This window comes from Paenibacillus sp. FSL R7-0210, from assembly GCF_038009085.1.
Lineage (GTDB): Bacteria > Bacillota > Bacilli > Paenibacillales > Paenibacillaceae > Paenibacillus_AQ > Paenibacillus_AQ silagei.
Map to the genome: position 1 here is coordinate 4,901,218 of NZ_JBBPAR010000001.1, position 57,671 is coordinate 4,958,888.

Annotated in this window: 52 protein-coding genes and 1 pseudogene (1 of these 53 running past the window's edge); 19 read left to right on the forward strand and 34 right to left on the reverse strand. The window is 56.0% G+C overall.

The genetic code is table 11. The annotated features are described in order from the left end of the window. The 8 genes from MKY64_RS20645 to MKY64_RS20680 all read left to right on the forward strand — a co-directional run. Positions 1-520 carry the final stretch of a GerAB/ArcD/ProY family transporter gene (locus tag MKY64_RS20645; protein WP_339313098.1) on the forward strand. It extends 578 nt beyond the left edge of the window, so 520 of the gene's 1,098 nt are visible here — the last part of the coding sequence; its start codon lies off the left edge, out of view; it ends in the stop codon at positions 518-520. Further along, positions 517-1,740, forward strand: coding sequence for a Ger(x)C family spore germination protein (locus MKY64_RS20650; RefSeq protein WP_339313097.1), 1,224 nt, complete (start codon positions 517-519; stop codon positions 1,738-1,740). Before MKY64_RS20645 ends, MKY64_RS20650 begins: the two co-directional genes overlap by 4 nt. 42 nt (positions 1,741-1,782) lie before the next feature. Next, positions 1,783-1,968 carry a CLC_0170 family protein gene (locus MKY64_RS20655; protein WP_339254332.1) on the forward strand — a complete coding sequence of 62 codons (186 nt, stop codon included), beginning with the start codon at positions 1,783-1,785 and terminating at the stop codon, positions 1,966-1,968. An 81-nt stretch (positions 1,969-2,049) separates the two neighbouring features. Further along, complete coding sequence (locus tag MKY64_RS20660; RefSeq protein ID WP_339254330.1) at positions 2,050-3,021, forward strand: RluA family pseudouridine synthase; 972 nt, start codon at positions 2,050-2,052, stop codon at positions 3,019-3,021. A 58-nt stretch (positions 3,022-3,079) separates the two neighbouring features. Further along, positions 3,080-3,604 carry a hypothetical protein gene (locus MKY64_RS20665; protein ID WP_339254328.1) on the forward strand — a complete coding sequence of 175 codons (525 nt, stop codon included), beginning with the start codon at positions 3,080-3,082 and terminating at the stop codon, positions 3,602-3,604. Between the two features lie 24 nt (positions 3,605-3,628). Beyond that, positions 3,629-4,024, forward strand: coding sequence for a hypothetical protein (locus MKY64_RS20670; RefSeq protein ID WP_340955417.1), 396 nt, complete (start codon positions 3,629-3,631; stop codon positions 4,022-4,024). Between the two features lie 25 nt (positions 4,025-4,049). Next, positions 4,050-4,619, forward strand: a complete 570-nt coding sequence (locus MKY64_RS20675) for a TetR-like C-terminal domain-containing protein (protein ID WP_209879708.1) — start codon at positions 4,050-4,052, stop codon at positions 4,617-4,619. Between the two features lie 161 nt (positions 4,620-4,780). After that, positions 4,781-6,361, forward strand: coding sequence for an oleate hydratase (locus MKY64_RS20680; protein ID WP_340955419.1), 1,581 nt, complete (start codon positions 4,781-4,783; stop codon positions 6,359-6,361). A 341-nt stretch (positions 6,362-6,702) separates the two neighbouring features. Here the strand turns inward: MKY64_RS20680 and MKY64_RS20685 are convergent, their stop codons facing one another. Continuing rightward, positions 6,703-7,428 carry a DsbA family oxidoreductase gene (locus MKY64_RS20685; RefSeq protein ID WP_340955421.1) on the reverse strand — a complete coding sequence of 242 codons (726 nt, stop codon included), beginning with the start codon at positions 7,426-7,428 and terminating at the stop codon, positions 6,703-6,705. 251 nt (positions 7,429-7,679) lie between these two features. Between MKY64_RS20685 and MKY64_RS20690 the strand changes: the two genes are divergently transcribed. Then, positions 7,680-8,612, forward strand: coding sequence for a glycosyltransferase family 2 protein (locus MKY64_RS20690; RefSeq protein ID WP_340955423.1), 933 nt, complete (start codon positions 7,680-7,682; stop codon positions 8,610-8,612). 171 nt (positions 8,613-8,783) lie between these two features. Here the strand turns inward: MKY64_RS20690 and MKY64_RS20695 are convergent, their stop codons facing one another. Continuing rightward, positions 8,784-10,538 (reverse strand): SGNH/GDSL hydrolase family protein, encoded by a 1,755-nt coding sequence (locus MKY64_RS20695; protein ID WP_340955424.1) that lies wholly within the window; start codon positions 10,536-10,538, stop codon positions 8,784-8,786. A gap of 201 nt (positions 10,539-10,739) precedes the next feature. Then, positions 10,740-11,312, reverse strand: a complete 573-nt coding sequence (locus MKY64_RS20700) for a TetR/AcrR family transcriptional regulator (RefSeq protein ID WP_076081854.1) — start codon at positions 11,310-11,312, stop codon at positions 10,740-10,742. Between the two features lie 240 nt (positions 11,313-11,552). Here MKY64_RS20700 and MKY64_RS20705 point away from each other — a divergent pair, with 240 nt between their 5' ends. Then, positions 11,553-12,686 carry an FAD:protein FMN transferase gene (locus MKY64_RS20705; protein WP_340955425.1) on the forward strand — a complete coding sequence of 378 codons (1,134 nt, stop codon included), beginning with the start codon at positions 11,553-11,555 and terminating at the stop codon, positions 12,684-12,686. 409 nt (positions 12,687-13,095) lie between these two features. Here MKY64_RS20705 and MKY64_RS20710 read toward each other — a convergent pair whose 3' ends face one another. The 8 genes from MKY64_RS20710 to MKY64_RS20745 all read right to left on the reverse strand — a co-directional run bounded on the left by MKY64_RS20710 (position 13,096) and on the right by MKY64_RS20745 (position 20,634). Then, on the reverse strand, positions 13,096-13,806 hold the full coding sequence (locus MKY64_RS20710; RefSeq protein ID WP_340955426.1) for an HAD family hydrolase: 711 nt from the start codon (positions 13,804-13,806) through the stop codon (positions 13,096-13,098). Positions 13,807-13,831: 25 nt separating this feature from the next. Beyond that, positions 13,832-14,293 (reverse strand): GNAT family N-acetyltransferase, encoded by a 462-nt coding sequence (locus tag MKY64_RS20715; RefSeq protein WP_340955427.1) that lies wholly within the window; start codon positions 14,291-14,293, stop codon positions 13,832-13,834. Positions 14,294-14,305: 12 nt separating this feature from the next. Continuing rightward, positions 14,306-14,812: a metallophosphoesterase family protein gene (locus MKY64_RS20720; protein WP_036727618.1), complete on the reverse strand. Its 507-nt coding sequence runs from the start codon at positions 14,810-14,812 to the stop codon at positions 14,306-14,308. 181 nt (positions 14,813-14,993) lie between these two features. Next, complete coding sequence (locus MKY64_RS20725) at positions 14,994-16,205, reverse strand: anti-sigma factor (protein WP_340955428.1); 1,212 nt, start codon at positions 16,203-16,205, stop codon at positions 14,994-14,996. After that, complete coding sequence (locus MKY64_RS20730) at positions 16,198-16,701, reverse strand: sigma-70 family RNA polymerase sigma factor (protein WP_340955430.1); 504 nt, start codon at positions 16,699-16,701, stop codon at positions 16,198-16,200. Before MKY64_RS20730 ends, MKY64_RS20725 begins: the two co-directional genes overlap by 8 nt. Positions 16,702-17,282: 581 nt before the next feature. Further along, complete coding sequence (locus tag MKY64_RS20735) at positions 17,283-18,569, reverse strand: ATP-binding protein (protein WP_036727614.1); 1,287 nt, start codon at positions 18,567-18,569, stop codon at positions 17,283-17,285. A 2-nt stretch (positions 18,570-18,571) separates the two neighbouring features. Continuing rightward, the gene (locus tag MKY64_RS20740; RefSeq protein WP_340955432.1) at positions 18,572-20,020 is read right to left on the reverse strand and encodes an RtcB family protein; all 1,449 of its coding nucleotides are present in this window, start codon (positions 20,018-20,020) and stop codon (positions 18,572-18,574) included. Between the two features lie 353 nt (positions 20,021-20,373). Further along, positions 20,374-20,634 carry a YqkE family protein gene (locus MKY64_RS20745; RefSeq protein WP_340955435.1) on the reverse strand — a complete coding sequence of 87 codons (261 nt, stop codon included), beginning with the start codon at positions 20,632-20,634 and terminating at the stop codon, positions 20,374-20,376. Positions 20,635-20,724: 90 nt separating this feature from the next. Between MKY64_RS20745 and MKY64_RS20750 the strand changes: the two genes are divergently transcribed. Next, positions 20,725-21,078: a winged helix-turn-helix transcriptional regulator gene (locus MKY64_RS20750; RefSeq protein ID WP_036727611.1), complete on the forward strand. Its 354-nt coding sequence runs from the start codon at positions 20,725-20,727 to the stop codon at positions 21,076-21,078. A gap of 19 nt (positions 21,079-21,097) precedes the next feature. Here the strand turns inward: MKY64_RS20750 and MKY64_RS20755 are convergent, their stop codons facing one another. The 3 genes from MKY64_RS20755 to MKY64_RS20765 all read right to left on the reverse strand — a co-directional run bounded on the left by MKY64_RS20755 (position 21,098) and on the right by MKY64_RS20765 (position 23,904). After that, entirely contained in the window at positions 21,098-21,601 is a 504-nt protein-coding gene (locus MKY64_RS20755; RefSeq protein ID WP_209991601.1) for a GNAT family N-acetyltransferase, read from the reverse strand. A 119-nt stretch (positions 21,602-21,720) separates the two neighbouring features. Beyond that, entirely contained in the window at positions 21,721-22,563 is an 843-nt protein-coding gene (locus tag MKY64_RS20760) for an SDR family oxidoreductase (protein ID WP_340958140.1), read from the reverse strand. Positions 22,564-22,698: 135 nt separating this feature from the next. Continuing rightward, positions 22,699-23,904, reverse strand: coding sequence for a PQQ-dependent sugar dehydrogenase (locus MKY64_RS20765; RefSeq protein WP_340955437.1), 1,206 nt, complete (start codon positions 23,902-23,904; stop codon positions 22,699-22,701). Between the two features lie 174 nt (positions 23,905-24,078). Between MKY64_RS20765 and MKY64_RS20770 the strand changes: the two genes are divergently transcribed. Continuing rightward, positions 24,079-25,173, forward strand: coding sequence for a M24 family metallopeptidase (locus MKY64_RS20770; protein WP_340955439.1), 1,095 nt, complete (start codon positions 24,079-24,081; stop codon positions 25,171-25,173). 115 nt (positions 25,174-25,288) lie between these two features. Here the strand turns inward: MKY64_RS20770 and MKY64_RS20775 are convergent, their stop codons facing one another. Continuing rightward, complete coding sequence (locus tag MKY64_RS20775) at positions 25,289-25,996, reverse strand: queuosine precursor transporter (protein ID WP_340955441.1); 708 nt, start codon at positions 25,994-25,996, stop codon at positions 25,289-25,291. Between the two features lie 301 nt (positions 25,997-26,297). On the opposite strand from MKY64_RS20775, the gene MKY64_RS20780 reads away from it, so the two are divergent. Further along, entirely contained in the window at positions 26,298-27,986 is a 1,689-nt protein-coding gene (locus MKY64_RS20780; RefSeq protein WP_036727606.1) for a methyl-accepting chemotaxis protein, read from the forward strand. A 457-nt stretch (positions 27,987-28,443) separates the two neighbouring features. Here the strand turns inward: MKY64_RS20780 and MKY64_RS20785 are convergent, their stop codons facing one another. The 12 genes and pseudogenes from MKY64_RS20785 to cobD all read right to left on the reverse strand — a co-directional run bounded on the left by MKY64_RS20785 (position 28,444) and on the right by cobD (position 42,981). Further along, positions 28,444-28,770 (reverse strand): YnfA family protein, encoded by a 327-nt coding sequence (locus MKY64_RS20785; RefSeq protein WP_036727604.1) that lies wholly within the window; start codon positions 28,768-28,770, stop codon positions 28,444-28,446. 2 nt (positions 28,771-28,772) lie between these two features. Next, positions 28,773-30,329: a cobyric acid synthase gene (locus MKY64_RS20790; RefSeq protein WP_340958141.1), complete on the reverse strand. Its 1,557-nt coding sequence runs from the start codon at positions 30,327-30,329 to the stop codon at positions 28,773-28,775. 883 nt (positions 30,330-31,212) lie between these two features. After that, on the reverse strand, positions 31,213-32,025 hold the full coding sequence (cobS, locus tag MKY64_RS20795; RefSeq protein ID WP_340955443.1) for an adenosylcobinamide-GDP ribazoletransferase: 813 nt from the start codon (positions 32,023-32,025) through the stop codon (positions 31,213-31,215). Further along, positions 32,022-32,585, reverse strand: coding sequence for a bifunctional adenosylcobinamide kinase/adenosylcobinamide-phosphate guanylyltransferase (gene cobU, locus MKY64_RS20800; RefSeq protein WP_036727601.1), 564 nt, complete (start codon positions 32,583-32,585; stop codon positions 32,022-32,024). Before cobU ends, cobS begins: the two co-directional genes overlap by 4 nt. Next, positions 32,582-33,643, reverse strand: a complete 1,062-nt coding sequence (gene cobT / locus MKY64_RS20805; RefSeq protein ID WP_340955446.1) for a nicotinate-nucleotide--dimethylbenzimidazole phosphoribosyltransferase — start codon at positions 33,641-33,643, stop codon at positions 32,582-32,584. The genes cobU and cobT overlap by 4 nt, the downstream gene beginning before the upstream one ends. Positions 33,644-34,616: 973 nt before the next feature. Further along, a complete protein-coding gene (locus MKY64_RS20810; protein WP_340955448.1) occupies positions 34,617-35,834 on the reverse strand; it encodes a pyridoxal phosphate-dependent aminotransferase in 1,218 nt (405 codons plus the stop codon). Beyond that, positions 35,831-36,806 (reverse strand): annotated as a pseudogene (locus tag MKY64_RS20815) (D-alanine--D-alanine ligase). Before MKY64_RS20815 ends, MKY64_RS20810 begins: the two are co-directional and overlap by 4 nt. Positions 36,807-36,815: 9 nt before the next feature. Continuing rightward, positions 36,816-38,276, reverse strand: coding sequence for an aminotransferase-like domain-containing protein (locus MKY64_RS20820; RefSeq protein WP_340955450.1), 1,461 nt, complete (start codon positions 38,274-38,276; stop codon positions 36,816-36,818). A gap of 683 nt (positions 38,277-38,959) precedes the next feature. Beyond that, positions 38,960-39,703: a histidine phosphatase family protein gene (locus MKY64_RS20825; protein WP_339254290.1), complete on the reverse strand. Its 744-nt coding sequence runs from the start codon at positions 39,701-39,703 to the stop codon at positions 38,960-38,962. Between the two features lie 95 nt (positions 39,704-39,798). Then, positions 39,799-40,764, reverse strand: coding sequence for an adenosylcobinamide-phosphate synthase CbiB (cbiB, locus tag MKY64_RS20830; RefSeq protein ID WP_340955452.1), 966 nt, complete (start codon positions 40,762-40,764; stop codon positions 39,799-39,801). A 40-nt stretch (positions 40,765-40,804) separates the two neighbouring features. Beyond that, positions 40,805-41,815 (reverse strand): adenosylcobinamide amidohydrolase, encoded by a 1,011-nt coding sequence (locus MKY64_RS20835; RefSeq protein ID WP_339313082.1) that lies wholly within the window; start codon positions 41,813-41,815, stop codon positions 40,805-40,807. A gap of 74 nt (positions 41,816-41,889) precedes the next feature. Then, entirely contained in the window at positions 41,890-42,981 is a 1,092-nt protein-coding gene (cobD, locus tag MKY64_RS20840) for a threonine-phosphate decarboxylase CobD (RefSeq protein ID WP_339314781.1), read from the reverse strand. Positions 42,982-43,733: 752 nt separating this feature from the next. Here cobD and MKY64_RS20845 point away from each other — a divergent pair. After that, on the forward strand, positions 43,734-44,738 hold the full coding sequence (locus MKY64_RS20845; RefSeq protein ID WP_339254282.1) for a lipoate--protein ligase: 1,005 nt from the start codon (positions 43,734-43,736) through the stop codon (positions 44,736-44,738). A 107-nt stretch (positions 44,739-44,845) separates the two neighbouring features. On the opposite strand, the gene MKY64_RS20850 is transcribed toward MKY64_RS20845, so the two are convergent. Continuing rightward, complete coding sequence (locus MKY64_RS20850; RefSeq protein WP_340955453.1) at positions 44,846-45,556, reverse strand: metal-dependent hydrolase; 711 nt, start codon at positions 45,554-45,556, stop codon at positions 44,846-44,848. A gap of 231 nt (positions 45,557-45,787) precedes the next feature. Here MKY64_RS20850 and MKY64_RS20855 point away from each other — a divergent pair, with 231 nt between their 5' ends. From MKY64_RS20855 to MKY64_RS20865, 3 genes are all read left to right on the forward strand, one after another. Next, positions 45,788-46,699: a DMT family transporter gene (locus tag MKY64_RS20855; RefSeq protein ID WP_340955454.1), complete on the forward strand. Its 912-nt coding sequence runs from the start codon at positions 45,788-45,790 to the stop codon at positions 46,697-46,699. Positions 46,700-46,840: 141 nt separating this feature from the next. Further along, positions 46,841-47,653 carry a Cof-type HAD-IIB family hydrolase gene (locus MKY64_RS20860; RefSeq protein ID WP_209876570.1) on the forward strand — a complete coding sequence of 271 codons (813 nt, stop codon included), beginning with the start codon at positions 46,841-46,843 and terminating at the stop codon, positions 47,651-47,653. Between the two features lie 197 nt (positions 47,654-47,850). Further along, positions 47,851-48,207, forward strand: coding sequence for a hypothetical protein (locus tag MKY64_RS20865; RefSeq protein ID WP_339313080.1), 357 nt, complete (start codon positions 47,851-47,853; stop codon positions 48,205-48,207). A gap of 9 nt (positions 48,208-48,216) precedes the next feature. On the opposite strand, the gene MKY64_RS20870 is transcribed toward MKY64_RS20865, so the two are convergent. Next, positions 48,217-49,974 (reverse strand): ABC transporter ATP-binding protein, encoded by a 1,758-nt coding sequence (locus MKY64_RS20870; RefSeq protein WP_340955457.1) that lies wholly within the window; start codon positions 49,972-49,974, stop codon positions 48,217-48,219. A 477-nt stretch (positions 49,975-50,451) separates the two neighbouring features. On the opposite strand from MKY64_RS20870, the gene MKY64_RS20875 reads away from it, so the two are divergent. Beyond that, a complete protein-coding gene (locus MKY64_RS20875) occupies positions 50,452-51,390 on the forward strand; it encodes an AraC family transcriptional regulator (RefSeq protein ID WP_235191956.1) in 939 nt (312 codons plus the stop codon). Between the two features lie 210 nt (positions 51,391-51,600). Next, positions 51,601-52,578 (forward strand): SDR family oxidoreductase, encoded by a 978-nt coding sequence (locus tag MKY64_RS20880; protein ID WP_036727572.1) that lies wholly within the window; start codon positions 51,601-51,603, stop codon positions 52,576-52,578. Positions 52,579-52,763: 185 nt separating this feature from the next. On the opposite strand, the gene MKY64_RS20885 is transcribed toward MKY64_RS20880, so the two are convergent. The 5 genes from MKY64_RS20885 to cysT form a co-directional block, all read right to left on the reverse strand. Then, positions 52,764-53,546, reverse strand: a complete 783-nt coding sequence (locus tag MKY64_RS20885; RefSeq protein ID WP_036727571.1) for an MBL fold metallo-hydrolase — start codon at positions 53,544-53,546, stop codon at positions 52,764-52,766. Positions 53,547-53,745: 199 nt separating this feature from the next. After that, positions 53,746-54,819, reverse strand: a complete 1,074-nt coding sequence (locus MKY64_RS20890; protein WP_339254270.1) for a sulfate ABC transporter substrate-binding protein — start codon at positions 54,817-54,819, stop codon at positions 53,746-53,748. 29 nt (positions 54,820-54,848) lie between these two features. Further along, a complete protein-coding gene (locus MKY64_RS20895; protein WP_036727567.1) occupies positions 54,849-55,913 on the reverse strand; it encodes a sulfate/molybdate ABC transporter ATP-binding protein in 1,065 nt (354 codons plus the stop codon). 2 nt (positions 55,914-55,915) lie between these two features. Next, complete coding sequence (locus tag MKY64_RS20900) at positions 55,916-56,713, reverse strand: sulfate ABC transporter permease subunit (protein ID WP_036727565.1); 798 nt, start codon at positions 56,711-56,713, stop codon at positions 55,916-55,918. After that, positions 56,710-57,525, reverse strand: coding sequence for a sulfate ABC transporter permease subunit CysT (gene cysT, locus MKY64_RS20905; protein ID WP_036727564.1), 816 nt, complete (start codon positions 57,523-57,525; stop codon positions 56,710-56,712). The genes MKY64_RS20900 and cysT overlap by 4 nt, the downstream gene beginning before the upstream one ends. Positions 57,526-57,671: the final 146 nt, after the last annotated feature.

Genomic DNA, 57,671 nt, shown 5'->3' on the forward strand with positions numbered 1-57,671 from the left:
GTTCCAAAGCTCCTTCGTCATCGTGCTGCTGATTCCATTCATGGAGAAGCCTGGGCATGCCGTCCGCGCGGGGGCCTGGGCCATCTTCCTGTCGGGTGCAATCTACGTGCTGATCGTCATTGCTTCTGTAGGGATATTCGGTGCCGAGGAGACCAAGCTGCTGATCTACCCTACTCTGGAGATGGCCCGTTCGGCGGCTTTTGGCGAGGGATTCCTGGAGCGGCTGGATGCTATCTTCATTATTATCTGGGTCATCTCTGTCTACACGACGATCTACACTACTTATTACATATCTGCCTATCTGCTGCACAAGCTGCTGCGATTCCGCGACCAGCGGATGGCCTCCACGGTCCTGCTGCCGGTGATGTTCATCCTGGCCATGCTGCCCTCAAATGTGTTCGAATCTTACCAGTGGGCCCTTCATCTGGGCAATGCCGGCATGATGCTGATGTTCGGCTATCCGCTGCTGTTATGGACAGTCTATCTGCTCAGACGCCACAAGGAGAAGGTGACCTCATGAAAATACAGCTTCCGCGCACGCTCGCCCTGCTCCTCCTGCTCACTATAGCCGCCCCGCTGCTCAGCGGATGCTGGGATCAGGTGGAGATTGAGGACCGCGCGCTGGTTCTCGGCCTATCCATTGACAAGATCCCTGCAGACGATACGCAAAAAGAAGACCGGGTCACTCACATCCATGATAACTCTCTGCCTACGGAGATGATCAGTGTCACCGCTCAGATTGCCGTCCCGGGCAGAGTCCCGCTGGGCCCCGGCACCGGCGGCAGCGCAGGGGAAGGCAAGACCAGTCCCGTCTGGGTAGTCAGCGTGCGCGGCATCTCCCTCGACGATGCCATGAATAATCTGCAGCAGCAGATAGCCGACCCGCGTTATCTGGTTCACCTGCGGATCATCATCATCAGCGAGGAGATTGCCCGGGGCAGTCTCGCCGAGCTGAATGATTATCTGCGGCGCAACCCAGAAATCCGGCGCAGAACCTGGCTGCTCGTCTCCGAGGGCCGCGCGTCCGCCTTCATGGATGTGAACCCGCCGCTGCAGCGTGTGCCTACTCTTTATATTTTGTCCATGATGGAGAAGTCCGTCTCCTCCGGCAAATTCCCCCGGGATTATATCGGCACCTTCTGGTCAGCCGACTCCAGGTGGGGACAAAGCGCTTATCTGCCTTATGTGGCACTTCGCAACAAGGATAATATTCTGATCAAAGGGCTGGCTTATTTCAGCCGCGGCAAGATGGTCAGCAAGACTGCCCCTATAGAGATCGGCGGGTTCATGGCGATGCAGGGGATGGACCCCGGCGGCTATTCCACTCTGCTCCGTACGCAGGAGCTAGGGATTGTCATGACCAAGATCAATGAACGCTTCACCCGCACCCGGAGCTATATCAAGGACGGCAAGCCCTATTTGTCCTATGAGATCTTCCTGGAGGGGGATTTGGACGAGCATTACAGCAGTGACATTCCTGTCAATTCCCCACAGAAGCTGCATGAGATCGAGCGGGATTTCGAGCAGCAGATCCAGACGGTGCTGACCGGACTGGTGAAGCAGACCCAGCAGGACCACTCCGATATTTTTGGCATGGGCGAACAGATCCGAAGCCATCATCCCGCCTACTGGAGGAAGCATATCCACGGCAAAAACGACTGGGAGAGCCTGTACAGCAGTGTTGGTGTAGATATCAGACTGACCCTGCATATCCGCAGAGTGGGCCTCAAGCATGATTAAGCGCCAGCCCGTGCAGGTAACCGCCTATGGAGGAGGAAGCGTATGATCCGATTGCTGGGAAGCCTTGCCGGGATGCTGTTCTTCTCGGCCATGCTTCTGCTGGTTGTAGATATCCGAATTTACAGTAACCGGGGCTGGCTCCGGGAGAAAAAGTACGCAAAGATCATAGCCTGGAGCTATATCCTGCTCTCCCTGATAATCTGTATCGGCCTGCTCCTCTATATCTAGTGCCCCACGTCCCTTCGTAGTATTTCTTCACGGCCCATGGTATATTGAGGAGTAACCTATTAAAGGACGGAGAATGCGGTCATGAATACAAGAAGAACCAGAAATCAGGGGAACAGAACCTCTAACCATAAACAGGGCGCTAGATCCGGAGCCCCGGCCAAGCCGGCAGCTGCACCCAAATCCTATACGGTAGCCGAGCCTGCGGAGCTGCTTGCTTTTCTGCTGAAGACGATTACGAACAAGGGGCGCAACTCGATCAAATCCATGCTCTCCCGCGGACAGGTTGCGGTGAACGGCAAGCCGGTGACGAAGCATAACCATCCGCTCCATCCCGGCCAGACCGTGACGATTGACCATGAGAAGCCTGCCGAAACCAAGGAGATGCTCGGACTGACCATTGTCCATGAGGATGACGATATTATCGTGATCCAGAAGGATGCGGGGCTCTTGTCCATCGCTACCGGTGAAGATAATGAATTGACGGCTTACCGCCAGCTGATGGAGCATGTCCGCCTGAGCAACCCGAAGAACCGCGTCTATGTGGTGCACCGGCTGGACCGTGATACCTCGGGTGTCATGATGTTTGCCCGCAGCGAGGCGATTCAGCAGCAGCTCCAGAACAGCTGGAAGGAGACCGTCAAGGAACGCTCCTACGTGGCTCTGGTGGAAGGCGCCGTTAAGAGATCCGAAGGCACGATCAGCTCCTGGCTGAAGGAGACCTCCACACTGAAGATGTACTCCAGTCCGCATGAGGGAGACGGGCTGCACGCCGTAACCCGCTATAAGCTGATCCAGGCGAACCGCCACTTCTCCCTGCTGGAGGTGCACTTAGAGACCGGACGGAAGAATCAGATCCGTGTCCACATGTCCGACATCGGACATCCGATTGCCGGGGACAAGAAGTACGGCGCTGAGACCAAGGCGGTCGGCCGCCTCGGCCTGCATGCCCGCGTGCTCTCGTTCGTCCATCCGACCACAGGTGAAATTCTAACGTTTGAGAGCGCGATTCCGAAGAGTTTTCTGAAATACACGGCACCGGCACCTACGAACTAATTCCTAAGCTGTGAGTGCCAACAGCAAATCATAATATATTATAGAGAAACGATAGAAGGTGCCGCTCTTGTTCCACCCTACTGTTTTTGACAATATCAAAATCGCCCTGGAGAACCAGATCTACGACTACGATAATCTGGATGGGGTTCTAGTTGTAACTGACCGATCCGATTTGCTCAATCTCGCGCTGATGTCGCGTGAATTCAGCCTCGCGTTCAAGCTGACCGGAGGCCTGAATGTGACGTCCGAGATTCTGCTCCAGTCCACAGTGAAGGACCTCAGCGATGAGATTCTGGAGACGCCGGGCAGCGATCCGGGATGCAGTCTTTTCTTACGCTTTTATATGGAGATAGAAGATGTGAATGTGCAGTGCCCGGCCATTGAAGAGATTCTGACCCGAATCTGGGGACCCGAATTCCAGCCTGTGCAATCGCTCAGCTTCCGCTATGGACAGACAGACGATACGTACAATAACTGTGTTGAACTGCAATTCAAACGGCAAATTACCGAAGAGCAAATGGAAGACCTTCCGAACCTCCTGAAGTTCATGCTGCAGAGCGCAGAGGAACTGGAAGAGGTATAACGCTATACATGGGGTGAGCTGATAATGAATTTCCTGCCTCCTGCCCGGACGGGCCGCTGGCTGGCATGGTCTGCCGGTTACGCGCTGCTGCTATGGTTATCGCTGATTCTGCACCGGTATATGTGGTTAGGTGAGCCCTTCAACCTTATTCTTGCCCTACGCTGGGCCATCCTTGCCCCTGTCATCTCCGGTATAGTCAACGGGTTCGGCTGGCTGGGTGCGCAGCTTGTGTGGATTTTCTCAACCGCTGGAACTGTGGCGGGGCTCTTCCTGATGTACCTGTACACTTACCGTGAGATGTCGGGCTTCGAGGATCTTGCGGGCTTTCTTTCCTTTGGTCTGTTTACAGCAGGCGGCTTCGCTCTGGGCCTGATCGCCGAGGGCGGCCGGCTGCTGATACACTATTGGCGCACACGCTGATTCCTGTTAGGAGCTGATGACCCTTATGTCCAATTCCCTGCTGACCAAAAATGCGCTCGCCCGCTCGCTCAAAGACCTGATGGAGGAGCTTCCGCTGAACAAAATCTCCGTCCGGCATCTGGTCGAGGATTGCGGCGTGAACCGGCAGACCTTTTATTATCATTTTCAGGATATATATGATCTGCTGGGCTGGATCTACAGGACGGAGGCTGTCGAGAGCATTGCCCAGTACCGCAGCTACAGCACCTGGACAGACGGTTTCTACCGGATATTCTGCTATATCGGGAACAATAAGGCGTTCTGCAGCAATACCTTGGACTCCCTCGGACGGAGGCATCTGGACGCGTATCTGTATGAGGTGACGAATGATCTCGTTATGGGCGTCATCAACGAGCTGGCCGCGGGGCTGGATGTCGGGACGCCGGATAAGCAGTTCATCGCCAACTTTTACACGCTGGCCTTCACCGGACTGGTCATTCAATGGATGCAGGACGGGATGAAGGAGCCGCCGGAGCAGATGATCGGGAAGCTGAGCGTCCTGATAGAAGGGAACTTTCTGAAGGCGCTGCATAAATATGAGAACATTGTGTCGTAACCTTAGAGGCTGCGGCTTTTTTCTGCTCAAAAATGTTACACTTTGTTCCATATGTCCAAATTTTATACAGATCAAGCGCTTTGATGATACCCTCCAGGGCGGGACTGGATTACACTCGGTTCAGGTCCAGTATTCAAGCAAACCTATGGAGGCGGTAATCAGTGAAAAAAGAGTACGGTAACGAGCAGGTATATTTCGTCGGCGGTGGCATTGCATCCCTTGCGGGTGCGGCTTATCTGGTTAGAGACTGCGGTTTTCCCGGACAGAACATTCATATTATTGAAGAGATGAAGATCCTTGGCGGCAGCAATGACGGAGCCGGCGATGCAGAGCATGGTTATGTCATTCGCGGCGGCCGGATGCTGAACGATGAGACCTACGAGAACCTGTGGGAGCTATTAAGTACCATTCCGTCCATTGACCAGCCGGGGCTGACGCTGCGGCAAGAAATCATTCAATTCGATGAGTCCAATCCAACCCGCGGCCAGGCCCGGCTGATCAACAGCAAGGGTGAGGTTCTGGACGTCACCTCAATGGGCTTCGATATGGCAGACCGCCTGGCCATGGGCAAGCTGATCATGACGCCGGAGCCAGCCATGGGCACCTTGCGGATTAACGACTGGTTCGGACCACATTTCTTCACAACGAACTTCTGGTACATGTGGGCGACCACTTTTGCCTTCCAGCCTTGGCATAGTGCAGTTGAGTTCAAGCGGTATATGCTCCGCTTCATGCACGAGTTCCCTAGAATTCAAACCCTTGAAGGCGTAACCCGGACCCCATATAACCAATATGATTCCATTATTCTGCCGCTGCATCAATATCTGGAGCCGCTGGGCGTAGATTTCAACTTGAAATGTACGGTAACTGATTTGGAATTCAAAGAAGGCGACGGCATCACTGTGACAGCGATGAAGGTCGTCCGCGATGGCGTGGAGGATGTCATTACTGTCAATGAAGGCGACCGCGTCATTGTGACGAACGGCTCGATGACCGAAGGCGCAAGCCTTGGATCAATGACCTCCTCTCCCTCGCTGAACGGTAAGGGCAGCTCATGGAAGCTGTGGGAGACAATCGCCGCGAAGAAGCCGGGTCTCGGCAATCCTTCTTCCTTCGACGATCATGTGGACGAATCCAAATGGGAATCCTTCACGGTGACCTTCCAGGACTCGAAGTTCTTCGACCTAATGGAGAAGTTCACCCGCAACCGGGCCGGTACCGGCGCACTTGTAACGTTCAAGGATTCCAGTTGGTTCATGTCGGTCGTGCTGGCGTTCCAGCCGCATTTCCGCAACCAGCCGGAGCATGTCAGGGTGTTCTGGGGATATGGCCTGTACCCGGACAAGGTCGGCGATTATGTGCACAAAAAAATGTGCGACTGTACCGGCGAGGAGATTATGGAGGAGCTGATCGGACATCTGCACTTCGAGGCGCATAAGGAAGAGATCATGGCTACCGCCAACTGTATTCCTTGCATGATGCCGTATATCACCTCCCAGTTCATGCCGCGCCTGAACAGCGACCGGCCACAGGTGGTGCCTGAAGGCTCAACCAACCTGGCCTTTATCGGGCAATACTGCGAGATCCCGGACGATATCGTGTTCACGGAAGAGTATTCAGTCCGTGCCGCCCGCATCGCCGTCTACACCCTGTTCGGCCTGAACCGTCCGGTAGAGCCGATCAATGCGTACCAGAACGATGTCCGCACACTGTTCTCCAGTCTGGTGACCTCGTTCCGGTAACGGAATGATTCGGTTTCCCGCTCCAGGCCAGTGGTCTCTGTAAGCAAGTGGAAACGGTACCGTCCTTTTAAAGGACGGTACCGTTTCAGCGAGAAATAGAAGGATAATTTATCGTGTGCAACATATAAATTCTTATATTTGAACAAAAACCCCCGCTGCATGAATTTCATGCGGCGGGGGTTTGGTGCGTCTATTGATGCAAACTTGCCAGTCCGGCACGCCGCTCCAAATGGCCTTTTGGCGCAAATAGCGGAACTGTAGTCCGTAACCAGAATGAATCGTACGTTCCGTCCCGAAGCAGCACGCTGCAACGCTTATCTCAAACCTGCCACTGATCCTAATCAGATGCTGCAGGAACCGTCATCGCAGCCGTCAGCAGACGGTGCAGCCCCGGACTTCGACTGGCCGACCACCTGAAGCTCTGGACCCTTCTGTTCCTCCGCCCATACCGTGTCAAGCACTTCAGTAAAGACCGGACCCGGCTGTGCACCGGAGACGGCGTACTTATTATTGAAGACGAAGAACGGAACGCCGGTGATGTTCAACTGCCGGGCAGCTTCAATGTCAGCCTCAACCTGGTCGCTGTAAGCCTCACTGTCGAGCACCGCAGCCACTTCAGCCTGATCCAATCCGGCCTCCGCAGCCAGCTCAGCCAGCACTTTATGGTCACCTACATTCAGTGTATCGGTGAAATAAGCACGCAGCAGCCGTTCGGTCATCTGCGGAGCCTTGCCCTGAGTAGCGGCATAATGGCTCAAGCGGTGAGCGTCAAAGGTATTCGTGGACTGAATCGTATCGAAATTGAATTCCAGACCCACACCCTGCGCCTGCTCGGCCAGCTGTGCGTTCATCTCCTTGGCCTTGTCACGGGTCATGCCGTATTTACCGGCCAACAGCTCATGGATATCTCTCGTCTCATCGGTGCGTGCATTCGGGTCCAGCTGGAAGCTTCGGAACACGACCTCCACCTGGTCACGGCCCGGGAATTGGCTCAGCGCGTGCTCCAGCCGTCTTTTGCCGATATAGCAGAACGGGCAGGCATAATCAGACCATATATCTATTCTCATGGGAATTCCTCCTGAATGGTATTGATATTGCAATTCACTTACTATTATATAGTTAAAAACCGAAAATTACAAACAAACTTTCTGAACGGCCCCTTCCCATTGAATGTCCCATACATTCTCTTCCCTGCTGGCTTCCGGGAGAAAAGTAAACGAAAGAGGTATATACGTACGCCCGGCCGGGCAGGTAAAATTAGAGCAACATCTCTAATTCAAAGCGGACGGTCTATGGCGTCCCGAAAGGAGTCAGCGGCATGCATGACCTGTCTATAGTCATTCCCACGCGTAACCGGATCAGCGATCTGACCCTCTGCATTGAGTCCATCGGCGCGCAAAGCAGGCTGGAGAATGTCTCCATCGAACTGCTGATCGTGGACGACGGTGAGATCGAAGAGCCGGTGCTGGAATATTTCCGCGAAGTGCTCGGACGTCTTCCGGATGCCAGCCTGCGTTATTACCGCAAAACCAAGCCCGGCGTCTGGCTCTCCCGCTACGAGGCCCTCGGGCTCATCGACGGGGAGATTCTGCTCAGCTTCGATGACGATGCAGAGCTGGACGATCCGCTCTATATCCGCCGGTTGCTCGACACCTACGCCTCAGATCCGTCCATTGCCGGAGTCGGCGGAATCGCCAAGGGTCTCTCCAGCAGCAAATCGGGCAAGCTGCTCGGCAGGCTGACCTGTCAAATGTCGGCTTCGCCAGGCAGACTGTCGGCCAGCACACTGGCCGGGTCTCTTCTCTTATGGGGGGAGACCGAGAATATTTTTGAGACGGATTTCTTCCATGGCTGCAACATGTCCTTCCGCAGCTCGGCGCTGCGGGATATGAAGCCGTACCCCTGGATGACCAGCTATGCAGTAGCCGACGATATCTATATGTGCCATCTGGCGAGCAGATACGGCAAGCTCGTGATTAACCCGGAGCTGAAAATCATGCATCATGAATCGCCCAGCTCTCGCGACAAGGCAGGCCGGGTCGCCCGGGCGACCGCAGTCAACCATTATTATCTGCTGAATCTGCGCAAAGCACCCGTGAAGAATTATGCAGCTCTGCTCTGGACCTTGTCTTACCTCGCCGTCAAGTCTACGCTCAAGCGGAACTTCAATGCCGTCTCCGGCTACGCCAGTGGCATCCTCTTCATCCTCAACCCCCGCAAGAACAAGTACAGGGAATTCATGCTGGATTAGGTACAGCATTCCGCGAAGAACCGCTAGTGCGCACAGAACCAAACAGTTTAAGGATGCTGGGGGCCCTGTGCCCCATACATCCGGTTCATACACCCTCTGGTCAGTACATTAGAAAAAAGGTGCCACAGGCGGCTGCTTCAATGCGGCCTCTGTGGCACCCTTATATTATTCTTAAGCCGTATAGCCAAAGCCCAGGATCGTGAAGCTCTTGTCCTGATCCTCCGGCGCCATCCGGATCTCCACCACATGCTCCCCGCTCTGCTCATTGTTGTATAGAATCACAGCGTTGCAGTGCGTCCAGCTATTCACATGCGGATCTGCCGTCAGAACCAGCTTCCCGTCCACATAGACCTCCGCCTTGCCTACATCCGGGCTGCCCGAATCCTTGAAGACCAGGATCAGATTCTTGCTGGTGATTGTCAGCCTGAAGCGATCCTCACCGGACGCAGCCGTGTGCATCCAGTTATGCGGGAATTGCGGAGTGCCGAACGGATTGGCATCCATCTCCACCTGCTGCAGCTCCTCATCCGTACCGTGGAAGCCGCCTGCTTCAATAGCAATCGCAGTACCTGCGCTACCCAGATCACTTATACGGTCCAGCAGCCGGACATGGGCAAAATCATTGCCGAGCTCAGGCGGTCCCGCCAGTATATCCTGCTCCTTTTCATCCAATCCCATCCGGGCGGTCTCGGCGAAAAGGTAGCCCAGGGAGTCCGCCATTACGCGGTGCCCGTCATTCGTGGGGTGATAGATATCGTAGAAGAATTGCCGTTTGGAGATGATATTCCCTTCGGACTTGCTCAGCCGGAACTGCTCTGTTACTGCATCCTTGACACTAACCATAGGGAGATTATAGCGTCTGCCTACCGGGGAGAGGCGGTCCTGCAGGTTCCAGTCATTCACGAAGACACTGAACAGCAGAATGACGGCAGGCTGGTTCGGCGCAGACAGGATTTTGAGACAAAGACTCTCGAAGCAGTTGCCCTTCGTCTCGTCCCCTTCATCATTCACGGCAAATTCCACCACTACGATGTCGGGAGCGGCTGCACCATCCCTCAGCACATCCCGCTCATAGCGGATCATCCCAAGCTCAGAGGGCGTCCCGCCAACCCCAGCCTTGATGAAATGAATATTCTCTCCACCCTCCTTGCCGAATAGCTCCTTAAATCTTAAGTACGACTGATAGGCATAGCATTCTGTATGAATGGGCTTAGCTCCGGCCCCCTGTGTGATGGACCCGCCAATATAAGCAATCGTCACATCCTCTCTGCTTGCAGCCTTGTCCATAGCCCGCTTCAGCCGCCGGTTATTGCCCGTATACAGCAGAGACTTCGCAATCATCGCGCGGTAAGCAGACGACTCGAAGTCTACGGAAGGTTCCGCTGTCAGCTCAGGCGCCGTGTACCCGTCATTCAGGTAGAGAACGATGCTCGCTGTCGCCAGTTCCCCCTCCTTACTGAATTCAAAGGCGTATTTGCCGGGAGCCACATCCTCCTCAGACCACTCGTGCTCCTCCAGCTTCACTAGGATTTCCGTTCCATCGCCCGGGCAGGGGACCCGCAGCTGCGTGCCGGTCTCATACTTGCTGGTTCTGCCCCAATTCTGCATAAGAAAAGTGACCGCAGCCCCTTCCTCCGCCGTCTTCACAGACACTCCAATGCTGTGCACCAGCTTGCGGAAGCCGGTCCAGTCTCTAAGCATCGCCAGCATCTGCTCATCCGTAACCCCGCCTATGTATTTGGCCTTATCAATCAGATAATTGCCTTCCAGATAGACCTCCTGCGAGGGCTTGCCCTCCGTCCGGGCGGTTGCCTCAATCGCCGTCTCGAACATGACGAAGAAGCCGTCACGGCGCTCCACTGGATCTTGGGGTGCCGCCGGACCCTCCTGCCCGCCAAGCCCGATACCGCTGTTATACTGTTCCATAACCATCAGCCTCACTTTGTCTGAAGGCGCTCTCATCCATCTGGAACAGGACAGCAGTACCCCGCCGCCATGCCAGCTCTAGACTTCAGCTGCGCCATAATCGTTTTCATTAACGCTTTCATTATAGCCCGGGGTGCCGGAACAGCTCAACGTACAATCTGAAGCTCTGTTTAGTTATTACAACAATTCGCTTGTTTGCCTCTATTGCAGTATTCCGGTGGAGATGAACAGAATCATATGCTCTTTGATCTTGTCCTGATCCAGCGGCTCATGGGATTTGTTCCATTCCGTGGTCAGAGCCAGATACATCCGCAGAATCATAAACGCCGCCACACTGGCATCGCAAGGCTTCACTTCTCCGCTCCCGATGGCCTCCTCAATCTGCTGCTGCAGGAAGTCCAGCGCATAGCCCTCCATGCGCTTCACGCCTTCGAGCGCCTGGGCCGTACCGATGTCCCGTACCTCCTGGGCCAGCTTCACGAACAGCTCATGGTCCAAGCGGAATTCCAGAATGGAATCCAGCAGATTAAGCAGCTTATGTACGAAGGAAGTTTGCTGCGCAGCCACACGGCTCATCACCGATGTTAATTCAGAGGTCGCCTTGTCCAGAATTTCCTCGAACAGTTCTTCCTTGGTTTTGAAAAAGGTATAGATCGTGCCTTTGCCCACATTGGCAATTCTGGATACCTGATCCATAGTCGTAGCCTTATAGCCAAATTGAACAAAGGACAGGGTTGCTGCCTGCAGGATTAATGCTTTACGGTCAATGGACATGGGTAACACTCCATTCTCTAGAATACAAATTGACTAGAATTTATTTACGGTCATTAATTACCACCCAATTTACCACGCCACCGGGAAGAAGACAATATTTTCATCAAAATATCACCGGATTCGGCACTCGGCAAGCCGCTCTTCTGCACAAAATGTCACCAAATGAGTATCCATTGCCGTTCTTTCTGGGGTATGATAGTAAAGATGCAACCACGAAACTAATTGTATGGATGGTGGAATATGTCTGAAATCAAAAAAACATCTAAGAACAAAAAAACCGTTGTAATTCTGGCCGCTCTAGTCGTTGTTATCGCTGCGGCTGTGGTAATCTGGCTTACAATGGGTAACAAGAGTGAAGACAGCCCTGCTGCTACCGGAACCCCTGGCGCTACTGCCTCCAAAGACGGCGATACGAAGTCCCTGGAGCAGACGTTTTATATTTATGATACGGTTGTGAATATCAAGGTGTTCGGCGATACGGTGGAACAGAAGAATATGGACGACATTCAGGCTATGCTGGAACGGATGGATATCGAGTTCAGCCGCACCAAGACGAACGGGGAATTGTACGCGGTGAATCAAGCCGCCGGCAAAGAAGCCGTTGTTGTGTCTGATGAAACGCTGGATATTGTGAAGCTCTCCCTCAAATATGCTGAGGAAATGGACGGGCTGTATGATCCGACGGTTGGCCCGCTTGTGGATCTATGGGCGATCGGCGAAGGAGGGGAGCATGTGCCTGACCAGGCGGCGATCGACAAGGCGCGGAGTCTGGTCAATTACAAGGATGTGATTGTCGATGAGGCTGCGAAGACGGTCAAGCTGGCCAAAGAAGGCATGGTGCTGGACATGGGCGGAATCGGCAAAGGCTATGCGGCTGACCGGATCGCCGACTATCTCAAGGCTCAGGGCCTGAACAGCGCAATGATCAATCTCGGGGGCAGCAGCATTATCGCCCTTGGCAACAAGCCGAACGGCTCGCAGTGGAATATCGGCCTGCAGGACCCCGATCAGAGCCGGGGCACCCAGCTGGGCACGATTAAGATTACCGATGAGGTCATTGATGCTTCCGGGGTGTATGAGCGCTTCTTCATGCAGGACGGAGTGCGTTACCACCATATCCTCGATCCGCGTACAGGCTTCCCTTCCCAGAACGGGCTGAAGAGTATCACCATCATGAGCCCCAACGCGACTGACGCGGACGCGCTCTCCACCGGTGTGTTCCTCATGGGCCTGGAAGAAGGCATGAAGTATCTCGAAGCACTGCCGGAGAAGGTTGAGGCCTTCTTCATTACGGACGACAACAAGATCTATGCCACCTCTGAGCTGAAGAAACGGCTGAATCTGACCGATTCGACGTATCAATTCGCGGACTAAAAGGTGCGCGGCACTTGGCGCTGACTAGGCATGAAGCACAAAATCACGCTAATGGGTGCAGGCTGCTGATGCCTTTCCTCACCGGCCGCTGTATAGGAGAATTGTTGCACATATTGCAGGATTCCTCTATTCCGATTTACCGGCTGAAGTACAATGTTGCATAATTTGCACAAATTTCGGTGGTTAGCGCAAGTTAGCGCTGGAATTGTTGCCTTTTGGGCAGGATTTCAGTATAAACCGCTTCTATGGGGCTGGATTGTTGCAATTCTTGCAGGATTTCTGTTAAAAGTTACTCGCTGTGAAACCCGGGGCCTATATCCTCGGCGCTACAACACCCAAAAGGTGCCTTCCACAATGGAGGGCACCTTTGTTTGTATTATCGGACGCGCCTTTGTAATCACTCAATCCGTCATATCAGCGGTAACGCACCGAACTCCTTATAATTCTTGAAAATATAGCTCGGCGCATGGTCCGTGCCCGGCTGCCGCCCGCGCGGATTGTACCAGCATACCTTCCAGCCTGCCGCCAGCGCGCCTACTACATCGTTGGCCCAGGTATCGCCCACATAAAGGCTGTTCTCCGGTGTAGTTCCCGTCACCCTGTTGACATGAGCGAAGATGGCCGGGTCCGGCTTCGCCAGACCGACAGCATCCGAGATGAAGATCATCTCCGGGGGAATGATCCGGTCGATGCCCAGCCCGCGCAGCTTGCCCATCTGGTGCTCCTGCGGGCCGTTGGTGATAATGCCTACCGGATGGCCCAGGCTAATGAACCGCTGAAGCTGCTCTGCTACGCCGTCAATCATCTCAATCGTGTACTGGCGGGCAATATAGGAGGCCTGTATCTGCACCGCCTGCTCCCGGTTGAGCGGCAACCCATATTCGGCAAAAGCCAGCTCCAGCCGCAGCACCCGCGTCTCCTCCAGCTCCATCTCCCCGCGCAGATACTTCGGCCACAGCAAGTCGCTGTGATGCCTTACCGTGTAGAATAGCTCCGCATAATCCAGCTTGTCCTCCTCAGGGGCCAGCACCTCACGTACGGCTTCCCTGAAGGGGACCAGGTGGTCATATAGTGTATCATCCAGATCAAAAAATACAGCCAGCTTACTGCTTGTCTCCACCACTATAACTCTCCTAACTATATCTTCAGAAATATAAATGATAAGTGAAAAAGCTCTCGTCCCGCTCATATCCATGGGCTTCATACAAACGCTGGGCACCGGTGTTGTCCATCATGGTGGACAGTGTCAGACCTTTGGCTCCTGTCCCCTGGGCGAAGCCCTTCACGCCTTCAAGCAGCAGTGAGCCCAGTCCCTGGCCCCGCTGCTCCTTCGTTACGAACAAATCGTTCAGAATCCATACCGGCTGGACCGTGATGGAAGAGAACGAGGGATAGAGCTGTGCCAGACCATACATCCTCCTGTCTTCACCCTCACCGGCAACAGCCATGAAAACAACAGACTCTCCGTTCTCCAGTCTTGCCTGCAGGAATTCCCTGGCGGCTTCCCTGTCCGGCTGCTGGCCGTAGAAGCTGCGGTATTCATCGAACAGCGGTACAAGTTCCTCCACATCCTCAAGACCTGCCCGTTCAAAGCGAAAATTCAGCAAAGTTATGCCCCCTTATTCCCTGGAATCGTAAAAGACATGACGTGCTGTAATCTTCCCATCTTCAATATCCATCAGGCCGAAGGAATATTGCTTCTCCCTGCGTTTGTCCGTGGGCGATCCGGGGTTAAACAGCAGAATCCCGTTCTCCCGGCGCATCAGCGGCTGATGGGAATGCCCGAAGAGAATGCAATCTACGTCCTGGCCTTCAAAAGCGAGCAGCGCATTACCGTCCGTCCCTTTGCGGGAATACGGAGCGTGTCCGTGAATCATTCCGATGCGCATGCCTTCAAGCGTAAGGATCTTGCTCTCGCCGAAGCGCTCAATAATCTCATAGCCATCGTTGTTCCCGGCAATCCCCTCTACCGGAGCAAGCTCGGCGAGCATATCGTAAATCTCCGGCGACACCCAGTCGCCCAAATGCAGAATGATATCCACCTGGCGAAATTCCTTCATAAGCACGGACGGCAGCCCCTTGGCCCGGCTTGAGAGATGTGTATCCGATACCACTCCAATCTTCATCTGCATTCTCCTCCTTATTCAAAATGGCTAAGAAGCGCGGTAAACTGCGATTCCCAGCCATTTTTATGTTCAAATCCAAGTTTACGTTCTATCATTGTACGATGCCCTGAAGAGGGAATGCAAATTGAAGCTGCAGGGCACCGCGATCTGATCCTTTAGCCATTTTCATATATAGCGATCCTCACTCCGTCCAGTTCCAAAGCCGTACTTCCCCTACCTGGAGGTGACTCACCCATGAAGCCTCGCGCAGCTTCAGCAGCTCCTTGACCGGTCCAGTGACAACGGCTCCGTAGAGCTTCACCCCGTTCTGCTCCAGATAGGCCACGGAGGTGTCTAACTGTTCAATATACACCGCTCTGCCCGCGAGTGTCTGATGCTGCTGCAGCAGCTTAAGGGTCTTGATGAAATTGGCATCTCGTAGTTCTCCGCTCCCGTATGCCTCAACGGAAGGCGACACGCTGCTGTAGGAGGATACGGAGCTGAACCAGCCTGTTTTTTCCTTGGTGACCTCTGATCTCTTCATATCATCCTTATGCCAGATAGGATAATAGGGGAAGCCAAGCGGGTGTACGATCGCATCGTTCTCCCTCGTTGAAGGTCCGGCATCCGCCCCGAACCAGACAGGCTGAAGGTTCAGCGGCTCCAGCTGCTTCAGGAGTTCATCTGTGGTATATAAATGGCCGAGTGACAGATACGCCTCAGCAACCGTACCTTCAGGAAGCTTCGCAAGCCTCTTCCACTGGTCATTATCATCCCCTCCAACGGCGCCGCCCTTCGCAGACGGATAATAGAACACTTTTCCAGACCCGTTCCGCTCATCCATCCAATTATATATACCATTATTGGCCAGTCCCAGAAGGAAATTCTGTGAATAATTACCGACCTGAATGCTCTCGCTGCCCACCTGCTTCAGCATATTCCCGGATAACTCCATCCGGAAAAAATAATGTGCATCCGATGACAGCCGCACCGTGGTGTTGGGGCGGGTAACGGCAATCGCTGATTCTACCACATCACGGTAAGTGTCACCCCGGTCTCCGGTGTTGTAGAAGACTACTGTGATAATACTGCTAATGACCGTAAAGATCAGGAACGCCGAAAATACAGTAAGTGTATTGTTAATCCGCGCCTTCCATTTGCCCCGGCGAATAATGGACTTCTCTCTTCGCTTCTTTTTCGCCTTCTTGAACCCTGGTGCTGCGCTTCCTTGCGGGTCCGTCTTGGTCCAACTCCCGGTGACCTGCCCGTCCTGCTCCTCCCGTTCCATCTGCTCCTCCAGATACAACTGATACGCTTCAAGCTTCGCCAGCTCACTCTCCAGCTCCTCACGCTCTTCCTCCGGAAGGGTACCCTCGCTGTATTGGCGCAGCTTCTCTTTGAATTCCTCACTCATGCTCATTCCTCCTCCGATCCGCTTCACGCAGCTTCTGCCTGGCGCGGAATACGAGTATCTTGTATTGGGACAGGCCCACCTCCATAATGCCAGCAGCTTCCTTATAGCTCAGCCCGTGCACATCGTGCAGCAGCAGGGCATGGCGCTGCCCCTCCGGCAACAGGCTAAGCGCCCGCTCCGCTTCCTCCCACCGTTCCTGCTTCAACAGAGTGCCTTCCGTTGTCTCCGGGTGGGGCAGGCTGCTGAAATAAGCGCCTTCCTTCGCCACGCTCCGCTTCTCTTTGCGCGTATAATCCACGAATGCATTATATGCGACCCGGAACAGCCACGGCTTAATCCGCTCCTCCCGGCAATCCTCCAAATACAGATACGCCCGGTAAAAGGTATCCTGCATCAAATCTTCAGCCGCATGATGGTCCTGGCAGAGGGAGTGCAGATAGCGGTAGATGTCGTCAACATAATGTTCATATAGTTCATCCAGCGAATTTGGCTCCATCTCCTCCCCCCTTACTCCATCCACGTATGAGAATGCGAAAAGTTACACCTCTGTACGAAATTTCCTGAAATCATCCATTTTGTTCGCAAGCAAAGTCCTTCTTCCCCGGAGGGGCGATGGTGCGGGATCCCAATGGACCGAGATGCGATGGTGCAGGGGGCGATGTGCAGGGGGCGCGATGTGCGGGGGGCGTGTGCGGGGGTGCGAACCCCGCCACTCCCGTTGCGGACTGGAGATCCCTTATTTGGCCGGAACACAGCATTTCGCATGCCTGGCGGACTCAGATGCCGTTAAGCCCCCTCTCCGGCCTCCGTTTACGCTCCACAATACAATATAGGCGCTCCTGAGTCCGATACGAGCAGAAAAGCCGTCTTTTTCGCCCAATAACGTCCTCTGTGTCCGCATAACTCCCCAGATGACCCCGAAACCTCTAATTTGTAAATACCGAAGGCTAGCAGCCAGCAACGGCGGAGGAGCTCAAATTCAGCACAAAGGGAGCCTCCCGGCCCCCTGTATGCTAACTCTGGCGATTCATTCCCCAGCCTCATTCGCGCTGGCAGCCTGCTCTCCACGTATTTTATTCAATAAAAGCCGATGCTGGACGATGCATCCTTCATCCATTCCCGTTTGCGGCCCTTGTCCAGCTCGCCGCGCATGCCGCGCACAAGAAGCTCCACATCTGCCGTGCCGTTCTCATGCCATTCCAGTGCAGCACTGACATACAGCTCACCGAGCTGGGTCAGGGAGAAATCCCCGGTCAGACGCGCAGCAGTGGCCGTGCCTTCCTCACCTGCGAAGGCGGAGAAGCCGCGCAGCTGCAGATATTCAAGGCGCAACGCCTCGCTTGGCATCTTGATCTCATAGGCCCGGTCGAAGCGCCCGGCGCGGTTCATGAGACCCGGGTCGATTTTGTCAGGGTAATTGGTCGTGCCGATCAGGAAGATCCCCTCCTTGGAGGTGGCCCCGTCCAGCGTGTTGAGGAAGAAGGAGCGTACCTCCTGCGGCATGGAGTCGATGTCCTCAATCACGAGCACCATCGGCGCCAGCCGGGCCGCAGCCTCGAACACCTCATTCACCGATTCGCTGCTCGTATACTCCGTAATCTGCCAATAGAGCACCGGTCCCGGCACGCTTCCGGCAATGGATTTGACCAGGGTGGTCTTGCCGTTGCCCGGATGCCCGTAGAGCAGAATCCCCCGCTTGTACGGGATATCATAGGTCACATAGAAGCTCCGGTCGCTATCGAAGAACTGGTCGAGCGAGCGGTAGATCTCTTTTTTGATACCGGCGTCCAAAATCACCTCTTCACGCCTAACCGCACGCGTAATCGGCTCATCCTCACGGGAGATCCCGTTGCGCCGGTCGGTGAACACCGTCACCTTGTTGATATTCTGCTCCCGCTGACGCTTGCGCACATTACCAAGGAAGAACTGCAGCTGCTGATCCGATGCGGCAAATACATAATCCTGAAAGTTAATGCCGTTCTCCTGAAACACCGGAACCCGCGCCAGCGCAATGCCCATCGCCGGATAAGCGAGCACATTATTGCGGACCGACAGATGGATATGGTACTCCGGCTGCTCCTTCTCATCATCGAACACGAAGGTCCGGTCCTCCAGACGGTCAAAAATCCGCGCCACATGCTCCACCCCGGCATTCCCGCTCTGCACATCGTTCTCCAGCAGCTTCCAGTATTCGCTATTGGGATCATCGCTGGCATACAGCTCGTAACGGACACCGTACCGGGTGTAGAGGGCTTCAAGGATACCGTCCACCAGGCGGGCATACACATCGTAGCCTTTGATAATGCCGGCTCTCTCTTCATCATATTCATAGATTACAGCCGGTTTCTTGTTCTCCTGCTCCATCCTTATTTCGTCCCCTTTATCGCTGCGAGCGGCTTGCATTTGGCCACAACGGCAGCCAGGCCGGCCCCCGTAACGCTTTCTATGATCTCATCTACATTCTTATAGGCTTGGGGGGATTCGTCAATGATAGATTCCAGGGAATGCTGGTTCACGACAATCTCGTCTTCCGTTCCCACCTTCATCGACCGGGAGAATTCCTGGACACTCACCAGCCGCTTCGTGGCCGAGCGGGAGCGGATACGTCCTGCACCATGGCAGATGGAATAATAATTCTCTTCCCCTCCGGGCTGGCCGACCATGATATAAGAGGCCGTACCCATCGAGCCGGGAATCAGCGCCGGATGTCCGGTCCCCGCATAAGGGCGCGGATTATCCGCATGCTCCGCAGGCAGAGCGCGGGTGGCTCCTTTGCGGTGGACGAACTTGCTGCCTGCGGAAGTCTTCTCTTCCCAGGCGTAATTGTGCATCAGATCGTAAAGGGTACGCAGCTCGCACTTCGTGCCGAAGACGTCCCGGAAGCCCTCACGGACTCCATAAGCAATCAGGTGACGGTTCACTACCGCATAGTTCAGTGCCGAGTACATCAGATTAACATAGCGTTGGGCCTGCGGATGCGCCAGAGGCGCATAGATCAAGCGCGGGTCGGCGCTGCCCAGCCCCAGCTGGCTCATGACCTTGGCGAAGGCCGGGGTACAGAATTGATTGACCATGCCGCCCCAGGCCCGTGAGCCGGAGTGGATCATGACAGCAATCTGCCCGTCCCGAAGCCCCCAGGCTTCCGCCACCTCCCGTTGCTCCTCTGCGATCTCAATCGCCTGAATCTCCACGAAATGGTTGCCGCCGCCAAGAGTTCCGAGCTGGCGGTGGCCCCGGTGCCAGGCCATGTCCGGCAGCTCATTCAGAATCTCTTCGTCGAAGCCCAGCTTGCTGATCTCCACGTGGGAAAGCGCACTTGATTTCTTCGGCGTATAACTGTCCGGGATATATTTGTTCGGCAGGCCGTGCAGTCCCTTGCGTACGATATTCTCCAGCCGGATATCGCTGTAGTGGCCGCGCTGCTGGGCCTCCATCGGCAGATACCGCTCAATGGCCCGGACCAGCTTGCGGCGCAGCTTCACTTCTCGCAGATCATCCACGTGCAGGTTGGTCAGATGCACGCGCATCCCGCAGCCGATATCGCTGCCCACAATGGACGGCGACACATAGCCTGATTCGGCATCCCAGACAGCCGTAGTGCCGATACAAGTTCCGACGCCTACATGTACATCCGGGGTATAGCTCATATATTCGATATTTGGTATCTGAAGATTGTTATTAGCCATCTCCAGGACCTTGTAATCCAGCGTGCCGAATAATTGCTCACTGGCGTAGATTTTGAGGTCGCCGCCCGGAAGGGCCACCTCATGTTTATAGCGGGACATCTCTCCCGCTTGTTGCTTCATGCTATTCATATCTATTTTCATTTCCTCTCAGGTTGGGTTTCCAGGTACACAAAAAAGAGCCGCAGACCAGTTCTGATCATGCGGCTCCCGGCGCGCTAAGTGCAGCTTCCCGTTGAAGCTTGCACCCGTTCAAAGCACACCTGTATTCAGTTCAGACATCAGCAGCAATACCCTGCGCATTATGTCTTCCGGACGAAGGCGATGAGATCAGATCGTACATATGCGGTTGTCAGGTGATCCTGCTGTCTGTTCCGTTCATTTGTTCCAATCATGATCCGTCAGCCTCCCTTCTCTAAATGATAAACCCAATAATATATGGCCTTGCAGCAGATTGTCAACCCTTATTCTGGTAAAGATTTATTTTATTTAAATTTGGACCAGTCCTGATTGCTGTTCTCCAGCAGATGGCCGAAATCATTCTCCAGCCGCTTCTGCTCCGCCTTGCGCTTATCCTCGGCTGCCTTTAGGGCAGCCTCCTTCTTGTCCCGTTCTTCTGCCTTGAGCGCATCGGACTGCGCCTTTAGCTTCTCCAGAACCTCGCCGCTCAGCATATCCTTCAGGGTTGCCGGAGCATCCGTTGCCGCAGGGCGCGGGGCCGGTGTGTTCTTCTTCTTTTTTGCCATGGGAATCATCCTTTCATGCGGCTATATTCCTTCAAATTTGTTTTAGGCACAGGTCTTTTCGTTTATAATGTACAGTAAGAGGTGAGCCTAATGAAATCCACAGAGTTATGTCCAAGATTACAAAAAAGCATGGATATTATCGGCAGACGCTGGACGGGCTTAATCATCTATCAGCTTTTGCAGGGTCCCCAGCGCTTCGGGGAAATTGAGTCCTCGCTGCCTGTCAGCGGCCGGCTGCTGTCCGAACGGCTGAAGGAGCTGGAGCAGGAAGGCATCGTGCTGCGCGAGGTGTTCCCTGAGACCCCCGTCCGCATCCAGTATTCGCTTACAGGCAAAGGCCGGGCGCTGGAATCCGTCATCCGCGACCTCCAGGTCTGGTCAGAATCATGGATTACGGAAGAGGAATGCCGTTCCGCCTTCAGCGCTCCTCCGCAACCTCAATAAGGCCTGTCGATTTATATATTTACAGCTTGCGGCCGATGATAACCAGATCGCGCGGGATGCCGTCAAGCACCGCGACTCCCGGCAAAAGCCCCCACTCCTTGAATTCGAACTTCCGCAGCAGGGCAAGGCTGGGCTCGTTATGGCCGAATACGAATCCGACCAGATTCTGCAGCCCAAGGCGCGGACATTCCTCCACCGCCTTGGCCAGCAGAATACTTCCCGCACCGCTGCCGCGGAATTTCTCATTTACATAGACACTAATCTCTGCTGTTCCATTGTAAGCCGGACGTCCGTAGAACGACTGGAAGCTGAACCAGGCCGCGATCTCGCCCCCCTGTCTCAGTACCCACAGCGGCCGGTGATGGCTGCTATGCTCATGGAACCATCCCACCCGCTCCTCCACGCTAACCGGTTCAAGATCCGCAGTTACCACTCTTCCGGCAACCGTCGAATTATAGATCTCCACAATTGCTTCCAAATCCTCTATCACCGCATCCTCTATACTGTAAGCCTGCCAATCCATGCTGTACGTCCTCCTAATTGTGGTATGAACATCCGTAGAGTAATTATACTCCAAGCCGGTCTTATTACGCAGCAGTTCTACAGTTTCAGTAAAGCTGAAGCAACCTCACTGAAACAGCATTATTCAAGCCCGGTCTGTTCCAGACTCCATTTCCATAATCGTGCGGCCGCTTCTGTATCCTCCGCCCGTGGCGTCAGTTCCTTGATCTTGCGGCGGTAATAATATTGCCCGCTTACCCCGTCCAGCTCCGGTGCAGTCGCCAGATAGATGGCCGTATCCGCCCCCTGCTCTGGAGTGAGGAAGAAGTAGGACACCAGCTTCAGAACCCGGCGTCCGAAGCCCGTCTCCCGGTTCACGCCGATGCTCGTTCCCACTGCACCCGGATGCAGGCTGTTCACCGTCACCTGCGTTCCCTTCAGGCGCGCAGCCAGCTCACGGGTGAAGAGAATATTCGCCAGCTTGGAGCGGCCGTACGCTTTGGCCGGATTGAAGCCGCGCGACAGCGTATGATCCTCCAGATAGAGCTTGCCGATCTTATACGCTCCCGATGCCACGACAACAATCCGCCCCTGTTCAGCAGCCTTGAGGTTATCCAGCAGCAGGTGGGTCAGCAGAAAGTGCCCCAGATGATTCACGCCCAGATCCAGCTCGTAGCCATCTGCTGTCAGCTCACGCTTCAGCGCTACCACCCCTGCGTTATTGATCAGACCATCCAGCACAGGATATTCGGCAGTGAACGCCCCGGCAAAAGCGCGAATGCTATCGAAGGAAGCGAGATCGCACAGCATCAGCCGGATCTGGCTGGAGCCGCTCTGCCGCACCGCTTCGGCAAGAGCCTCTTCCCCCCGCTTAAGGCTGCGGCAGGCCATAATGACAGTTGCTCCCCTGCGGGCCATTTCCACGGTTGTAGCCAGCCCCATCCCGGAGTTTGCACCGGTGACCAGCACCGTTTTTCCTTGCATGGACATCTTCCCCTCTCCTGCATATAGGTCCTATAGGCAATTGTAGCGGCCTGGCCTAATCCGAGTAAGTATATGCTAGTTAAGGTTATGTTACATCATTTCAGAGGGTTAACATAGTCAAAAAACGGCCATTCTTCACTTCCAGTCCGGACGCAGCGCAATCAGCCGGTCATCCTGCGCCTGCGGATTTCCTCTGCCGTCGCGGTTGTTGGTCATAAGGTACAAGGTGCCATCCGGCCCTTCCGTCACATTGCGGATTCGCCCGTACTTTTCCTTGAACAGGCTGGTAATGGAAGGCGTTCCGCCCGCAGGCGACAGCGATACCCTTAGGAGCTGCTGTCCGGCCAGACTTGCAACCAGCAGCTCACCGGCCCAGGGTCCCTGCGTAATGAAGGTCATTCCTGACGGAGCCCAGGTCTCCTCTCCGCTGTGGACCAGCGGAGTCACCAGCTTCGGCTGGCCGTCTCCGGTCTCATCGCCTTCGATCAGCGGCCAGCCATAATTGGCTCCGGCCTTGATGAGATTCAGCTCATCGTGATTGGACTGGCCATGCTCGGAGCTGTAGAGCGCCCCGCTCTCCGGCTGCCAGGCCAGCCCCTGGGCATTGCGGTGACCCATGCTGTAGACCGGCGATCCGGGCCACGGGTTGTCTTCGGGGATGGAGCCGCTGGCCGTAATCCGCAGGATTTTGCCGCCCAGATTATCCTTGTCCTGCGCCAGCTCCGGATCATAGCGGTCACCTGTGGTGATGTACAAGTACCCGTCCGGGCCAATCTTGATCCGCCCGCCGTTGTGGTTGGTGTCGCCCGGGATATGATCCAGCAGAACCCGGCTGATCTCTGCTGAGCTGCTTCCAATCTGAAGCTGCAGCACCCGGTTCGCCGGTTCGCCCTCTTCGGTACGGTATGTGTGGTAGACATAAGCCCGTCCATTCTGCTCAAAATCAGAATCCAGCGCAAGCCCCAAGAGCCCGCCTTCTCCCTTGCTGACAAAAGGATCCGAGAGCTTCAGCAGCGGAGCATCGCGCAGCTTGCCGTTCTCCATGACACGCAGGCTGCCGGAACGCTCTGTAATGAAAATTCGTCCATCCGCTGCAAACGCCATCTCCCAGGGAACCTCCAGTCCGCTGGCTAAAGTCTCAGCAGTATAGGGGAAATCCGGGGATACACCCGGAGCTTCATCAGGCTGGGCGTTGACCGGCGGACTGCCTTCTGCCCCATTCTCCTGCAGACTATCCTCCTGTGCAGCGGAAGTGCAGGCTGACAGCAACGTCATCAGCAAGACCAGTGTTACACGCAGCAGACAGGTCCGGGAGAGTAACCTTATTTTTGATCCATTCATATTCCTAACCTCCTTCAAGTATTATCAGATCCTGATTGTGGCAACTATTACCCTGTGCTTCTCTTCCTCAAACGACTGAGGCTGCAGTGATAACGGGAGGTGCAGCATCCATTTTTATGAATTATAATGGGAACATTGCTGTTCAAGCGTGTAGATGAAAGGGGAACTAATGAAATGAATGCAGCTCTGCAACAACTGGAGCAGGACATGGCAGCCGCAAGCCTGGATGCCCTGCTCGTAACCGATCCCAAGCATGTGTACTATTTGACGGGCTTTGCCAGCTACCCGCATGAACGTTTTCTGGGCCTGCTGCTGATCCGGGGCGAGAACCCGGTGCTGATCGTTCCGGCGCTGGACGCCGAAGCCGCGCATGCCGCCTCCTCGGTCAAGACGATTCTGACACACAGTGACACGGACAACCCGTACGCTCTGCTGAAGTCACGCTTCGGCAATGTTAGTCCGGGCAGCATCGGCATCGAGAAGGAACACTTCTCCGTCAGCCGGTATGAACTCCTCGCAGAAGCGGTCGCCGCCGGTTCCTACCAGGATATCGGCCATCTGCTACGGGCGATGCGCGCGGTCAAGACCCCGGAGGAAGTGCGCATCATGCAGCATGCCGCCGAGCTGGTGGAGGAGGTTCTCCGTCAGGGTCTGGCACATGTCAAAGCCGGCGTCAGCGAGATTGAACTGGTAGCGGAGCTGGAGTATCTGATGAAAAAAACCGGTGCCTCCGGCCCCTCCTTCGACACGATGGTGCTGTCCGGTCCGAAAACGGCCCTCCCACACGGCGTACCGGGCGAACGCCTTATTCAGCCGGGCGATCTGCTTATGTTCGACCTCGGTGTGTATGCCGGAGGCTACGCTTCCGATATTACCCGCACCTTCGCGGTAGGTGAAGTGGACAGCAGACTGCGTGATATATATAGTGCTGTGCTTGCTGCCAATGAAGCGGGCATTGCCGCCTCCGTGGCCGGAGCGTCCTTCGGTTCTGTCGACAAGGCGGCACGTGATGTCATTGACGCCGCAGGTTACGGGGAGTACTTCATGCACCGTGTCGGACACGGGCTGGGCATGGACACCCATGAATATCCTTCGCTGCACGGGCTCAATACGGACATTATCCAGAACGGCAACGTCTTCACCGTAGAGCCGGGAATTTATGTGCCGGGTCTCGGCGGTGTGCGCATTGAGGACGATGTGCTGGTCACCGCCGAAGGTCCGCAGACGCTGACCCGCTTCCCCAAAGAATGGACAGTGCTTAACCTGTAATTCTGCTGAGGGTTCAGGAAGCTTCAAGTTAGTTCGCGAGTCCGCTATACATCACGGCACACAAAAGCCCCAGCTCCCGGATCTCCAGGGGCTGGGGCTTTAATCATCGGGAGGCTTAGTCCCGGATAACAGGCTTCTGCTCTTCTTCGGCAAATTTGAAGGAACGGCCCAGATACAGCACCGGCGTGCCGGCGGCCGTGAGGATGAACTTGGACAGGTAGGTGGTCAGCAGAATCTCGGTCCACACCTTCATGTCATAGGTTCCGGCAAAAGCAATCGTACAGAAGATCAGCGTATCGACAAAGGAGCTGATCATCGTGCTGCCGTTCGAGCGAATCCATAGCTGCTTAGAGCTGCCGTAATACTTTCGTATCCAGGCGTAGAGCCGTACATCCAGGAACTGGCTGATAAAATAAGCGGTCAGACTGCCCAGCGCCAGTCTCGGCATCAGGCCGAATATCGTCCGCAGCGCGGATTGGGCAATGTCCGTCTCCTGCGGCTTGAACACCAGCACCATCTGCATAATGACGGTCGTCATCAGCAGTGTGAAGAAGCCGAACCACACAGCGCTCCGCGCTTCAGCCCGGCCGTACCGCTCATTGAGCAGGTCACTGGTCATATAGAGCGTGACATACATCGTATTGCCCAGCGTCATCACGATATCGAACGGCATCGCAATGGTCTTGGCGACCTGGATATTAGCGACTACGGTCGCCATGCCGACCCAGGCGTAGAGCCCTTTTTTACCGAATAAGCGGTAGCACAGCAGAAAAAACACAAAATTAACGACAACAAAACAAACGCCCCACAACAAATTAAACATAATGCCTGGTATTCCTCCTAGTTTTGGTTACGCGGGATGGTTACGAACCGCGGATCGCAGTAGTCAAGAAACAAAACATTACTACTCTATCACATACAAAGCTAACATGCTATGAAATTTTAAATTTTCAGAAAAACGGCATTTCGTTGCTTCTTTTTGGCGAATTGGTGATAGAGTCATTAAATATTCAGTTATTTCTGAAAATAATGCAGTATATTGCAAATTTTCACTATTCAACCGGAGGTTAATTCTATAGAATATGGAGATTAAGATGCATTTCACGTAAAAAGGAGCGAATGCCATGTTTGGCTTCAAAAAATCAATTAGTCGCAAATTTACGCTGTTGCTGTTTGTCGTTTTGCTACTCACTTCTCTTACGTTGAGTATCAGCTTCTACATTATATCTATCGGCACCATTAACAGCTATGTCATTCCGCAGATCGACAAGTCTCTGAGTGCCGCCGCCCAGGATGCCTATAAGAACCTGAATGCAACCAGTGCGCAGCAGACCCTGAACAAGAATGAGCAGGCCAGGACCAATGTCGAATTCTATTTGGAAGACAAGCGTAAAAAGCTGGATGTGGATACTCTCTTCCTCATCAATCTGAAGGATGGCCAGGCCACTGTCCTGACCGCAGATCATGGCGCCAAGCTCCAGCCGGATGAAGCCTTAGAAGTATCGCCTGCCATGGAGCAAGCCTCCAAAGGAAAGACAGGGCTTAGTGAAATCTATAGTGATAGCCACGGTATACATAAAAGTGCCTATGTCGGTGTTCCCGGAACAACCATGATTGTAGCTGCAAGCGCCGATATGAACTTCGTCCAAGACAAAATGAGCAGCATCCTGTGGACAAGCGCAGGAATTACCCTGCTGGCGCTGGTGGTAGGCGTCACTGCCGCTGGCTTCATGAGCCGCAGAATCACCCGTCCGATCTCTAAGCTTGCGGCCTACAGCAACAAGCTGGCGGGCGGCGACTTCACTGAAGCGCTCACGCTTAAGGGTACCGATGAAGTCGGACAGCTCTCCGAGAGCTTCCGTATCATGAGTGAGCGCTTGAAGGAGATGATCGGACATGTGCTGGATACCTCCGGGACAGTAGTGGCCGATTCCAATGATCTGAAGACGCGTGTCCAGATCCTTAATGAGATGGCTGAACATTCAGCGGCCTCTGTGGAAGAGATCGGCAAGGGCAGTACCATGATTGCCAGCAGCGCGATGGATAACTCCCGCGCCATGGATGAGATCAATATGGGCATCCAGCATATTGCCTCCGCTGCAGGTGAGGTCACCGAGCAGATCAGCGAGGCTTCCACCGAAGCCCAGAGCGGCAATGATATTGCCCAGAGTGCAGTGGAGCAGATGCGCCAGGTAGAGCAGGCCTCCGAACAGTCACTGGAGCAGTTCCGCTTGATGAACGAACGCTCGCTGATGATCGGTGAAGTCGTGCAGGGGATTACGGAGATTACCAAGCAGATTCAGATGCTGTCGCTCAATGCTTCCATTGAGGCTGCCCGTGCCGGAGAGCATGGCCGCGGATTCGCTGTGGTGGCCGGGGAAGTGCGTAAGCTGTCCGAGCAGTCCAAGGAATCCAATGAGCAGATCCGTGAATTCCTGCTGAGTCTGCAGGAGGATATGAACCAGTCCGTATCCGAAATGAACCATGTCAACGCTGAAGTGGCTTCCGGAGTGAATAAGGTGGTCGAAGCAGGCAACGCCTTCAATCACCTGCTGATCCTCATTCAGAGCATCAATCACAGCATCCAGTCCGTCTCTGCCGCAACCCAGCAGATCTCAGCAGGCACCGAGGAAGTCAGTGCCTCTGTAGAAGAAACGGCGCAGATTACCGCCAAGTCGCAGCAGAACGCAGACACGCTTGCCGACAACTCGGCACGCCAGCATGAAGAGCTGGAGGGTCATGCCCTAACTGTCGAGCACCTCTACCAGCAGGCCGTGAAGCTGCAGAAGGCCGCTCAGCAGTTTAAGATTTGAGGGTGCTAAGAGCGGTCATGTGGAGATAGCGGGAGCGCTTATAGTTGTGAATTGATTTTCAAACGATATCTTGTTTAGTGGAAGGGAGTGCTGGGACCTCTGTGAATGCTGCTGCCGTTAGCGTGATGCAGGAATTAGTTGGATAAATGTATCTTAATTCGGCAATTTTGGAACGTTAGAGGATTTTAGTTGGAAAAGTGTAACTTATTATCGGGTGAATTCTCTTTTTTCGGTAATTCCAGCTTTTTTAAGTGCCTTTTTTCCAACTATTGCTTGGTAAGGTGCCCGTGGTGCATGAACAAGTGCCGAAAATCCAACTATTTTTGACGCTGATACTGATACTGATGCTGATACAGAGCTTGAAGATCCGCCGGACCAGCTATTAAATAGAAAAGCAGTTCCCGAGGCGATGTGGCCTTTGGAACTGCTTTTTTTATGGAAAAGTGAAGGTTGTTGCTCAGTGCCTTGGCGCCCATAAAATGACGGATACCCCGATGACACAGATGCCGGCCCCGATCCAGTCGTAGAGATCCGGCGTCTTGCGGTCCACCAGCCAGCCCCACAGTACAGCCAGCACGATGAATACTCCGCCATAAGCGGCGTATACCCGGCCAAACGAAGGAAACTTCTGCAGGGTCGGGATTATACCATAGGCGATCAGGATAACCGAACCTGCTAATCCATACCATAACGGGCGCGATTCCCGCAGCCAGAGCCAGACGAGGTATCCGCCGCCGATCTCAGCGAGACCAGCTACAACAAACAGCAGCACTGCAAGCAGCATGGCTATTCTCCACCTCCAGGCAGACCCATGATTGCATATACCGCAGCCATATTCAAATGGGACTCCACAGCATCTGCCAGCCGGTCAAATTCCTGTTCACGGAGTTCGGCAGCCGAGAAGGTCGCCGTTAGCAGTGTCAGCCCCTTGGAGCTGCGCAGTCCGTTCAGCCAGCTCCGGCGCAGGGCATCGTTATGGAACAGCCCGTGCAGATAGCTGCCCCAGACTCTACCGTCCCGGGTTCCCCACCCCTCCGGCACAGCCTGTCCTTCCGGTCCGGCCAGCGTAAACAGGCTGAGTACAGAAGACGGATCGTGGTTCGTGGTTGTTCCCATATGTATCTCATAACCAGCGACAGGCAAAACTTCCGGTGTTACACCATTGGCTGTGGTGCTTAACCGCAGGGGATGATCCGCAGCCAGCCTGCCGCTCACCCGCACCGTAGTCTTGTGCTGGAGAAAAGCTGTCGAGAGCGGCAGATATCCCAGCCCCTCGCTCTCTCCCGGCTCCGCACTCTCTACGGCATGGGGATCCAGCAGCTTCAAGCCCAGCATCTGATACCCGCCGCAGATTCCGGCAAGCTGCTCTGTTCCCCGCTCCAGCGCACGCTCGATTGCAGCAGGGAAACCCTGCTCGCGCAGATATTGCAGGTCAGCAGCGGTGTTCTTCGTGCCCGGCAGGATAATTACATCGGGCGTTCCCAGCTCATCTGCCGACTGCACGTAGCGTAAGACGGTATCCGGCTCCTCCTCCAGCGGATCGAAATCGGTGAAGTTGGAGATCCGCGGATAACGGATGACCGCGATATCAAGCTCCTTCGCGGAATCCTCCCGCTGACGGCCGGACGTTCCATCCAGTACTACGGAATCCTCTGCCTCAATCCGCAGCTTCGGCAGGAACGGCAGCACCCCCAGCACTGGAATGCCTGTACGCTCCTCCAGCCAGTCTAGTCCGGGCTGTAACAGGGAGACATCCCCGCGGAATTTATTGATGATGAAGCCCTTCACCCGGGCGCGTTCATGCGGCTCCAGCAGCTCCAGGGTTCCGACGATGAAGGCGAAGACCCCGCCGCGGTCAATGTCGGCGACCAGCAGCACAGGCGCATCTGCCCATCCGGCCAGATTCATATTGACGATATCCCGGCTCTTAAGATTGATTTCCGCCGGACTGCCCGCACCCTCCATCAGCACAATATCATAAACCTCCCGCAGCCTCCCGAGCGCATCCATTACGGTGTCCTTAGCTTCGGGAAGGAACTTCTCACGGTATTCCCTCGCGCTGAGGGCGGCATGCGGCACCCCATGCACGACAATCTGCGCACTCATCTCCCCGGAGGGCTTCAGCAGAATCGGATTCATATCGCTGGTAGCCGTAATGCCGAAGGCTTCCGCCTGCATCCCCTGGGCACGGCCGATTTCCTTGCCGTCCGCTGTGACATAGGAATTCAGCGCCATATTCTGCGACTTGAACGGGGCCGTCCGGTAGCCGTCCCGGGTCATAATCCGCCCGATGGCGGCAGTGACCAGGCTTTTGCCGACATCGGAGGCTGTCCCCTGGATCATCAGCACGGCGCCGGGCCGCCCCAGTCCGGCTTCCGCTGACCGGGCTGCGCCTAGTGCGCCTAGTGCGCCTATTGCGCCTATATATGAGGCTGTATCTTCCATGTTCATCTTCCTCGCTTTCTTGCTGCTGCCGGCGCTTAGCGGCGGCGCAGGTGTTGGTCGCCGGGCGATGCGGCGTATAGGTGAAGGGCCGGCGCGGCGCACAAGGACAGGGCGAAGCAGCGATTAGTTACACGAAATCACATAGTATGTCTTCGGTTTTCCGCATACTTTGGCCGGATTACCTTCGCGCTACCGATTGTGTTCGGTTTTTCGCATACATTTGGCCGGATTACCTCCGCACTACCGATTGTGTTCGGTTTTCCGCATACATTTGGCTGGAATACCTCCGCGCTACCGATTGTGTTCGGTTTTCCGCATACATTTGGCCGGAATACCTTCGCGCTACCGATTGTGTTCGGTTTTCCGCATACATTTGGCCGGATTACCTTCGCGCTACCGATTGTGTTCGGTTTTCCGCATACATTTGGCCCATCGAATTTACTTTTTCAGTCCTTCAGGGTTCGCCGTGCCCCGGTTAGGGTGCAAGGGGTGGCCTAATTGCAGTTTGTACAACTAAATCGCTTGGTCTGACGCCGAATTTCCTTTTAGCTGTATTTCGTACATTTATACCGCCTCTATATCTGGATTTTCGCCCATTCAGGTAAATTTAGTTGTACAGACTACAGTTACAAGAAGAAAGCCTGCCGTTTCACTGTTTTTAGTTGCACAGAATACATGTATCACTAATTGTTCGCTACGTGCGCGGCGCGAAGCGGCGCTTAAATGCTGCGTAGGCACGGCGCATAATTCAGACGGACGCGGGCGGTTGCCGCGCAGCCCGCTAAGGCAGGTTGTGCTGGGCCAGTACCAGCACAAGCAGGACCACCGTCTCCAGCAGCTCGCCCAGCGCGCCGTAGACGTCGCCGGTGAGCCCGCCGAGCCGGCTGCCAATCCGCCGCGCAGCGAGCCGGCCGCAGGCCGCCGCAGCCAGCGGCGCCAGGATGGCCACAGCCGCCAGCAGCGGCCAGGCCCCGCCGCCCGCGCCCAGCGCCAGAGGCGCAGCGGCAGCGGCCAGCGTCAGCAGTGCGGCGCTCAGGCCCGCGCGCCGCTCCTGCCGGGCAGGCAGCCCGCCGAAGGTGGCGGCCAGCCCTTCATTGCCGCGGGCCAGGGGATAGCGGGCCATCGCCCGCACCATGTACCAGCGGCCCCAGACCGGCGGCAGCAGGAGCAGCGGCAGCAGGCTGAAGCTGCCGCCTTCGAGCCATGCCGCCAGCAGCGAGGCCTTCAGCAGCAGGAGCAGCACGCAGGCCAGCACGCCCATAGCGCCGACACGGCTGTCCTTCATGATCTCCAGCATCCGCTCCCTGGAGCGGTAGCTGAGCAGGGCATCGGCAGTGTCCATCCAGCCGTCCAAATGCAGCCCGCCGGTCAGCCCCACCCACAGGATGAGGGTGACGACAGCGGCAGGCCAAGCCGGCAGCAGCCAGCCTGCCGCTGCGGCACCGAGCGCCGTGCTAAGGCCGATGGCTGCCCCCACGAGCGGATAATAGACCACACTCGCGCGCAGCAGCTCCGGCGAGAACTCCCCGCTGCTTCTGACCGGAAACCGCGTCAGGAACTGAAACGCGGCTGCGGCGCTCCCCCGCGCACTCACAGAAGATACTCCCGGCTTCTCAGCTCAACCGGGATTCCGGCGGTAACAAGAAATACCTGCCCGCACCGGGCAGCAAGCCGGGCGTTCATCCTTCCGGCCAAATCACGGTACAGCCGGCCCAGCGGATACTCCGGCACAATGCCGCCACCAACCTCATTGGTAACGAGGATCAGCGTTCCCTCGAAGCCGGAGACCGCCTGCTCCAGACCGGCAATTTCATCCTCCACGAATTTTTGCCTGTCGCTCCTCTCCTCCACAGCCAGCAGCTGATTCGACAGCCAGAGCGTCAGGCAGTCCACCAGCACAGTCTGGCCGCTGCCGGAGAGCTGCTCCAGCAGTGCTGCGAGCTTAAGCGGCTCCTCCAGTGTCTCCCACTGGAAGCCGTCCGCGTCCGCCTGCCGCTGCTGCCGGTGCAACGCAATCCGCGCTTCCATCTCCGCATCAAAAGCCTGTCCGGTTGCCACATAGACCGCCTGCCGCGAGTCAGCCAGCTTGCGGGTCAGACGCTCGGCGAAGCCGCTTTTGCCGCTGCGTGCCCCGCCTGTGACCAGAATGCTCATACGCTCTCCGATCCGGAGACGCCCGCACTCTCGAAGGTTGCCATCTCACGCATAATCCGGCAGACCGCTTCGATGAAATGCAAACACAGCGCGCCCCCAGTGCCTTCTCCCAGCCGCAGGCCCATATCGATCAGCGCTTCCAGACCGAGGCGGTCCAGCATCAGCTTATGCCCCTGTTCACCAGATACATGGGAAGCGATCATATACGCTGTAGATTCCGGTGCCAGTGCCCGGGCGATCAGGGCTGCCGCCCCGGAGATGAAGCCGTCCAGAATGATCGGAATCCGCAGGGCCGCCGCTCCGAGAATCAGCCCGGCCAGACCGGCAATCTCAAGCCCCCCGACCTTGGCGAGCACATCAACCGGATCAGCGGGATCGGGGTTATTTACCTGGAGGGCACGTTCGATTACCGAGATTTTGTGCTGGAGCCGCTCATCGTTAATGCCTGTCCCCCGCCCAGCCGCCGTCTCTGCCGGAATGCCTTCGAGTGCGCACAAGACCGCCGCACTGGCTGTCGTATTCCCGATGCCCATCTCCCCGGTAATGAAAATCTCCGTTCCGTTCTTCACCGCCTCCTGCGCCACATGAACTCCGGCCAGAATCGCGCGCAGTGCATCCTCCCGGCTCATCGCCGGGCCTGCTGCCATATTGTCTGTGCCCCGGCGGACCTTACGGTTAATCAGCTGCGGGTGCTCGATATCGCCGTTGATCCCGATGTCCACGAACTGTACCTCAGCACCGCCCTGACGGGCCAGCACATTCACAGCCGCCCCGCCGCTGAGGAAGTTATAGGCCATCTGCATGGTGACCTCCTGCGGAAAAGCACTGACGCCTTCACAGCAGACCCCATGGTCTGCGGCCATAACCACTACCGTTCGTTTGCTGTAGCAGGGCTGCTCTACTTTGGAGATTCCGGCCAACCGGACAGCCAGCGCCTCCAGCCGCCCGAGGCTTCCGGGCGGCTTGGTCAGACTGTTCAGGCGGAGCACCGCGCGCAGGGTAGCTTTTTCGTCAGGCGGGGCGATCCGTCCGGTTACTTCTTGAATGGCTGAGATCATTAATAATGCCTCCTATTAGATAGTGCGGAAGCGGGCTCCCGCTGCAAGAATACATCTGTGTCTGCTGATCAGGTTACGTTGAAGTTGTGTAACAGTCATTGAAGTTTAAATTCGCAAGTATTGCAGGCCATGCCGCTCATTAGCGAACAGAAGGGGCTAAGCCTGTATGAGAAGGAGAAATTTAGTCAAAATGCTTCTTTGGAGGTGATGCAACTGTATGAGCATACAGTGTAAAAGTTGCAGGATGCGGGTGCAGGTGTGCGGGGGTGGCGGAATGGTGTAGCGTGTGGTAGGTCAAGTTAGCTGAAATCAGGTGCACTAATACCCCTCATTCGATCGCCTAGCCCCATTTCGCTGAAATCAGGTGCACTTATACCCCTCATTCGACCGCCTGGCCCCATTTCGTCGAAATCAGGTGCACTTATACCCCTCATTCGATCGACTGGCCCCATTTCGCCGAAATCAGGTGCACTTATACCCCTCATTCGATCGCCTGGCCCCATTTCGCTGAAATCAGGTGCACTAATACCCCTCATTTGACCGCCTGGCTCCATTTCGCTGAAATCAGGTGCACTAATACCCCTCATTCGATCGCCTGGCCCCATTTCGCTGAAATCAGGTGCACTAATACCCCTTATTCGACCGCCTGGCCCCATTTCGCCGAAATCAGGTGCACTTGTGCACCTCAGCACAATAGGATCAAAAGGATTTCTCCCTCTCTTTCCTCCCCCGCCTACTTTGCTCTCTTACGCCAGCCTACATCCCGCCACAATTACCTAGTTACCTGCCAACCGCCTACCCGCCCGCCAACTTTCAGCACCATCAAGCTCCCACTGGCTCCCCAGCCTTCCCCCAAAGACAAGCCCAAAAGCCCCCCTCCAAATGAAGAAGGGGGCCTCCTGATCCAGCACAGAGCCGGAATGCTGTTACAATATCCCTATTTCTTCCTTTAAGGATTATAGGTGATATGAAATCATCTTACAATTACATTTTTACCTGCAACACTATGCAGCATTGACATCTTCATGAAGTCGTCCAGCCGCTCCAGCGCTTCGGTCAGCTTCGCCGTAGAAGCGGCGTAGGAGCAGCGGATATAGCCTTCCCCTCCAGTTCCGAACACATGGCCCGGCACCACGGCAACTCCTGCCTCCTGCAGCAGGCGCAAGGCGAACTCTTCTGACCCGAGCCCGGTGCGGCCGATCGAAGCGAAGGCATAGAAGGCCCCCTGCGGCATATGGCAGGACAATCCGGCAGACCGCAGGCCCTCCACCAGCAGCGAGCGTCGTTCTTTGAAACACGCCTTCATCCGTTCCATATCCGGCAACGCACTGCGCAGGGCTTCAGCAGCAGCAATCTGTCCCGGTACAGGGGCGCACATGGCGGTGTATTGATGAATCTTCAGCATGGCCGAGAGCAGCTCACGGTTCCCGCAGGCATAACCCACCCGCCAGCCCGTCATGGCAAAAGCCTTCGAAAACCCGCTGATCACCACCGTCCGCTCCTGCATCCCGGGCAGGGAAGCGATGCTTACATGCTTGCTGTCGTAGGTCAGCTCGGCATAGATCTCATCGGAAATGACGATCAGGTCATGCTCTCTCACCACTTCAGCCACCGGCAGCCAGTCCTCGTAAGTCATAACCGCCCCCGTAGGATTACTCGGAAAATTCACAATCAGCAGCTTGGAGAGTGGGGTAATCGCTCTGCGCAAGGCTTCTGCCGTAAGCTTGAAGCCTTCCTCCACCTTCGTCTCCACCGGTGCCAGCGTCCCGCCGTTCAGGTAGGCGATAGGCGCGTAAGCAACATATCCCGGAGAAGGAATCAGAATCTCATCCCCGGGAGCCATGAAGGCCCGCAGCGCCAGATCCACCGCTTCACTGCTGCCCACCGTAACCAAGATTTCATCCGCAGGATCGTAACGCAATCCGAAGCTGGTCTGCATATAACCCGCAATCTCCTCCCGCAGCTCCGGCAGTCCGCTGTTAGAGGTGTACCCCGTCTCCCCCCGATCCAGCGCACGGATACAGGCTGCTCTTACCTGCTCGGGTGTAGCGAAGTCCGGCTCACCTACACCGAGTGAAATAATATCGTTGTTACCCGCAGCCAGATCAAAAAAAGCCCGGATGCCCGAAGGCGGAATCTCTTGTAACCGCGGATTAATGATGAAGGCATTGTCCCTTCTCATCGTGTTCATAGCCTGACACCTCCATATTCTACAGTCCGCGCTCCCTCTCCAGATGCACCTTGCAGCCCCCCGCGCTCCCGCAGTGATCCGGTAATAATCTCATCCAGCAGGCTGCTGAAGTCCATCCCGGCTGCCTCTGCACTCTGGGGCAACAGGCTGGTTGCCGTCATTCCTGGCAATGTATTTACCTCCAGCACATAAGGGATGCCATCCTGCAGCAGCATATCCACCCGTGCATACACTGCACATTTGAGCGCCTGATAGCAGGTTAACGCCGCCGTCCGCACCTGTTCCTGCAACGCATCCGGCAGACGAAAAATCCGTTCCTCCGCTCCGCCTTGCTCGTATTTGGCCTCATAATCGAACCAGTCCGCACCCAGCGATTGAATCCCGATGACCGGCAGCATTTCTCCCCCCCAGAATGGAGCAGGTAATCTCCTGTCCCGGGATGTAGTGTTCAATCAGCACCGCGCCTTCTGCCGCGCAAGCAAAAGCCTTCTCTACCGCGCCCGCCAGCTCCTGTGGATGATTCACCTTGGTCATGCCGATGCTGGACCCGCCGGAATTCGGCTTCACCATCACCGGATAACCGAGCCGCTGCACGGCTTCCGGGGCATATTCGTCCATGCTGTCCCAGCACAGCCAATCGGGTGTGGGGATGCTTTTGCTGCGGATGACCGTCTTGGCCAGCCCTTTATCCATACATAAGCTGCTTGCGAGCACCCCGCTACCGGAATACGGGATTCCGAGCGTCTCCAGGGCTCCCTGCACCGTACCATCTTCCCCGTAGGCCCCATGCAGGGCGAGCAGAGCGAAGTCCAGTCCCGCTGCCCCTTCCAGCAGCTCTTTGCGCGAGGTAATGTGTACCGGAACCGCTGTGTATTTTGCCGGATCAAGCGCCTTCAGCATCTCCCTGCCGGTCTTCAGTGACACCTCATATTCGGACGACACCCCGCCCATAATCACACCTACTCTTAGCATATCCGCACCTCATTCTCCCATGATTTGCCGTGCTGTCTTCCCGATGATTGCAATACCCCTCTCGATATCCTCATCCGCCACCCTGGAGAAGCCCAGCCGCAGCGTGTTCTGCCCTGCACCGTCGGTGAAGAAGATGTCTCCCGCCGTAAAAATAACCCCCCGCGCATGGCAAACCGTCAGCAATTCCCTTGTATTGAAGCCTTCCGCGAACGTTACGAACAGATGCAGCCCGCCATCACCCGACAAGGAGGCATATGGAATATGCTCCTTACAGCAGGCCAGGGTCAGCTCGTATTTGCGTTTATACTCCAGCCGGGCTTTTTTGAGATACTTCTCCAGGTTGCCGCCCAGCAGGTATTGATACAGAATGGACTGGTCGAGCGTCGAGGTATGAATGGTCCGCGCCCGCTTCACACTCTCCAGATAATAGATCAGCTCCTCATCCGCCAGCACCCAGCCCACCCGCAGCCCGGGGAACAGGACTTTGGAAAAGCTCCCCAGATACACCACGCCATTCCCGCCGCCCGCCGCCGCAATTAAAGGAGCCACATGGGCGCCGGAATACCGCAGCTCCTCGTTGAACCCGTCCTCAATCACCGGCACGTTATAGTCCTGCATCAGCTTCATTAGCCTTTGTCTTTTCTCGGGGGACATGACGATGCCGGTGGGATTATGGTAGGAGGGAACCAGATAAGCACAGTCGTATGGCCGCGCCTCCAGCGCCTGCTTCAGCTCCCCGAGGTGGATGCCGTCCCGCTCCATCTTGACCCCGTGAATTCCGAAGCCGTGCAGCTTCAGATTCTTGATCGCCGTATGATGCGTCGGATTCTCGCAGACCACTGTGCCATGACGCTTGCCGAGAGCCGACAGCACCAGGTCGAAGCCCTCCGTGAACCCGTTCGTAATCAGCAGATCCTTGCCGCGCAGATCTACGCCTTTATGCTCCATATATTGTTTGAGATAGTCTATTAATGGCTTATAGCCTTTGGCATATCCATAATTCAGCAGAACGTTGCCCTCTACGGACATACGCTCCAGGAACGCTCTGCGCACATGATCCAGATCGAAGAGACGCTCATCCGGGGCGATGCTGGTAAAAGAAATCGTGCCCTTCTCCGCGCGTATCCCCCGCTTCATAATGTCCAGCTCCTCCGCGAGCAGCGCCTGGCTGCTGAGCCGCTCTGTCCAGTCCAGCGTCCATGGGGCGGCTTCCGCACCGTTCTGCGCTGCCGCGCCTTGTGCGACATAACTGCCCTGGCCCTGCACGGTGTAGGCGAAGCCATCGTCTTCCAGCCCCTCGTAAGCCGAGATCACCGAGTTCCGGCTGACCTTCAGCAAGGTGCTCAGCTCACGTGTCGAGGGCAGCTTCTGCCCGCCTTGGAGCGCGCTTTTGATGATGAGATGCTTCATGTAATCCTTCACCTGGATCGATACCGGACGCCCGGCAATGAGCTTGAAATCCTTAAACATCCTGTGATCGCCTCCATAGCTATCATGGCACAGACGCTGCCGTAAAAAAAGAACCACCGCCCCGGGATTTTCTTCCGGGCGTGGTTCTGTGGGGGATGAGGGGCGGGAATGTGCCGCCTGCGGTGCTGGTAGGCGTCCCCGCCTGTTGAGAACGGAATGTCTGATGAGAGGCTGCCAATGCTCCCGGGACCAGCCGTTCCAGATATAATACTGCGAGTGCCCGCATGGGACCGGAATGCTAATGTGCTACTACGAGTACCCACATGGGACCTAAACGACGGGTGCGGCGGGACAGGGACATGATGTGATTATACCAGTTGGCTCTAGACACCATTCGGGGGCTCTCCTGAGGGTTCTATTGTATTTTGTACAGTCAGATTAGCGTATATTGACACTTTTTCGTGTTCTGCTGCATTATGTACATTAGAAATTTGGATTTTGCCCGTTATGGGGGCAATTGCTGATATTCTGTTGCAGGAAATACAGTAGAACGTGTTTTGGCACGGTTATTAGACCAATCTGATGTACATAGTGCAATCACCCGTTAGCAGTTGCACGGAATCATCAGCGGTTGCGTTATCGTCAGGGAAATCGTCAGTATCTCGTTAGCGATAGCGTATTCGTTAGCGGAATCTTCAGTATCTGCGATAGTGGAATCGTCAGCGTTAGTAGTTACGCCACATTCACCCGTTAGCATTCTCCGCTGCCATCCGCCAGCTTCCTCCAACCTTCCGCAGATGCAGGACCGTAACCTCACCTGGAGCCGGTGCTGCTGCGGTATAGAATGTCACGCCTTCGATGATCCGCGCCAGCAGCTGCCGGATGACACCGCCGTGGGTCACCAATAGCACACGATAAACCACGGGTGCCTGCTTTGACTCTAGCTCCCGTGCTGTGGTCTTTGGCATATCTCTTCCTTGGACGCACTCTTCTCGGCTTGCCGAATCCGCACCTGGCAGCGCAGCAACAGACCCTGTTGCGTCTGTCTCTGCTCTTGCTTCAATTCCTAGCTCTGCTTCCCGCTGGAGTTGACCCCAGACAGCCTCCACCCGGCCCGTGAAGTCCTCCCATGACTCCCCTTCCGGCGGCGTTACCGATTCGGGATGATCGATCCAGTTGCGGTAATGTCCATTATCCTGTAGCTGCTCATAGGTGCAGCCTTCCCAGGCACCGAAATCCATCTCCCGCATCCGGGAATCATAGACCGCCTTCTGCTCCAGGTGCGGAGTCAGGATTGTTAGAGTCTCTCGGCACCGGCGCAGGTCGCTGCAATAGACTTGCTGAAATTCCCCGCTAAGTGCAGACTGCAACCGAAGATCAGCAAGCCGATGCGCTTCCCCCGGTAGCAGTGGGAGATCTGTCCTGCCTAAATAGCGCCGCTCCTTGTTCCACTGCGTATAGCCGTGACGCAGCAGCACCAGTTCCATTTGCACTGGCTGTAACAGGTTTCTTGGCGCGCTGGAATTTCCCCGAGGAGAACCTCCACTCCATTCTGCTTGGCAATGGTCAGCTTTCACCCCGCTCAGCCCCCGATCCCGTGCCATAGCAGGGCAACGGCTGCACAGATGCAGACAAATATTGCGGATGACCACATCATCATCCGCGAAGTCACAATAATATCCTCCGGCTCCATCGTCCGCAGCGGATCACCCATGTAAGCGCGGAAGGAGACGATGCCATGGTATACATTCTCGCCGCCCAGCCGGATGCCGAGGGCCCCGGCAACTGCCGATTCCGGGTAGCCGCTGTTTGGACTGGGATGAAGGCGGGCATCCCGGCGCACGGTGCGCCAGCATCTCCGCCATTCCAGCCGCAGGAGCGCAGCACATAAGGTTAAGAGCAGTGCGGTCAACCGCGCCGGTATGTAGTTGGCGACATCGTCCAAGCGGGCCGATGCCCAGCCGAGGTCGCGGTATTTATCGTTCTTGTAGCCGACCATGGAATCCAGCGTGTTCACCGCACGGTAAGCCATGGCCAGCGGCGCCCCGCCCAGCAGGGCGAAGAACAGCGGAGAGATGATCGCATCGACGATATTCTCTGCGACCGTCTCCACCGTACCGCGCACAATCTCCGGGCTGTCCAGATGAGCCGTATCCCGGCCCACGATCATCCCCAGCGCCCGGCGCGCGGCGGGAATATCTCCTGAACGCAGCTCGGTGTATACTGCCATGCCTGCATCCTTCAATCCCTTGGAGGCGATGGTGGTCGAGATCAGCCAGACTTCGGCAAGACCGGCAAGCCAGGGAGACAGGCGGGCGAGCAGCATAACAAGCAGCGCGGTCAGCGCCCAAGCGCCGCCCGCCACCAGCAGCGGAAGAAGAATACCGGCACGCTTCAGAGCACTTGGAGCTGCGGCGAAGCGGCGAATCCCCCGCTCCAGAGCACTAATGACCTTCCCTATGTAAATAACCGGATGGGGCAGGCTGCGCGGATCACCAACCACCCGGTCCACAATATAAGCAGAGAGCAGGATGATAGCAAGCTTCACCTTGGCTCACCCCGCCGCTCTGTATAGCAGTCCGTGTTCGTCATTCCCGGCCGCCGCTCTGAGCGGCATGAGGCTGAGCAGACCGTGCATCCTGTGAAGCTTCCGCGTGTACTCCGTATGCTTTCTGTAACACATCCGCTTGTACTCCGTGCCCAACCTGCGATACCTCAGCGTGCCCCCCATGTGCAGCCTGTAACGCTCCCGCGTGTACTCCTTGCTTTGCCTGCGATGCTTCCGAGTTTACTCCGTGTACAGCCTGCAATGCTTCCGCCTCTGCCCTGCTCTCGGATTGCGCTGCCTTCACCGAACGCAGGCTCTCCGTCACCGCGCTGTACACCAGTCTGCCAATGGCTCCGCCGAGGTCGGTCGCCGTCCCGGCATATACATGCTCCGCAGCATAGCGGCGGCTTCCGCTCACCGCAATCACAATGGCATCCGTAGTGGTTCCGGTTGCGCCAAGCCCATTCTCGGAATCCACAATTCCGAGATCTGTCAGCGCCGCCGCCTTCGCTTCGGTGGCGGTCATCACCGCGTTGACCATGGCTGACTGGGACAGCCAGCCGTCGATGCCGAGCATAATATTGATTGTGCCCGCGCGGTAGGCTGCCAGCACGCTGCGCTGCGACCCGGCCCGGGCAGCATTGCCCGCAGCCGCTGTTACGCAGCAGAAAATCCCCGCTGATCCCGTATCCTCCTCGGCAACAGCGGCGTGCTCCAGCGGAACTGCTGTCATCAGGCCCGCACAGCCTTCCAGCGGGTAGCCCCACTCCTGAAGCTTGTTTTCCAGATCCTGCACCGGATTGCTGCATTCGTAGTCCCTGCTGACGTATTGGTTCACCGCACGTTTCAGACGCCCCGCGCCTCCACCATATACTGCACTCGATATACTATCCGCTTCAGCCGGAAACTCCAGCAGCAGATGGCCCTCCCGCCATTCCAGCGTCAGCCCGGGCCACACCTTACTGCGGTACGTCTTTTCCCCGTCTTCGGCCTTAAAGGGCAGCTTTACCTCCGCTACCTTCGCTTCCTGCACTTCCTTTGCTTCCTTCATATCCTTCGCTCCTCTCCGTTCGCTCCGATTAGCCCTCTTCGCGCGCTCGCAGCCTGCACTGCCGCCGTTCTTGCTCACAATCCCGCCCGCAGCAGCTCCCCCATCTGCCGCAGCAGACGGTCGTTGTCTACGCGGCCCTTGACCGCGACGCGGATATGCCCGGCTTCAAGGCCGGGGTACATCGCGCAGCTGCGGACGAGGATGCCGCGCGCACCCAGGCGCTGCTGCATCTCCTGCGCGCTCCACGGAGCGGGCAGCCGCAGCAGCAGGAAGTTCGCTTCGCCCGGCGGCACGCCGCAGCCGAGCTCAAGCAAGCCCTCCCGCAGCCGCTGCCGCTCGGCTGCGATCAGCGCGCGCGTCTCCTGCCCGTAGCCGTCGCCGCAGCGCAGGCAAGCTTCCCCGGCCAGCAGCGCCAGGCCGTTCACGCTCCAGGTCACCTGCTTGCCGCTCATGGCCGCGGCAAGAGCCGGATGCGCGGCAGTGAAGCCCAGCCGCAGCCCCGGAATAGCAAAAAACTTCGTCATCGAGCGCACCAGCACCGTATGACGGTAAGCCCCAAGCTCCGGCAGCAGAGATTGCCGGTCCGCTTCCGGGATGAAGTCGATGAACGCTTCATCCACCGCCAACACCGTCCCGCAGGCCTCCGCCTGCTGCGCGAGCTGCCGCAGCGCGTCCAGCGGATACTGGACGCCGTTCGGATTATTGGGCTGGCCGAGGAACAGCAGATCGACCTGTTCCAGCAGGCCGGAGATGCTGTCCACGGCAGCCCGGTAATCCGTCCGGCTGGTCCCCTGAACGGACAAGACCTCCGCACCGAACTGCTCCGCGAGCTGGCGGTACTCGGAGAAGCACGGCTCCACGATGCCCACCCGGCGCGGAGCCACCGCCAGCAGCAGCAGCGCCATCGACTCTGCTGCCCCGTTCGCCACGGTAATCCACTCCGTGCCGAGACCCAGTTCCTCCGCCAGCAGCGCCTTCAGCCTGCGGTGACCCGGATCGGGGTATGCGGTGATCGCGGAGACCGCATCCCGCAGCAGTTCCAGCACACCAGGCGGCGGACCCAGAGGGTTAATATTGGCGCTGAAATCCAGGAAGCCGCTGCCGCTGTCCCCGTATAACTCGGCGGCGGTCAGCAGATCACCGCCGTGGCCGTATTTTTCAAGCATATGTATAGCCTCCATGTCCATATTTCCCCATTGTATATATCCGCCGCGTCCATCTTTCCAGTCCTATATATCTTCCGTGTCCATATTTTCCCATCATAGATCCTCCCTGTCCACACTATTCATAGTCCATTCAAGCTCTATCAGTTCATTCAATTCTATGTAAGGCCCGCTATACTAATCCATAGCTCCAACGCCGTTCTCCCAATTATTGGCCAATTCCCGGAAATTCGTCAATGCTATATCGCCTATGCACCCTGCCTTGAACCCGTAAACTTTCTGCATAGCCCCGTAACCCCGACTTGATCTCAAGGCTGATGCTATTTGTGACGGCCGGTGCGAACTGCGAATACTCTAACTGCACTTTGTACAACTAAAGGGACCGATATTCACGCGGAGTGCGTTTTAATTGCAGTTTGTACATCTAAAACTAACCCTATCTCAAATAATAGCAGCATCTCCTATTTTTAATTGTACAAAGTGCATTTAAACGGATAAACCCGCTGATTTCCCATCCTTTAGTTGCACGAAATACATTTAACTGCTATATACATGCCGCACCTGTTCATGCTGCTCAGACACTCATCCGTCAACCGTTTCAATCCGCCACCCATGCCAATTCATCTTATTCCCCCATCCTACCCGCCAATAGCTCCCGCCCCTCCACCCGCCATTCCCGTTCCGTTTTGAAGAAATCTCTCTTTTAGTTTAGAATAAGTACAGCAGTTTACTATGGTCACGCGGAGGAATCACGAATGCTTTTTATCGATAATACCGGAATTACAGACGCATCGATCAATCTGGCCATTGAGGAGTTTGCGCTCAAAAACCTGCCGATGGACGAGAGCTACCTGCTCTTCTATATTAACAGCCCGTCGATCATCATCGGCAAGCATCAGAATACGATCGAGGAGATCAACCAGGAGTATGTAAAGGACAACAACATTCAGGTCGTACGGCGGTTGTCCGGCGGCGGCGCGGTGTATCATGATCTCGGCAACCTCAACTTCAGCTTCATTACCAAGGATGACGGCCAGTCCTTCCACAACTTCCTGAAATTCACCCAGCCGGTCATCGACTATCTGAAGTCTATGGGCGTGAATGCCGAGCTGAGCGGACGCAATGATCTTCAGGTCGGGGAGCAGAAAATCTCCGGCAACGCCCAATTCTCCACACGCGGACGTATGTTCAGCCACGGAACCCTGATGTTCGATCTGAATCTGGATGATGTCCAGGCTTCCCTGAACGTGAATCCCGAGAAGTTCAAGTCGAAGAGCACCAAGTCCGTGCGCAGCCGGGTCGCCAATATCAAGGAGCTGCTGGGCAATCCTGACATGACGATTGAACAATTCCGCGAGGGGCTGCTGCGCTCGATCTTTGGCATGGAGGCCGCTGATGTGCCGCAGTACAAGCTGACGATGGACGACTGGGTGCGGATCAATGAAATCTCCAAGGAGCATTACCAGAATTGGGACTGGAACTACGGTCTTTCGCCGAAAAGCAACGTGAAGCACACCCGCAAATTCCCGGCAGGGCTCGTGGATATCCGCATGGACATTGAAGATTCCATCATCCGGGAGATCAAAATCTACGGCGACTTCTTCGGCGTCGGCGATGTGGCAGATGTGGAGAACGCGCTGCGCGGCAAGCGTTATGAGGAAGCAGAGGTCCGCCAGGCGCTGGCTGATCTCGATCTGAAGCATTACTTCGGCCGTATTGAGCCGGAGGACTTCATCGGACTTGTGTTTCTTGAGGAATAGCTTCATAGCAAGCCGAATTTTATATTTTAAAAGAACCCCGCTAACCTGCCGCATCCTGCGCAGAGCTAGTGGGGTTCTTTGTCTTCGTATGCTTGCCGGGTTCGCTGCTATACAAGCACGAACACATACAACACCAGCGCCAGCGTAAGCATCACGCATACTTTCTCCACCGCGTTGCCCTTCTTCGTGCCGGTGCTCATCAGCTTCAGCCGCAGCTTAAATGGAATCGGAGGCAGCGGGGTGATCCCGCGCTGGGTCAGGGAGTCGGCGAGAAGATGCAGCCCGTAGGACAGGCTCCCGGCAATCCACAGACTGCCGCCGTCATTCATGTCAAGGGAGACGAAGTACAGCAGCGCGCCCCATCCGGCAACGGCATACAGCGTATGCGTGATTCCCCGGTGAGGAACTATGGAAGCTACGACCAGCACACAGGCGGCGATATAGTTCCATGGATCATAGGCATCGGCAAAAGCAAACAAGGCCAGCGCAATCAGCAGCATCACCAGATGCCGCAGCCTGCGGCTGGGCAGGAAGGATACGCTGCCCACCAGCAGCGCCAGTGCGATATTCCAGGGCGGCTCCGCTATCCCGGCAAAATAAAGATAAATGCCTGCTCCGATCAGCACTACCTGCAGAATACGCAGCAAAAACTCCGGCACGGCCTTGCGTACCAGCATGGAATTCGGCTCGTCGATATCGGGCAGCAGCGAGCTGACGACGGCGACAGCAACAGCAGGAAGGGTAATAGCATGCCCTAGCAGGCTCATGGCGGACAGGGTAACCCCGGTGCTGATAACTAAATGGGATTTGCCCATCATGGTGAATCCGCTCCTTAGATGAAAGTATAAATGCTTCTGGATGTCTTGAAATAAGAACAGGTGTGCGGTTACCGAAGTATACCAAGGCTTTCCTTTTTTGTCCAGCTTATATGTAGTTTCCAGGCTCTTCACGCCCGCAGGGCCAAGGATGCCGCACAGTTTCGGCTTGTCCTGCCCCCTGTTTTAGGATACAATTTGGACAACTCAACTGGCCCTGAAAGGATGAACCCTGTGAATCGCTCCCGAATCGCCGATCTAAGTCTGCTACTGGTGGCGATGATGTGGGGATGCACGTTTCTGATCGTGCAGTCTGCCGTGCGGGTGCTGCCACCACTTGCTTTTAACAGCATCCGGTTTACAGGTGCCGCCGTGCTGCTGGCCTTGATTACCGCTGTCTTCTACCGCCAGGAATGGCGTAAGCTGAGCTTACGCATGGTGATGCATGCCCTGCTGCTGGGCCTCTTCCTGTTCCTCGGCTACGGCTTCCAGACCGTCGGGCTGCTGTACACCACCACCTCCAACACGGGATTTATCACCGGGCTGTCGGTGGTGCTGGTGCCGTTCCTGTCTCTGGCACTGCTGAAGACGGCCATCTCCAGATATACCTGGCTGAGCGCCGGGCTTGCAGCGGGGGGCTTGTATCTGCTGACCTTTACCGGCTCTGCCTTCTCCCTGAATAAGGGCGATGGCCTGATTCTGCTCTGCGCCGTGGCTTTTGCGCTGCAGATCGCGTATACCGGCAGATACGCACCGCGTTATCCGGCCCTCCCGCTGGCGGCGCTTCAGCTTGGCTTCGTAGGCCTGCTCAGCATCGCCGCCTCCCTGCTCGTGGATGGAAGCGGCCCGCTGCTGCATAGCGGAGAGCTGCTCCGCCAGCCGGAGGTGCTCTCTGCTATGCTGATCTCCATCGGCCCGACCAGCGCCTTCGCCTTCTGGATTCAGACGGCCTGCCAGAAGTACACCACCCCGTCCCGGGTGGCGATCATCTATGCCATGGAGCCGGTGTTCGCTGCCGTCACCGGCCTGCTCTTCGGCGGAGAGACGCTGGGCGTATCCGCGCTGCTCGGCTGCGGCTGCATTCTGGCCGCAATGCTGCTGGCGGAGCTCAGCCCCGCTCCGTCAGGAACGCAGGCGGAGGGCTGAGCCCGAATCCGCGAACCCTTTTACCAGATTAACATTAATAAGTTCCATTGCTACAGACAAAAGAGCCGTGCTTCCGTCCCCCTTCCTATAGAAGTTATAGCGGATAGCCGGACTACAAACCATACTTAGGAGAGAACCCAAATGTACAAATTGATTGCCATTGATATTGACGATACCCTGATTAATGACGACAAGGAAGTGACCCCGGCCACCCAAACCGCGCTGGAGCAGGCTGTAGCCGCTGGCGTAGTAGTTACTCTGGCTACCGGACGCGCTTATGCTTCCGCCCAGGCGATTGCCCGCCAGACCGGTCTGAACGTGCCCATCATCACCTATCAGGGGGCGCTGGTGAAGAATCTGCTCGATGAAGCAGTGCTCTATGAGCGTTATGTGCCGCAGGATGCGGTGCGCAAGCTGTTCCAGTATTGTGTGGAGCATGATCTGCACCTGCAGACTTATATCGACGACAAGCTGTATGCCCGCGAAGAGAACCAGAAGCTGATCGATTATTCCACCCTGAACGGGACACAGTACTACATTGAACCGGATTGGGAAGCGAAGCTCGTTCCGCAAAAGACACCAAAAATGCTAATCATCGACGATCCGGATTTCCTGGATGAGCTGTCCCCGATTTTGCGCAGCCTGCTCGGCGATTCGGTGCATATTACGAAGTCCAAGCCGCATTTCCTGGAGATCATGCACCATGAAGGCACCAAGGGCCTGGCGCTTGAATTCCTGGCTAAGCATTTCGGCTGCGACCTGTCCGAGACCATCGCTGTAGGCGATTCCTGGAACGATCATGAGATGCTTGAAGCTGCCGGCCTCGGTGTCGCAATGGCGAACGCCATTCCAGCCTTGAAGGAAATTGCCGATTTCGTTACCCTCAGCAACAATGAGGACGGCGTGAAATACGCCATTGATAAGTTCATTCTTAACGCAGGTCAAGAAGCATAAGCTCCTGCAACAACAGCAGAACATCTTATGCTAAATACCCCCACAAAGTGGGGCTTTAGCTTCGATGTATATTCAGGTACTTTGCGGGGACCCCAGAACATCTAAATTATCTTTCCAAAAAGGGTGGCCCCCCGCAGGTTCATGGTACGAACTGCGGTGCGCCACCCTTTTATACTAAGTAGAAAGGAAGTGCCTTCATGGAAGAGATTTCGAATGAGGAACAACTGCAATCCATAGCCTCTATACAATCGACAATCCGTAAGCTTGAGAGCGCCTTAACCCAGATGACACACAGGGGCACCAGCACAACTCTGGTTCAGAAACGCCTAAATGCTATGCACATCGGGTTAGCTGTTCTGGACCATGTCTGGAATCAGAAGCCGCTCTCTTATCCCCCTGCCGAGCTGGCAGAAGCCCGTCATGTTCTTCTCGGGTTAACCCCATCCGTAGAATCCAGTTATGCTAAGTCTAAGGCCGGGAGCCCGCAGCGGACGCTTTTGGACAGAAGATTGAAGGCGCTCGGACAGGTCATCCAGGCCATGGATACTCTCTAAGAAGCTAGGCTATAGGGCTAAGAGTTCCTCCGCCGCCTCCTGCTCAAGCTGGGAATGATACAGATCCGAGTACCGTCCCTCCACCGCAAGCAGCTCCTCATGTCCGCCCCGCTCCACAATCTCCCCGTTCTCCATCACCAGGATGACATCGGCATTCTGGATCGTTGAGAGCCGGTGAGCGATCACAAGCGTTGTCTTATCCTTCATCAGCTTACGGATCGCCTGCTGGACCATTCGCTCCGACTCATTGTCGAGGGCAGCCGTAGCTTCATCCAGCAGCAGAATCGGCGCATTTTTGAGCATCGCTCTGGCAATGGACAGCCGCTGTCTCTGCCCGCCGGATAACCGGGAGCCATGCTCGCCAATATCCGTGTGTATACCTTCCGGCAGCTCCGTCACGAACTCGTACGCATTCGCCTGACGCAGCACCTCGATAATCTCTTCGTCTGACGCACCGGGCTTGCCGCTCTCGATATTGTCCCGGATGCTCCCGGAATATAGGCCCGACTCCTGAGGCACATAGGCGAAGTAGCTGCGCAGCTCTGCCAGCGGTATTCCGCTGATCGGACGGCCGTTGATCGCAACCTCACCTGCATCCGTCTGGTAGAAGCCCAGCAGCAGCTTGAACAGGGTGGATTTCCCGCCGCCGCTCGGACCTACTACGGCCATTTGCTGGCCGCGTGCCAGCTCCAGACTGACCTTATTAAGGCTCTGCTTCTCACTGCCCGGATAGCTAAATGACACCTCTGCGAGCTGAAGCTCCCCGAACCCCGGCAGCTCCGCCTGGACCTCAGGCAGCACCTCAACCTCAGCAGGCGCATCCATCACCTCGAAGATCCGCTCCGCCGCACCCAGCGACTGCTGCATGGAAGCGACCAGGCCCGGCAGGGACGAGAACGGCCCAACCAGATAATTCATCAGCTGAATGAAGGCAATCATCGCCCCGACCTCAAGTCTTCCATTCGCCACGAACCACCCGGCAATCACCAGAGCCAGCAGGAAGGTCAGATTCCCCAGCAAGGAGGAGATCGCTCCGGTGGCTCCTTCGATTCTCGCTTTCTTTTTCTCTCCTGAGGCAATATCCTCACTGTAGCCAACATATTGCTTCTGCAGCCTGCGCTCCATGGAGAATGCCTTGAACACCATACTGCTGCCCAGAATATCGTTCAGAAAAGCCGTAGTCCGGCTCATACTTTCCTGCACCCGCACACTGTTGATGCGCATCGCATTGCCGAAGATTTTACCGGTCAGGAACAGCAGCGGCCCGATGGACAGGCAGATCAGCGCCAGCAGCCAGTTAATATAGAGCAGATAGCCGAAGGAGGCAATTGCCAGCAGCGGGTTGCGCAGCAGATCCAGGATCACCTGCCCGCAGGCTTCACCGACCGATTGATTGTCATTCGTGAACCGGGACAACAAATCACCGGAATGATTGCGGTCGAAATAAGACTGCGGCAAGGCCAGCGTATGCCCCATCATGTCCTGGCGCAGCTCATTTCTGATTTTGGCCGATACATTGGTCTTGAGATACGCACTGACGAAGGTATTCAATCCCGTAACCAGCAAGAATAGAATCCCGAACCAGGTAAGTCCCTTGAACGCCTCCACATCCAGCCGGACAGCAGCATCCGTAATCCGGGCCAGGAACCAGGCCATCGTAAGATCGAGCACAATACTGAATAACGTCACCAACAGCAACACGGCATAAATCAGCTTATGTCTAAGCATGTATGTACTTAATCTGGCAAAAGCACCTTTCTTTCTCACAACATCAGCTCCTCTTTAGAATTCCGCACCCCGCACCTTGGCATATACCTTGCTGTCGTGGAGTTTCCCGTCCGGCTCACGGGTGCTTTTGTGGAGAATGCCATCCCCACTGGCACATCGTTTTAGTATAGTACCTCCTTCTCTTTTTGAAAATAAAGAAATATACGCATCATATTCATAAAACTGGAAGTCAGCCCCGTCGTGGGCTCACTCTCTGCGGCTCCGATGCCACTAGTGTACTAGACCCCTGGCAAGGGCCCCAGCGGCGGGGGGCGGATTCCCGTATCGGTCTTAGGGCTGAAATACATTGTAAGAGTCCTGAAGAAAATGAACGCTGTAGCTTCAAAAGACACTGCGGAGTTATGCGGGGGTTATGCGGAAATCATTGCGGATGCTTGGTGATCACTTGGGGGAAATATGGGGGAGAGTATTGTATACTTGCACAAAGTATGGATCGTTAAGAGAGGATGAATGGTCATGGCCAAAACACATATGGAGGTAGTAGCAGAAGAGCAAACACGGCAGGAAACGCTCCGGCTGGCCCGGCTGATCGAGGCTCATGTTACACGTGACGGGACTGCCGAGACAGCGATACAAGGATTGTATTTCAACCGCTACTCCAGAACAGAGCCGTCCGATTACATGTACACGATGCAGTGGCCGACGGTGGGCATTGCCGCCCAGGGCACCAAAATGATCAAGATCGGCGAAGCCACTTCCGAATACAGCGGCTCGCGCATTCTGGTTGCTCCCGTAGCGGTGCCCATCCGCATGCAGACGATTCAGGCAAGCGCTTCGGAACCGTTCCTCGGCGTGGGCGTCTATCTCGATCCGCGCAGAATCGCTGCGCTTATCCCTCAGGTCTTCCCGAACGGCCTGCCGAAGATCGGCAAGCGCAGCGCAAGCTATGTGCTGGAAGGTGAACCGGCCTTGATCGGCGCGGTAGCCAGGCTGGTCGCATGCCTGGACGAATCCGGCGACAACGGCCTGCTGGCCTCGCTTGCGGCGGATGAGATTTTCATCCGGCTGCTGCGCAGTCCCATCGGGGTCTATGTGGCCGAGACCATGCTGGCCGGCTCGGATGTCCAGCGCGTCGCCAAAGCGATCGACTGGCTGCGGACCCACTTCGCCGAATCGCTGAGAATTGCCGAGCTGGCAGACATGGTCCATCTCAGCGAGTCCTCCTTCCGCGAATATTTCAAGTCGGTGACCTCCATGAGCCCGCTCCAGTACCAGAAAGCGCTAAGGCTGCAGGAAGCGCGGCGGCTGATGCTGTCCGGCGGGCGGGATATTACCACGGCGAGCCAACTGGTCGGATATATCAGCGATTCCCAGTTCAGCCGGGATTACAGCCGCTTCTTCGGCAATCCGCCGAGCCGGGATATCGCCAAGTGGAAATCGGGCCTCATCTCCTGAATGCTACCCAACAAGCCCTCCGATCTTGTCAACGGGGGGCTTTTCCGTTGAATCGGGCAAGAAATCAAGCAGAACAGTCAAATGAAAGGGTATCGGGCCGTCTATACTGATCTTATCCGGATAAGCCAAGCGGCGAAGCGGAAATCATCGTTGGAACAAGCTGCTTTGTACAGGGATTTAGAGGCTTGATTCTACAAGGAGGATACCGGAATGCGGATTTTTGTAACGGGAGCAAGCGGCTTTATCGGGTCGGCAGTGGTCCGGGAACTGCTTGAGGGCGGACATGAAGTGGCCGGGCTGGTACGCTCCAAGGAAGCGGCCGAGCGGCTGGAGGCGGCTGGAACGAGAGCTGTTCGCGGCTCTATTGAGAACACAGAGCTTTTGCGCCGGGAAGCAGCTCAGGCCGATGCAGTTGTGCATACGGCATTCTATCATAAGTTCTCCCATGCCGGCCTGCCGGCAAAAATGCGGATTATGCTGGGCGGAAGTCCGGGGCGGGCGGCGGCACGTTTCATGGCAGCAGCAGTCGGCACGGATTGCCGCGCCATTCAGGCATTGGGAGCCGGGCAGTCCGGGCGGTCTGGAGCGCTTGTAATTGCGATCCCCACTATGACGCTCACTCCCGGAAGGCTGGCGACCGAGGAGGATGCAGGAGATGCCTCATCTATCGGAGGAGGACGGGTGGCGTCGGAGAAGGCTGTGCTCGCACTTGCCGGATCCGGCGTCAGGGCATCGCTGGTACGTCTGCCGCCGATCGTATACGGCAACGGCGACCAAGGCGGCCTGCTGCCCTCCCTGATCCGGGCCGCAAGATCCAAGGGCGCTGCCGCCTATATCGGGCAAGGGACCAATCATTGGCCCGCCGTACACCGGCTTGATGCGGCGCGTCTATTCAGGCTGGCCGTAGAGCAGGCTCCGGCGGGCACGCGGCTCCATGCTGCCGGGGAAGAAGGCTTGCCCTTCAGGCAGATTGCGGAAGCGATTGCGCGGCAGGCGAGTGTGCCATCCAAGCAGATACAAATGGAAGAAGCCGCTTCGTATTTCGGCTGGCTGGGCCCGTTTGTCTCGACCGACAATCCCGTGTCTTCAGCATTGACCCGCGAGCGTTTCGGCTGGAACCCGCAGGAGCGCGGCCTGCTGGCCGAAATCGCACAGGGTGATTATTTTACAGGCCAATCGCTGCGTTAAGCAAACCCCATAAATGATCGTACAAAGAACAAAGTTACTGGCTATGGAGCATGGAGCCCATCCCCACAAAAGAACATCATAATTCCTAAACAACGAGCAAGAGCCTTCCAAAAAGTCAGTACAAACTAACTTTCTGGAAAGCTCCTTTTTGGGTTATCCGTGAACCTGTTGCTTCCCTTCAATACTCAGATCTGCTCCCGGCACAGCGGAAGCCTCATCCCTGTAACGGCCAGCGTAACCTTCTCCGGCAGAATATAATCCTTCTCCAGATTGATATCATGCGACATATGCGTGTAGACCGCGCGGCGCGGCTGAACGGTCTCCAGCAGGTCGGCGGCTTCGGTCATATCATACACAGAGCGGGTGGATAACTCAGCTGCCTCGTAATAAAAGCTGGTTCCCAGCACCAGCAGATCCGCTCCATGCATACGCCTGGTTTCCTCCGTGGTCAGAGAGATTGAGTCCGGGCAGTACACCCAGATATATTCCTCCTTCTCCAGCCTGTAGGCATAGGAGTAACCATTCTTGCCATGGTTCACCCGCCATGTGCTAATCTGCCAGCCATCCAGCGTAATGCCGTCATCGCAAGGGATCATGTCGATATGCCCGCTGAGCCACGGGTATTGGCGCTGGATGACGGGAATGACCTCCGCCGGAGCGTACAGCTCTCCCCGGAAGCCCATCCAGCGGCAGCTGTCTGCCCATTCCGGCAGCCCGCCGATATGATCGAAATGCGCATGTGTCACGAGCAGACGCTTCATGGTGCGGTGCCCCTGCAGCTCCATCTGTCTCCGCCAGTCCGGTCCGCAGTCAATCGCCAGGAAGCCGCTGCCGTTATCTATAAGCACAGAAGAACGCAGGCGGTTATTGCGCCCGGTGGTTCTTGCTTCCGTACAGGTCTCACAATCACAGTAGACCCGGGGTACGCCCATGGCATCCCCTGTTCCGAGGAACACTAATGTATCCATATGCCTGCCCACCTCATCATCTTTTTTCTCGAATATCCGTCAGTTCATTATAGAACAGGAGCCGGTCCTTTGCACCCCGGCCTGTAAGACAGTAAAGAGCTGCCCTTCAGCCTGATCCGGCCGGAGAACAGCTCTCTTAATCCTTCGCACTCCACACTAAGCAGGTGTCTTCTAATCCTCTTCCGTCTCCTCTACCCGCCTAGATCCCGGCCAGCACCTGATACCATATGCCCCGCTTGGAGTACAGCGTGGTGCGGACTTCCTCCCAGCCGCCAAGATAGCTGATATCGAACAACCCGGCAGGAACCGGATACTGGCTCTCATGTGCCGCATAGACCTGCTGGTTCACGGGACGGAAGCCGAACTTGGCGAATATCTCCTGCGCCTCAGGCGTCGTCAGATAATCGACCAGCGCTTCTGCGGCCGCACGGGTACCGTGCTTATCTGCGTATTTATCCACCACGGCCGCAGGATTCTCGATCAGAATCGTATTCTTCGGGATGACCACCTCATACTTCACACCCTCTGCAATCCGCGCCAGCAGCTCATTCTCATAAGTGACGATCACATCGCCTACGCCGTACTCGAAGGCAGCCATGGAGGCCCGCCCGCTTTTATCCAGAGATTCGACGTTCCTGTGTATGCTCTCCAGGAAGGCCTTGGCAGCCGCAGGGTCCTTCACCCCCTCCTGCTCCTCAGAACGCTTCAGGCCGGCCCCGTAGATCGCGTTGATGTCCCACTGGGCACCGCCGGAGGTCTTCGGATTAGGGTAGAGCACCTTCACCCCCGGCTTCGCCAGATCGGCAAAATCATGAATCCCCTTCGGATTGCCCTCCCGCGTTCCCAGGGCCACAACCGACCGCGTCACCATGCCCGCCTCGCCGCCTCGCTGCTTCCAGTCCTTCTCCACAAGGCCCGCCTTGACCAGCTTCCCGATATCGCCTTCCATGGCAAGCAGCGTGACATCCGCCTCGAAGCCGCCGGCAATTGCCCTCGCCTGAGTGCCTGAAGCTTCATAGGACTGCTGGAATACGATAGTTTGACCGGTATCCGCCTTCCACTTTTCCGCGAACCCGGGGAGAATCTCGCCCATGGCATCCTTCACCACGCTGTAGGCGCCCACCACAAGCGTTAGATCTCCCTGCGGCGGCGCACCTCCCTCTCCTGCATCCGGCTGCTCATTCCCGCAGCCGGCAGCGGTCAGGGCGAACACCGCCAGCAGTAAGACCGTCAGCCATCCGTGCAGTTGTCTGCTCCTTCTGATAAGCCACATACCGGCGACACATCCCACTCATTTATTTTTTAGATAAATACAGGCATCGGATCTTTCTTCAGCCCATTCTCCTGAATCCAGCTCCGTTCCTCATTGAACAGGTAGGCGCGGTGTACCAGCACAGATATTTCCTGGCCCGGAGTCAGCGTTTCTTTCTCCAGAGAGCGGTAGGTGACCAGCTTATGTCCATTGATCTCAACCTCCACCAGCCATTCACTGCCGCGGAAATGCAGATGCTTCACAACGCCCTGCTCCGTGGCCGAAGCTATTTTGAATTCATGCAGATGGCCCACCTCAATATATTCCGGACGGATCAGCGCCTTGGTCGGCTTACCGCCGCCTGCGCCTTCGAAGCCCTTCAGCTCGGAAGCACTCCCGATCAGCGTCGATTCCCCGATGAAGGTTGCCACGAACGGTGTCTTCGGCTCTTTATAGATATCCCAAGGCGTACCCTTCTGCTCCAGCCGCCCCTGGTTAATGATCATAATCTCATCCGCAACTTCAATCGCCTCATCCTGGTCGTGGGTGACGAAGATTGAGGTGATCCCGACACGTTCGATCAGCTCCCGCAGCCAGGAACGCAACTCCTGGCGGATCTTCGCATCAATCGCCGCGAACGGCTCATCCAGCAGCAGCAGCTGCGGCTCAGGGGCCAGCGCCCGGGCAAAAGCCACCCGCTGGCGCTGCCCCCCGGACAGCTGATGCGGATACCGGCTCTCGAAGCCCTTCAGTCCGGTCAGCTCCACCAGCTCGGTGACACGGTCACGGATGACTGACTTACTAGCTTTCTTGACTTTCAGGCCGAAGGCGATATTCTCGAACACCGTCATATGCTTGAACAGCGCATAGTTCTGGAAGACAAAGCCGATCTCACGCTCCTGCGGCGGAAGATGGTTCACCGCCCGGCCGTGGAAAATAATCTCGCCGCTGTCCGGCGTCTCAAGGCCCGCCAGCATCCGCAGGATCGAGGTTTTGCCGCCGCCGCTTGGGCCAAGCAGCCCAATCAGATGGCCTTTGGTAATGCCGAAATGGACATCCTTCACCGCATGAAAATCGCCAAAATGCTTATCGAGTCCCCGGACCTCTACATGCATAATTAGTGCCCTCCCTTTCTTCTCTTGCTCCATTCCATAAGCAGCAGCAGTCCTGCGGAGAATGCGGCCAGCACCAGTGCTATCCCGCCCGCAGCCGTAACATTGAAATTCTCGACATCCTGATAGACCAGTGTGGTGGCCGTCTGGGTCCGGTTCATAATATTGCCTGAGACGACGAGCACCGCACCGAACTCACCCAGTGAGCGGGCCACCGTCAGAATCACTCCATAGATGACCGCCCAGCGGATTGAAGGCCAGGTCACCTTCCAGAAGGTCGTCCAGCCATATGCGCCAAGTGTGGACGCGGCCTCTTCCTGCTGGGACCCGATCTCTTGCAGTACCGGCATCACCTCACGCACCATTAGCGGGAACGTGACGAACAGCGTAGCAATCACCATTCCCGGAAAAGCATACACAATCTTCACTCCAATTTGCTCAAACAACGCACCCAGCGCACTGTCCGGCCCGAGCAGCAGAACGATCATCAGCCCTCCGATAACCGGCGATACCGCATAAGGCAGATCCACGATGCTGTTCAGCAGGCTTTTGAGGCGCCGGCCCAGCCAGTTCGCCCGTACCAGATACAGGGCCGTCATGATCCCAAACAGCGTATTCAGCAGCGTCACAACCACTACAACATATCCGGTCATCAGCAGCGCATGCAGCGCCTCGGGCCGGGTCAGGGCGTTCCAGAAGCCGCTCCAGCCTTCGCTGAAGGCCCCCATTGTCATCCTGCCAAGCGGAGCTGCAATCAGGACGAAGAACACGAGGTAGGTCAGTGCAATCCACAATCTTCTCATGATCTTCTCCCCCGCATCTGCATGAGGCTGATCAGCCAGAGAATCAGGAAGGATAAGGTCAACAGAATGATCGACACCGCGGCAGCTCCCGCCGGATTATCACTTTCGACCTCACCGAAAATATAAACAGAAGACACCAGCGTTCGCCCCGGAATATTGCCTGCCACGAGAACTACCGCACCGAATTCAGCGAGCGCCCGCGAGAAGGCCAGCATCCCGCCGCCGATCATGCCAGGTGCCATAGACGGCAAGATCACCTGTAGGAAGACCCTGCTGGGCTTCGCTCCCATCGTATAGGCTGCCTCTTCTTCCGAAGCGTCCAGCTCCTCCAGCAGCGGCTGCACCGCCCGGATGACGAAGGGGAATGTGACGAAGACCATGGCAATCACAATGGCAGGCTGGTGAAAAACAATCGTGAAGCCCAGCGATTCCGCAAGGCCCCCAATCAGGCTTCCCGGGCCCAGCAGCAGCAGAATCATCAGTCCGCCAACCGCAGTTGGCAGGGCAAACGGGAGATCAACAAGGCTGTTCAGCAGCGCCCTGCCCCGGAACTTATAACGGATAAGGACCCAGGCGATCATCGTGCCCAGCAGCACATTCGTAAGAGCCGCAATGACCGCCAGTTTGAGTGTTAACAGGACCGACTTCCAGGCAATCGGATCGCTCACACTTTCAGTGAAGCTTCCGAGCCCGGATGAGAATGAATTGTAATAGACCCCAAGGATCGGAAGCACAATCAGAATGACGAAATACAGTACAACCGTTGATCTAAATCCCCAGGTCCAGCCCTTGTGCCTGATCAGCGAATTCAATGGTCAACCTCCCACCTCCGGATAACCGGTCGGTATACTCGACTTTAAGGTTTGATTATTCCTATTAATATACTTGGTTTAAAGTTATTCCTACTTTACCAAATACCGCTTGCTGCCGTCAATTACTTTGTTAGTTTTTGGGTTAA

Excerpts from the sequence above, each read along its gene's own strand:
- MKY64_RS20650 (WP_339313097.1), top strand. The coding sequence starts at position 517 with ATGAAAATACAGCTTCCGCGCACGCTCGCCCTGCTCCTCCTGCTCACT.
- MKY64_RS20655 (WP_339254332.1), top strand. The coding sequence starts at position 1,783 with ATGATCCGATTGCTGGGAAGCCTTGCCGGGATGCTGTTCTTCTCGGCC.
- MKY64_RS20660 (WP_339254330.1), top strand. The coding sequence starts at position 2,050 with ATGAATACAAGAAGAACCAGAAATCAGGGGAACAGAACCTCTAACCAT.
- MKY64_RS20670 (WP_340955417.1), top strand. The coding sequence starts at position 3,629 with ATGAATTTCCTGCCTCCTGCCCGGACGGGCCGCTGGCTGGCATGGTCT.
- MKY64_RS20675 (WP_209879708.1), top strand. The coding sequence starts at position 4,050 with ATGTCCAATTCCCTGCTGACCAAAAATGCGCTCGCCCGCTCGCTCAAA.
- MKY64_RS20685 (WP_340955421.1), bottom strand. The coding sequence starts at position 7,428 with ATGAGAATAGATATATGGTCTGATTATGCCTGCCCGTTCTGCTATATC.
- MKY64_RS20690 (WP_340955423.1), top strand. The coding sequence starts at position 7,680 with ATGCATGACCTGTCTATAGTCATTCCCACGCGTAACCGGATCAGCGAT.
- MKY64_RS20695 (WP_340955424.1), bottom strand. The coding sequence starts at position 10,538 with ATGGAACAGTATAACAGCGGTATCGGGCTTGGCGGGCAGGAGGGTCCG.
- MKY64_RS20700 (WP_076081854.1), bottom strand. The coding sequence starts at position 11,312 with ATGTCCATTGACCGTAAAGCATTAATCCTGCAGGCAGCAACCCTGTCC.
- MKY64_RS20705 (WP_340955425.1), top strand. The coding sequence starts at position 11,553 with ATGTCTGAAATCAAAAAAACATCTAAGAACAAAAAAACCGTTGTAATT.
- MKY64_RS20720 (WP_036727618.1), bottom strand. The coding sequence starts at position 14,812 with ATGAAGATTGGAGTGGTATCGGATACACATCTCTCAAGCCGGGCCAAG.
- MKY64_RS20725 (WP_340955428.1), bottom strand. The coding sequence starts at position 16,205 with ATGAGTGAGGAATTCAAAGAGAAGCTGCGCCAATACAGCGAGGGTACC.
- MKY64_RS20730 (WP_340955430.1), bottom strand. The coding sequence starts at position 16,701 with ATGGAGCCAAATTCGCTGGATGAACTATATGAACATTATGTTGACGAC.
- MKY64_RS20735 (WP_036727614.1), bottom strand. The coding sequence starts at position 18,569 with ATGGAGCAGGAGAACAAGAAACCGGCTGTAATCTATGAATATGATGAA.
- MKY64_RS20740 (WP_340955432.1), bottom strand. The coding sequence starts at position 20,020 with ATGAATAGCATGAAGCAACAAGCGGGAGAGATGTCCCGCTATAAACAT.
- MKY64_RS20745 (WP_340955435.1), bottom strand. The coding sequence starts at position 20,634 with ATGGCAAAAAAGAAGAAGAACACACCGGCCCCGCGCCCTGCGGCAACG.
- MKY64_RS20750 (WP_036727611.1), top strand. The coding sequence starts at position 20,725 with ATGAAATCCACAGAGTTATGTCCAAGATTACAAAAAAGCATGGATATT.
- MKY64_RS20755 (WP_209991601.1), bottom strand. The coding sequence starts at position 21,601 with ATGGATTGGCAGGCTTACAGTATAGAGGATGCGGTGATAGAGGATTTG.
- MKY64_RS20760 (WP_340958140.1), bottom strand. The coding sequence starts at position 22,563 with ATGCAAGGAAAAACGGTGCTGGTCACCGGTGCAAACTCCGGGATGGGG.
- MKY64_RS20765 (WP_340955437.1), bottom strand. The coding sequence starts at position 23,904 with ATGAATGGATCAAAAATAAGGTTACTCTCCCGGACCTGTCTGCTGCGT.
- MKY64_RS20770 (WP_340955439.1), top strand. The coding sequence starts at position 24,079 with ATGAATGCAGCTCTGCAACAACTGGAGCAGGACATGGCAGCCGCAAGC.
- MKY64_RS20775 (WP_340955441.1), bottom strand. The coding sequence starts at position 25,996 with ATGTTTAATTTGTTGTGGGGCGTTTGTTTTGTTGTCGTTAATTTTGTG.
- MKY64_RS20780 (WP_036727606.1), top strand. The coding sequence starts at position 26,298 with ATGTTTGGCTTCAAAAAATCAATTAGTCGCAAATTTACGCTGTTGCTG.
- MKY64_RS20785 (WP_036727604.1), bottom strand. The coding sequence starts at position 28,770 with ATGCTGCTTGCAGTGCTGCTGTTTGTTGTAGCTGGTCTCGCTGAGATC.
- MKY64_RS20790 (WP_340958141.1), bottom strand. The coding sequence starts at position 30,329 with ATGATCCAGGGGACAGCCTCCGATGTCGGCAAAAGCCTGGTCACTGCC.
- cobU (WP_036727601.1), bottom strand. The coding sequence starts at position 32,585 with ATGAGCATTCTGGTCACAGGCGGGGCACGCAGCGGCAAAAGCGGCTTC.
- cobT (WP_340955446.1), bottom strand. The coding sequence starts at position 33,643 with ATGATCTCAGCCATTCAAGAAGTAACCGGACGGATCGCCCCGCCTGAC.
- MKY64_RS20810 (WP_340955448.1), bottom strand. The coding sequence starts at position 35,834 with ATGAACACGATGAGAAGGGACAATGCCTTCATCATTAATCCGCGGTTA.
- MKY64_RS20820 (WP_340955450.1), bottom strand. The coding sequence starts at position 38,276 with ATGTTTAAGGATTTCAAGCTCATTGCCGGGCGTCCGGTATCGATCCAG.
- MKY64_RS20825 (WP_339254290.1), bottom strand. The coding sequence starts at position 39,703 with ATGGAACTGGTGCTGCTGCGTCACGGCTATACGCAGTGGAACAAGGAG.
- MKY64_RS20835 (WP_339313082.1), bottom strand. The coding sequence starts at position 41,815 with ATGAAGGAAGCAAAGGAAGTGCAGGAAGCGAAGGTAGCGGAGGTAAAG.
- cobD (WP_339314781.1), bottom strand. The coding sequence starts at position 42,981 with ATGCTTGAAAAATACGGCCACGGCGGTGATCTGCTGACCGCCGCCGAG.
- MKY64_RS20845 (WP_339254282.1), top strand. The coding sequence starts at position 43,734 with ATGCTTTTTATCGATAATACCGGAATTACAGACGCATCGATCAATCTG.
- MKY64_RS20850 (WP_340955453.1), bottom strand. The coding sequence starts at position 45,556 with ATGATGGGCAAATCCCATTTAGTTATCAGCACCGGGGTTACCCTGTCC.
- MKY64_RS20860 (WP_209876570.1), top strand. The coding sequence starts at position 46,841 with ATGTACAAATTGATTGCCATTGATATTGACGATACCCTGATTAATGAC.
- MKY64_RS20865 (WP_339313080.1), top strand. The coding sequence starts at position 47,851 with ATGGAAGAGATTTCGAATGAGGAACAACTGCAATCCATAGCCTCTATA.
- MKY64_RS20875 (WP_235191956.1), top strand. The coding sequence starts at position 50,452 with ATGGCCAAAACACATATGGAGGTAGTAGCAGAAGAGCAAACACGGCAG.
- MKY64_RS20880 (WP_036727572.1), top strand. The coding sequence starts at position 51,601 with ATGCGGATTTTTGTAACGGGAGCAAGCGGCTTTATCGGGTCGGCAGTG.
- MKY64_RS20885 (WP_036727571.1), bottom strand. The coding sequence starts at position 53,546 with ATGGATACATTAGTGTTCCTCGGAACAGGGGATGCCATGGGCGTACCC.
- MKY64_RS20890 (WP_339254270.1), bottom strand. The coding sequence starts at position 54,819 with ATGTGGCTTATCAGAAGGAGCAGACAACTGCACGGATGGCTGACGGTC.
- MKY64_RS20895 (WP_036727567.1), bottom strand. The coding sequence starts at position 55,913 with ATGCATGTAGAGGTCCGGGGACTCGATAAGCATTTTGGCGATTTTCAT.
- MKY64_RS20900 (WP_036727565.1), bottom strand. The coding sequence starts at position 56,713 with ATGAGAAGATTGTGGATTGCACTGACCTACCTCGTGTTCTTCGTCCTG.